General features: G+C 45.9%; 32 protein-coding genes (1 of these 32 only partly in view). 25 read left to right on the top strand and 7 right to left on the bottom strand.

Going from position 1 to position 57,671, the window contains the following annotated elements; translation table 11 throughout:
* A protein-coding gene (locus tag OP864_RS01725) for a CUB domain-containing protein (protein WP_270099589.1) crosses the window boundary here: on the top strand, positions 1-5,778 show its 3' portion. It extends 5,124 nt beyond the left edge of the window; 5,778 of the gene's 10,902 nt are visible here — the last part of the coding sequence; its start codon lies beyond the left edge, outside the window; the stop codon is at positions 5,776-5,778.
* Between the two features lie 66 nt (positions 5,779-5,844).
* The gene (locus tag OP864_RS01720) at positions 5,845-6,432 is read left to right on the top strand and encodes a T9SS type A sorting domain-containing protein (protein ID WP_270099588.1); all 588 of its coding nucleotides are present in this window, start codon (positions 5,845-5,847) and stop codon (positions 6,430-6,432) included.
* 738 nt (positions 6,433-7,170) lie between these two features.
* On the opposite strand, the gene OP864_RS16950 is transcribed toward OP864_RS01720, so the two are convergent.
* From OP864_RS16950 to OP864_RS01705, 3 genes are all read right to left on the bottom strand, one after another.
* Positions 7,171-8,601, bottom strand: a complete 1,431-nt coding sequence (locus OP864_RS16950; RefSeq protein WP_349294430.1) for a hypothetical protein — start codon at positions 8,599-8,601, stop codon at positions 7,171-7,173.
* 163 nt (positions 8,602-8,764) lie between these two features.
* On the bottom strand, positions 8,765-9,454 hold the full coding sequence (locus OP864_RS01710) for a T9SS type A sorting domain-containing protein (RefSeq protein ID WP_270099587.1): 690 nt from the start codon (positions 9,452-9,454) through the stop codon (positions 8,765-8,767).
* 221 nt (positions 9,455-9,675) lie between these two features.
* Positions 9,676-11,148, bottom strand: a complete 1,473-nt coding sequence (locus tag OP864_RS01705; RefSeq protein ID WP_270099586.1) for a DUF4384 domain-containing protein — start codon at positions 11,146-11,148, stop codon at positions 9,676-9,678.
* 260 nt (positions 11,149-11,408) lie between these two features.
* Between OP864_RS01705 and OP864_RS01700 the strand changes: the two genes are divergently transcribed.
* The 4 genes from OP864_RS01700 to OP864_RS01685 all read left to right on the top strand — a co-directional run bounded on the left by OP864_RS01700 (position 11,409) and on the right by OP864_RS01685 (position 16,148).
* On the top strand, positions 11,409-12,074 hold the full coding sequence (locus tag OP864_RS01700; RefSeq protein ID WP_270099585.1) for a hypothetical protein: 666 nt from the start codon (positions 11,409-11,411) through the stop codon (positions 12,072-12,074).
* A gap of 73 nt (positions 12,075-12,147) precedes the next feature.
* A complete protein-coding gene (locus OP864_RS01695) occupies positions 12,148-13,557 on the top strand; it encodes an N-acetylmuramidase family protein (RefSeq protein WP_270099584.1) in 1,410 nt (469 codons plus the stop codon).
* A gap of 315 nt (positions 13,558-13,872) precedes the next feature.
* Positions 13,873-14,490, top strand: coding sequence for a hypothetical protein (locus OP864_RS01690; protein WP_270099583.1), 618 nt, complete (start codon positions 13,873-13,875; stop codon positions 14,488-14,490).
* Between the two features lie 179 nt (positions 14,491-14,669).
* Complete coding sequence (locus tag OP864_RS01685) at positions 14,670-16,148, top strand: hypothetical protein (protein ID WP_270099582.1); 1,479 nt, start codon at positions 14,670-14,672, stop codon at positions 16,146-16,148.
* On the opposite strand, the gene OP864_RS01680 is transcribed toward OP864_RS01685, so the two are convergent.
* Positions 16,145-18,811 carry a protein kinase domain-containing protein gene (locus OP864_RS01680; RefSeq protein WP_270099581.1) on the bottom strand — a complete coding sequence of 889 codons (2,667 nt, stop codon included), beginning with the start codon at positions 18,809-18,811 and terminating at the stop codon, positions 16,145-16,147. The two genes, OP864_RS01685 and OP864_RS01680, sit on opposite strands and share 4 nt — an antisense overlap.
* A gap of 377 nt (positions 18,812-19,188) precedes the next feature.
* On the opposite strand from OP864_RS01680, the gene bamA reads away from it, so the two are divergent.
* From bamA to OP864_RS01655, 5 genes are all read left to right on the top strand, one after another.
* Positions 19,189-21,762, top strand: a complete 2,574-nt coding sequence (bamA, locus tag OP864_RS01675) for an outer membrane protein assembly factor BamA (protein ID WP_270099580.1) — start codon at positions 19,189-19,191, stop codon at positions 21,760-21,762.
* Positions 21,763-22,238: 476 nt separating this feature from the next.
* On the top strand, positions 22,239-25,538 hold the full coding sequence (locus tag OP864_RS01670; RefSeq protein ID WP_270099579.1) for a hypothetical protein: 3,300 nt from the start codon (positions 22,239-22,241) through the stop codon (positions 25,536-25,538).
* Between the two features lie 567 nt (positions 25,539-26,105).
* Entirely contained in the window at positions 26,106-27,497 is a 1,392-nt protein-coding gene (locus tag OP864_RS01665) for a di-heme oxidoreductase family protein (protein WP_270099578.1), read from the top strand.
* 312 nt (positions 27,498-27,809) lie between these two features.
* Complete coding sequence (locus OP864_RS01660; protein ID WP_270099577.1) at positions 27,810-28,856, top strand: imelysin family protein; 1,047 nt, start codon at positions 27,810-27,812, stop codon at positions 28,854-28,856.
* Positions 28,843-30,147 carry an HTTM domain-containing protein gene (locus OP864_RS01655; RefSeq protein WP_270099576.1) on the top strand — a complete coding sequence of 435 codons (1,305 nt, stop codon included), beginning with the start codon at positions 28,843-28,845 and terminating at the stop codon, positions 30,145-30,147. The genes OP864_RS01660 and OP864_RS01655 overlap by 14 nt, the downstream gene beginning before the upstream one ends.
* Before the next feature lie 232 nt (positions 30,148-30,379).
* On the opposite strand, the gene OP864_RS01650 is transcribed toward OP864_RS01655, so the two are convergent.
* Positions 30,380-31,297 carry a hypothetical protein gene (locus OP864_RS01650; protein ID WP_270099575.1) on the bottom strand — a complete coding sequence of 306 codons (918 nt, stop codon included), beginning with the start codon at positions 31,295-31,297 and terminating at the stop codon, positions 30,380-30,382.
* Between the two features lie 488 nt (positions 31,298-31,785).
* On the opposite strand from OP864_RS01650, the gene OP864_RS01645 reads away from it, so the two are divergent.
* The 14 genes from OP864_RS01645 (at position 31,786) to OP864_RS01580 (ending at position 54,777) form a co-directional block, all read left to right on the top strand.
* Positions 31,786-34,125 (top strand): AAA family ATPase, encoded by a 2,340-nt coding sequence (locus OP864_RS01645; protein ID WP_270099574.1) that lies wholly within the window; start codon positions 31,786-31,788, stop codon positions 34,123-34,125.
* Position 34,126: 1 nt separating this feature from the next.
* Positions 34,127-34,882: a retron system putative HNH endonuclease gene (locus OP864_RS01640; protein WP_270099573.1), complete on the top strand. Its 756-nt coding sequence runs from the start codon at positions 34,127-34,129 to the stop codon at positions 34,880-34,882.
* A gap of 4 nt (positions 34,883-34,886) precedes the next feature.
* Positions 34,887-36,410 carry a Cas10/Cmr2 second palm domain-containing protein gene (locus OP864_RS01635; RefSeq protein WP_270099572.1) on the top strand — a complete coding sequence of 508 codons (1,524 nt, stop codon included), beginning with the start codon at positions 34,887-34,889 and terminating at the stop codon, positions 36,408-36,410.
* Positions 36,411-36,418: 8 nt separating this feature from the next.
* Positions 36,419-37,099 carry an RAMP superfamily CRISPR-associated protein gene (locus OP864_RS01630; protein ID WP_270099571.1) on the top strand — a complete coding sequence of 227 codons (681 nt, stop codon included), beginning with the start codon at positions 36,419-36,421 and terminating at the stop codon, positions 37,097-37,099.
* 1 nt (position 37,100) lies between these two features.
* The gene (locus OP864_RS01625; RefSeq protein ID WP_270099570.1) at positions 37,101-38,696 is read left to right on the top strand and encodes an RAMP superfamily CRISPR-associated protein; all 1,596 of its coding nucleotides are present in this window, start codon (positions 37,101-37,103) and stop codon (positions 38,694-38,696) included.
* Between the two features lie 81 nt (positions 38,697-38,777).
* Entirely contained in the window at positions 38,778-40,349 is a 1,572-nt protein-coding gene (locus tag OP864_RS01620) for an RAMP superfamily CRISPR-associated protein (RefSeq protein ID WP_270099569.1), read from the top strand.
* A gap of 181 nt (positions 40,350-40,530) precedes the next feature.
* The gene (locus OP864_RS01615; RefSeq protein ID WP_270099568.1) at positions 40,531-41,100 is read left to right on the top strand and encodes a TIGR04423 family type III CRISPR-associated protein; all 570 of its coding nucleotides are present in this window, start codon (positions 40,531-40,533) and stop codon (positions 41,098-41,100) included.
* 1 nt (position 41,101) lies between these two features.
* Positions 41,102-43,414 carry a TIGR03986 family type III CRISPR-associated RAMP protein gene (locus OP864_RS01610; RefSeq protein ID WP_270099567.1) on the top strand — a complete coding sequence of 771 codons (2,313 nt, stop codon included), beginning with the start codon at positions 41,102-41,104 and terminating at the stop codon, positions 43,412-43,414.
* A 50-nt stretch (positions 43,415-43,464) separates the two neighbouring features.
* The gene (locus OP864_RS01605; RefSeq protein WP_270099566.1) at positions 43,465-43,983 is read left to right on the top strand and encodes a hypothetical protein; all 519 of its coding nucleotides are present in this window, start codon (positions 43,465-43,467) and stop codon (positions 43,981-43,983) included.
* A gap of 3 nt (positions 43,984-43,986) precedes the next feature.
* A complete protein-coding gene (locus OP864_RS01600) occupies positions 43,987-45,537 on the top strand; it encodes a CRISPR-associated DxTHG motif protein (protein WP_270099565.1) in 1,551 nt (516 codons plus the stop codon).
* A gap of 392 nt (positions 45,538-45,929) precedes the next feature.
* Positions 45,930-51,983 carry a T9SS type B sorting domain-containing protein gene (locus OP864_RS01595; protein ID WP_270099564.1) on the top strand — a complete coding sequence of 2,018 codons (6,054 nt, stop codon included), beginning with the start codon at positions 45,930-45,932 and terminating at the stop codon, positions 51,981-51,983.
* Between the two features lie 353 nt (positions 51,984-52,336).
* Positions 52,337-53,527 (top strand): PorP/SprF family type IX secretion system membrane protein, encoded by a 1,191-nt coding sequence (locus tag OP864_RS01590; RefSeq protein ID WP_270099563.1) that lies wholly within the window; start codon positions 52,337-52,339, stop codon positions 53,525-53,527.
* A complete protein-coding gene (locus OP864_RS01585) occupies positions 53,524-53,859 on the top strand; it encodes an OmpA family protein (protein ID WP_270099562.1) in 336 nt (111 codons plus the stop codon). The genes OP864_RS01590 and OP864_RS01585 overlap by 4 nt, the downstream gene beginning before the upstream one ends.
* Positions 53,860-53,958: 99 nt before the next feature.
* Entirely contained in the window at positions 53,959-54,777 is an 819-nt protein-coding gene (locus OP864_RS01580) for a TPM domain-containing protein (RefSeq protein WP_270099561.1), read from the top strand.
* Between the two features lie 3 nt (positions 54,778-54,780).
* Here the strand turns inward: OP864_RS01580 and recF are convergent, their stop codons facing one another.
* Together recF and OP864_RS01570 are read right to left on the bottom strand one after the other, a co-directional pair.
* Positions 54,781-55,899 carry a DNA replication/repair protein RecF gene (gene recF / locus OP864_RS01575; RefSeq protein WP_270099560.1) on the bottom strand — a complete coding sequence of 373 codons (1,119 nt, stop codon included), beginning with the start codon at positions 55,897-55,899 and terminating at the stop codon, positions 54,781-54,783.
* Entirely contained in the window at positions 55,900-57,360 is a 1,461-nt protein-coding gene (locus OP864_RS01570) for an ABC transporter permease (protein ID WP_270099559.1), read from the bottom strand.
* Positions 57,361-57,671: the final 311 nt, after the last annotated feature.

The following is a 57,671-nucleotide window of genomic DNA, read 5'->3' as shown; positions in this document are numbered from 1 at the left end:
GATTCTGTAGGGGTCTACTCTTTAGAAGTAACGCAGTTGGGCTGTGCCGCTTTGTCTAACCAAGTCGCTTTGAACCGACTCAACGGACTAAGTATTCCGGTAAGCTCTACTAAGGCCAATATTTGTGATGGAGATACGCTCACGGTTTACCGTATGGGCGGAGGCTGCGCTGGTTGTCAGTTCCAATGGCTACTTAACGATCAGCCTATCCTTTCGGCGACTACACCCAACTTTGTGGTGAATAACATTCCTGGGGCTTATACCCTAGAAATGGTAGATGCCGCAACAGGTTGTACAGATACCTCGGTAGCTATTACCTTGGCCAATGTTGCCGCCCCATCTAGTTTTGGTCTGGACCTTTCTATCAACGGTATTAGTCCACTGACCCCAACGGGTGCGCCAGTGAGTCTGTATGATGCCGTTCAACCATCCACTATTCGCCAATCATTAAATGATAGCTTCTACAGCCAACCTTTTGATGCGACTTTGGCCGCTAATTCAGGACTATTTGGCATTGGAAATGAAAATTTTGATCCCTCCATTTCTGGAGCAGGCTACCACCAGATTTATTATCGCTACGATACACTAGGCTGTAACTTTATTGCCGATGATATTATGCTGGTCTTTGAAGATCCTTCTGTAGATATCTTCAACGAAAACCCAATCGCCCCAAGCCTAGAGGCTTGTGTGGCCGATACACTACAGCTGCAAGTGAATAATATGCCTTTCTATGTAGATTCTATCTACTTGAGAGATGTTAGCAATAATTATCTGTTGGTACCCATAGACTCTAATGGCTTGCAAGCGCAAACCTACGGATCTGATATCGTCTATACCGGAACAATCCGCCTAGGCATTCCTTCTTGGGCTCAAGAAAGCTTTATGATGATGACTTCTGCAGGAAATGTAGATACTTTCTTCACTTCTTTTGTCCTCATCCATAATGAAAACCTAGAAATCTCAGGCTTGCCCGGAATTATCTGCTCTAATGGAGATTCTATTGAGCTTACAGGTACACCCGCTGGAGGTTTCTTCACGGCTGAGTATACCGGAGCTGCTGGTGGATCTACCGTAGCTGCCAATACCCTAATTCCTGGAGCATTTAATGGCTCTACTTTCTACCCTACAGCCGCTACTTATGGTAGCTATGGCAATGATCAAGTCCAAAATGTAAAAGTGATTTACAACTATGTAAACACCTATACAAATGGCCAAACTTGTCCGCTAACAGATACCGATACTTCTTGGGTGGATGCTAGAGGGGTCTTCCTCGATAGTGTTCAGTTTAACCCTATCGCTATCTCTCAGGATAGAGAACTACTGAAAAATCTTGTTTATCGTGTTTTCCCCTATTCTGCACAACCTAGCCAATGGGAAAGCGTAGGAACGATTGGCTTTAGCGGTAGCTTTACCTTCCCTGCTGGAGCTCCCGTAGATTTCCTACCCCCTAATGCAGGCCTAGGAAAACACGCAATGAGCTATGTGATTAACAATGGCGCTTGCCAAAACTCAGTAGAAGATTCTATTGAAGTTATTGAAGCACCTTTGTCTATTGGTATTCCAGATTCTATTTGTCGGACCCAAACTTTTGCAAACTTTGGCCGTGAAACTGGACGCTATAACTATTTTGATGGCCCCAATATCCCGATCCAAGCTGGCGTGAGCTTTAGCGATACGATCAATATTATGGTGGTCGGAAATACAGCAGGAGCAGGGCTGACTACCATCAACCCCGCTACAAACCTCGAAGAGTTTAATTATAATCCTGCAGCGGTTCCTGGAAACTACGATACGCTTAGCCTAGAGTATGTCTATCGCAAGGTGGAGTACGTCTTTGGTGCACCCGTAGATACCGTGGAATACGTACTGGGCTCTATCATTACCCCTATCTTTATCGAGGATACTTTCCAAGTGGAAATCATTGATAGTATTGTTAATAATATTTACTGTGAAGAGGATGAACTTTATCTTCTTGCTGGGGCACCTAGCGGTGGAGTCTTTACCCTCGCTGGCGGAACCGCAGCTTATGCCACTGCCGATACGCTTAGGAATAATATCTTGAACCCTTTTGATGTACATAGTCCAGAATCTAACAATACCACCTATGACTTGACTTATATCAAGCAAGGGGCGGTTTGCCAAAATTCTGATACGAAGCAAATTACGATTCCAGAACCCTTAGATCCTAGCTTCCTTCCTGCTAGTATGAGCACGATTTATTGTGCCTCAGATCCTGTTGATCCAATCAATATCAATACACAAGGAAGCAACTTTACTAGCCTTTGGTTGGTCAATGGAGTAGCTCAAGGAGGACTCTTCTTTAATCCCGGCCCTCTAGTGCCCGGTAACCAAGTTGTTACGCATATCGCTACAGATACTATTTTTGGCTGTAGCTATGAGGCTACAGATACTTTTGTGGTCAATGCTTTACCTCAGCTTTCTGTAACGCCTCTGTTGCAGTCTAGCTATTGTACAAATGACTCTATCGTAAGCATGGAGGTAGCGCCTACTCCCGTTTGTGCTCAGTTTGTTTCTGGTGGACAAGATATTCTCTTTGCCAACTTTGACTCTCTTGCCTTCCCTCCCGGTGGCTGGTTGGCCCTAAATAATAGCGCTAGCGGAAACCCCTGGGTGAGAACTACTATTGCTCCTTACTCTGGTACAGGCGCTGCCTATGTGAATAGCTCTAATGATGTGGAAGATGCCTGGCTGTTTACGCCTACACTCAACCTCGTTACTGGACATACTTACCGCATTAGCTTCTTTGCTAAAGCCGATAACTGTACGCCTCCACCTTGCGACCCCGCCCAAATCAATGTGTATATGGGCCAAGGGCAAAGTATTAGCGCCCAACAAGCAGGAACGCAAATCGGAGATACCGCTATTCATCAAACTTTCTATAATCCTTACTCTTTTGATTACCTACATACTGGCGTAACAGGAGGCTTTAATTTTGCCCTCCAAAATGCCTCTGGTATCGATGCCCAAGGAATTACTTTAGATGATATTAAGATCGAAGATCTTTCTCAAACTGGCTGTATCGCTGGCGGATCAGGCTCTATGATTGGCCCCGGCATTAGCTATATTGCCGACTCTACTTATACCTTTAATCCGCAGTTGGTGACACCGGGCTCTTATAATGTCCGCTATGTCTATACCGATGCAAGTACAGGTTGTACCGATAGCATCCAAATGCCTATCAAAGTGAAGCCTCACCCCATTGTGAGCTTTACTGATCTAGATTCTTTGTATTGCGCTAATGCCGCAGCTGTAGCACTTAACCCAAGCCCTGTTGGCGGTACTTTCACAAGTACTGGCCCCAACTTGGATCAAGCCGCTCTAGCCTACGATCCCGTAGCCGCACACAATAATGAGGTGGTGAGCTATAGCTATACAGATTTGAGTACGCTTTGTACTTCAATTATCCGCGATACCGCTACCGTAATCGCTATCCCCGATAGCGCTACCTTTAATGGCGTGGATACTTCTTACTGTGTATATGAGGACTCTATTCTGCTCGATTTTGTTCCCGTCTTTGGTGCTCCTCTTCCTGGCTATTTTGTCGGCGCAGGAGTCTACCCAGATTCTGCTGGAGCTGGCGTTTCTGCCTTCTTCCCAGATTCTGCCGTGATTCAATCAGGACGCTATGGCGAGTTTGAACTCCGCTATATCTACCCCACAAATAGTATTTGTGTAGATACAGCCAAGATTATTACTCGCGTAGATGCCCGACCCGATCTGAACTTTACCAATATGCCCGATAGCATCTGCTTAAACGCAGGAGCCGTGCAGATTCGAGTGAATAACCACGTCATCGAAGGACCACAAGGCCAAATCGAATACGATACCCTAGTCGGAATCGGCCCCGTCTTTGGCGGTAATTTCTTGCCTAGCCTAGGCTTGCAAGATACCCTGGTCGCTCGTAACTTTGGAGTAGGATGGCACCATATCGATTATAGTTATACCGATAGAAATGGCTGTAGCTCGTCTATCTCCGACTCTTTCCGCGTAGATACTATTCCTGAACTCTACTTTACTGGACTTAACCCCGATAGGGTGTACTGCGAAAATGAAGCGCCTAGCCTCTTACTCGCTTACCAACCCTATTATCCTGGTGCAGGTTATCTAGAAATTACTTCCGGAGCCGATACCTTTACCCTCGATAGTAGCTTCTATCTCATTCAACCTATGCAGCTAGTCGATACAACGAGCAGTACCCGCCTCTATGATGTCTATTATACTTATACCGACCTCAATGGCTGTACGAATGAAATAACCGACTCTTTCGAAGTGAGACCCTACCCACGCATCTTTATGAATATCTCGCAAAGCTTCTGCTCTGCCGATACTATCGAAAATCTGATGCCTTATGTCTCGCCTCAAGGAGGACTATTTACCGACGATCTAGTAGTAACCGATATTCTTCAGGATTCTTTCCTTGTCCTTAATGGCAATTCAGGACCTAGAAATATTACTTACTATTACTACGATAGCCTAACTACTTGCTCGAATACTGACCAACAATTGGTGACGATGTACAATACTCCAAATGTAGATTTCTACGCCCTAGGAGGTTGTGTCGCCGCTAATATCACTTTCGTAGAAGATACTCTGGTCTCCAATTTAGTGGCCGGCGTAGATAGTATCTGGCAACTCGAATGGATCTATGGCGACGGAAACTCTACAGTCGTTAACCCAGCCTCTGGCGTGACGATCCCGAACCAAGTTCATACCTATACCACCGATGGAAATTATCAAGTACAATTGGTCGTGAATAATCAAGGCCAATGTATCGATACCATGAGCAATCAGTTGATTATTTCACCCTATGTGAATACGATCCACCAAACGCCTTATGTAGAGGATTTCCAAACTAATGCAGGCGGATGGTACCAAGAGGAAGCTAATGTCCTCTTACCCGACTCGCTGGCCCTCTGGCAACGTGCAGACTTAACCGCACCAGGAATCAATGATCCCGGAAACTTTGCCTGGGTTACCGCCGCCCAAACGCCTTATACTTACGGCGCAGGCGAACACGCTTGGGTTTATTCGCCTTGCTTCGACTTTACGCAGTCTTGGCGCCCCATGATTGTGCTCAATACTTGGAGACATACGCTCAACGATATTGATGGCGCCGTTATGGAGTACTACGATAACGCAACTAACGAATGGATGCAGTTAGGTGACCCTCACCAAGGAATCAATTGGTACCAAACGGACTTCCTGCTCGCTCGACCTGGTAACCAAGCCGGATTACTCAACCCCAAAGGTTGGACCGATAGCAGCAGTACCTGGGATAATAGCCGCTTCCGCCTAGATCACCTAGCCGGAGAAGACTTTGTCCGCTTCCGTATCGCTTTTGCCTCTGATAGCAATACAGTAACTACCGACGGTTTTGAAGGCTTCGCCTTTGATAGTGTCTGGGTCGGAGAACGCAACCGCAATCTCCTCCTCGAACATTTCTCTAATTACTATCATGTTAATACCCAAGGCGATTCTATGGATGAGATCAATACTTATGTATACAATGACCTCGTCTATAATAATTACAATGGCCGCGATCTTAACCTGATCCAATATGCTACGGATTTCCAAGGCCAAGATCCACTCAATGCCCTCAACTGGCAGGATAATAATGCTAGAATATCTTACTATGGACTAACAGAAAATAGCCGATATCGCCTCAACGGTACTACCCGAGGCGCTAGCACTACCGAAGAACTTGACCAATGGAGTATCGATTACGATATGATGCAGTTCGCTGACTTCAATATCTAACTCGATCCTATCGTTTTCTCCGGTAATATCCTCCAACTCGATGCCCAAGGAGAAGCCCTCCGACAAATGGATTCTTCCGATTATGCCTTCTATGTCGTAATCACCGAAGACCAAGTCTTTAATGACCGTGGCTTCCCCGAAATGGCCGTCATGAGAACGATCCTCCCCGATGCAGCAGGAGAACAATACGCTCAACCTTGGTCGGCTGGCCAACAGTTTAGCTATTCCGGAAGCTGGGTCTACAACCAAGGTACACTCAACCCCGCCAACCTCCAAGCTGTCGCCTTTATTCAGGATAATGCCAGTAAACAGGTCCTCCAAGTAGCCACTACCCGAGACCTCACGGTTTATCCACCCACTGGCGTACTCAATGAGGAGGCTATCCAGTCTATCGGCGAGGAACTAGACGGCATTACGCTCTATCCGAACCCCGCTACCGAGGCCTTCCAAGTAGACTTTACTAAAGGCCTTAGCGAGGATTGCCAATGGCAGCTAATCGATGTGCTTGGCCGCGTTCTTCAAGAGGGAACCGCCGCAGCTGGCAGCCAGACAATTCAGGTCCAAACGCCTAACCTCAGCGAGGGAACTTACTTCTTTGTACTGAAAAATGGACAAGCTATGGCCCAACGCCAAGTAGTCATCGTTCGTCCTTAAACCAATTTTGATACTTTGATTTTTACTGGTCTAGCTCTTCTGGAGCTAGGCCTTTTTTATTTGGGGCTGCCCCTTCCGCCGGGTTGAAACCCAGCGCAAAGCGGTATCGCTTTGCGAAGCTATACAAAATGAGGGTTGAAACCCTCATGAATTATCGGGCGGGTCGGGCTGTTTCGCAGCTCGCTGTTCGCTCGGCCCTGCGCCGCCTTCGGCGGCTGGGTCTGGCCCTTCGGGCCACTGCTGTCCATCCCTCAGCCGCGGGCCTTCGGCCCTTTTTACTGTAGGTTGAAACCTACAGCCAGATGGTATTGCTGCGCAATGATAGATGAATGAGGGGAAAACGGAACGGAATGAATAGAAGGGCCAAAGAAGAATGCCAAGAGTAAAAAGACCGTGGAGCAGCAAAGGCCAAATGAAAGCCCTGCCACTTCTATCCTTTACGTTAATTTCTTGCTATTTTGCCTTATTTTTCTCAGCCATAGTTACGGCTTTGACTAGCCTGAAATTTTTATCAAAGGATGGCCGAAGCGCAGGACTTCCATTCGGCCTAGCGATGTGCAGCAGTGCGGCGCAGCCGCAGACCAAGGCCGTTAGGCCGCAGGGCCGAGCAGACCTGCGAGCTGCGAAACGTAGCGCCGCAAGGCCGCAGGCCGCAGCGGAGGCCCCAAAACAAAAAAAAGCCCCAAACTTTCGTTCAGGGCGCTAGATGTTAAAACAATATAAGGCAAAAAAGAGAGGCTATTTTGACTGCTGACAACGACTATCTCGGATTGCTTTTTCCCAGTTTTTTGCTGGTGCTAAGAGCACCCTAGCACTATCTGCTAATTGTTTAATCTCTTCTGCAGATAATTCCTTGAAAGGATCTAGTCGCTGAAAAGCTTTGTCTCCCAAGAACTTAGTCCAAACGTTTTTGATAAAATCGTTCATAGAAAGGTAGTCTTCATTGGGGCTTATCTCATCTATTTTAGACAGAAAATAGTCTTCTAATAGAGGAATTTTTAACCCACTTCTCGTTGATGCTGAAAAAAGGCTGTGAATATGGGCCTTCCATTGCTTTTTGCTTAGGCAGTAGTTTCTAATATTAGGATCACTGATGCTAGGTTGTAGTTTTTCAAACCAGACTTTAATCTCTTCTTTAAGTTGTATAACAACTACTTCTCGGCGTACGCTAGTATGCCGTAGTTTAGCATCAAAGCAGCTATACAGCCAGTCTATAGGATAGAGTTCCTGAGGAGCAGGAGGGTAGCCGTTTATCCAGCGCTGTTTTTTTACGTCATAAAATTCTTGACAAAAGAGCTCTTTCCTAAAACTTGAAGAAAGGGATAGCTCCGTGTGAATTTTAGCGCTCAACTCATCTATTGAGTAGTGTTTGCTACTATCTAATTGATTGGCCAATTGTTGAATCAGTTGTTTTCTAATAAGAGGATGCCCTGTATTTCCTTGTTTTAAAAACGCTATTAACTCCTTAGCTGAAATAGAGTATTTAAAGGCGGGGTCTAAATGCAGTTGCTCCTCTAAAGAAGCCATATTGAATAATTGGTTTAGGATTCTACTTTCACCATAGTTAAGGAGGTCATAGAATCTAGTAAGTTCTGCTAGGTAGGTAGAGTCGGCTTCTTTTTTCTCCCTCCACTCTTCTGTGGTCAAAAAGTCATCTTTGGCCAAGGATTGGTTCAAAATGGGTTCTAGTTGGCTAGGCGAAAGGACATAAGGAGCAATGCTAGACTCAATAAAGTCCGATTTAGCACTATATTTTTCAATCTTTTCTATGGTATTATAACGCTCAAAAATTTGGGCCAATTCTTCTAAAAATAGACTGGGTGGCTTGTTGTCTGCCTGCTTTACTAAGGCCTTAATTTCTCTCGAAATTAGGCGACAAACTTTGAGCTTTTTACCTTGATAAAAGTTAAAATAAAGATCATTGAGGTATAAGGTTTCCTCCCATTGGTCCTTCTTAATACTATTTTTTAGGCTTCTTGCCTTATCGGCTACCGCTATCGCATTTAGGGCAAATTCCAAACAAAAATCAATTTTTGGAATAGCGGCCTCTGTGCTCATTCTTTCTTTACTACTATAGTCCTTAGTTCTACATTCTGCTTTGTTTTCTTGCAGCTCAATGGGAGCGAAAAGTCCCGTGAAAAGGACCAAAAAAGTCATAAGGGTGTTCATTGGTTTATTTTTTAATTACATAAAGTTAGCAACCTTTTTTGTAAACTTAAAAAAAAGAGGGGTGATTTTTTGGATTGCCCCGCCTTGCAGGCCGCAGCGGAGGCCCCAAAACAAAAAAAGCCAACTGAAAACAGCTGGCTTTTTGAATCTTAGGCGCAAAAGACTAAGGATTGTACTTGCTAATGCGTTCTGTGCGGATAATATGACGGTTTTCATCAAGCATCCGAAGCATGTAAATGCCGCCGTTGAGGCTGCTGACATCAAATTTGTCTTGCTGCCCATTGACCTGAAATTGCAACACTTTGCGGCCCACCACATTGTAAATCTCTAAATACTTGACCTGCTCTTGGGCATCTCGAAGCATGAGATGCTCTACCACTGGATTGGGGTAAACCGTAGGCTTTTCGGCCTTGGGCTGATACATTTTTTGTGCCGAGCGCTCATTTTTGGCCGAGGCAGAAAACAAAATGCGTTCGGCATCCTGCTTGAGCCCTTTTTCATAAATCTTGAGCTCTAAATTGCCAATTCCCTCCTTTCCATTAGGACGAAAATTGACCCGAAAATTAGAAACCTCTTCCTTGGGGCCCAACACCAATTGCTTTTTTTGGACCAAAGAGGAGTAACATTGTCGGTCGCAAACCGCTACCTCCCAGCCCTCGGGGCAGAGATTGCGGCTTTGTTCCCAAACCAAGGTGATTTTGCGATTGCTTTCATTTTTTAGGCTAATCCGGGGCCCTATTTCCGCCTGGCAGTCGCCCTGAAGACTGGCATAATCCGCCGAGACCGAAAAGTTTTGGGCCGAAAGAAAGACCGTGAAAAAAAGAAAACAAAAAAGATGTATAGTTTGCTGCATAAGCGGGGGGTTGAGTTGGATGAATTTTGGTTGATTTTTAGCCTAAATTGGGCCAAAGAAATCTATTGGCCGCAAAAAGACTGAATTTTCATTTAATATACAATTTATCCCCATAAAATTCCCTGCTATAGCCCCGCTTTTAACGATTTGATCACTTTCCCGAAAGCTTAGGCTAAAAAAAGCCCCTTTGCTTCTGGCAAAGGGGCTTTAAATGGTGGCGCTTAACGCTTGTCGTACTCCAAAAAGATGGGCACAATATAGCGCTCTGTAGAAGTGGCCGAAAACTCAATTTCATTATCCTTAAACTCAATATTGTGGTTGCCCACAATCTTCTCCTGATGGGCCGCATAAAAGCGCTGGAAAAGGTTCAGCTGCTCATCCTCTAGCTCATTGATTTCTTGGAGAAAACGCTCTGGGAGAATCTGTTTTTTCGAGAACAAAATACAAATGTAGTTCTTGGTTCCATGCGGGTCTACCTGAAAATGATCGCCTTTGTTTGTAGGGACTCTAAACTTTTTCTTTTCATCCTTAAAATATTGCTGATCGCCAGCCTGCGGATAAAGCAAGTGAAAACCGCGGTCCTCATCGCCTTCAAAGACATAAATAAAGCCTTTGCGCAAATTCGTGATTTCAAAGAAGTAGGCGGTTTCTGGCAAAAAGGTACCCTGTACCTTATATAGGTTTTGAAGCAATTGGACATTCGCTTTGCTCGCATTGATGTTAAACACCAATTCGCCCTCTTGGCCATATTTCTCCTTCAATTTTTTGAGGTACTTTTTGGTGGCATCGGCAGGAGGCGGAAACTTAATGTAGTTGCGAATATAAGTGGCGGTATAAAGCATCCGCTTGAGCTGTCCTCGGCTAAATTTGGTCCGACAACCTTGGCGAGGATTATCCGACATGATATTATCGACCATCGGCTTGTAAAATTTGCGATTGGCATCTTTTAAGGTACCTACATAATCACAACGATCATCAATAGAACGACGGTCCAAACCTGGGTCGGCCGGGGTGTCACAAACCTGATCACCCTCCGTTTGGCAGTTTTCTCCAGAAACCAATTCTTCACTACGCTGCCCATCAATAGGACCCGCAGTGGGGTAGAGGCCAAAAAAATGCCCCATCTGCCGCTTGAACGTGGTGCCATTACTGAGGGCCTTTTTTGTAATAAACAAGCGATTGACCGGCTTGGCCGAAGGCGGATGCGTATACCCCGAAAAACTATTGCGCTCGCCCTGCAGCTTGTTTACAATGTAAACGTTAATTACATTAGCCCGGTCATGTGGCCGACAAAGCTTTTCTTCATCAACTACCGGAAAGCGATAAAGGGCATCGTCCCGAATGTAGTTGTAGTCCTCTAAAGGCAAAAAACGAATGTTGGCCTTCAAAAAACTTTTGTTGAGCTCCCGTACAGCTGCCTGTACCTCGGCAATCTCACAACCATTACTGCCGTCACTCTTGGCCACAATATGAATCTTGAGCGGAAACTCTAATAAACCCCGACTTACACTGTCGTTAAACTGCTCTATGGCCATTACATGCCCCTTCATAAACTCAAGCTGCTCCTCATTGTAGGTCGTCCCAGATAGCTTCTTCCCGAAACCACCAAAACCACCACTCCGAGGACGTTGGGCCATTAAACTCGTGCTGAGCAAAAAAATAAAAAATAGTAAACTGAACTGAGCTTGCCTCATAATAAAAAAGTTGTAGTTTAAATTAGGAATTCATACAGAGGACTACAAAACTAAGGCCTAGCTAGCGTTTTTACCAAGGACTAGGCAAATTTTATAAGGCTAAGCCCATTATTTCACAAGCGAATCTGATAAGTTAAGCGTCTTAAATGCAATAAAAATTAGGAATACTTCTTTGTGCGCTTGCTTAATTCTGCAAAACTCAATATATTCGACTCGTTAAAGCAAATACAATACATTAACCTGCCAATACATACTACCTTATGAAAACGAAATTAAAAGTTGGAGTTTTATCTGAATTGACTAAAGCCGCTTACGAAAAAGAATTTAAGCGCCTGAGCAAAGCCGCTTTTACTCAAGCCAATAGCGAAGATACCGCTGTCACACTTTACGTAAAACGTGAGCACAAATTTGCCTGCGGTGCCACTGGCCCCCTTATGCTCATTGCTAAACTAGATGCGCAATGGAAAAAACAAGCCAAGGAAGACCTCAAAGGCGATAAGAAAATGGTCATGATCGCTAAGGCTTTTGTTCAGGAAGGCGAAAATGGCGCTACCCTAGAAGTAAGCCCCATCAAAGGAAATGCCCCCCTAGCCAAAATCGCTAAGGAAGCTAAGGCTATCCTCAAAAAAGCAAAGTTGACCCTCAACGAATTTGTAGCCGGTTCTGCCGCCGCTGAAGTTACTTCTGCCGCCGGTGCTGCCGAAGAAGAGCAAGAAGGCAAGCAAGAAACTGCACAAACAGAAGAACCCAAGGCCAAAGAAGAAGCCAAAACAACAGAGGATAGCGCTTCTGATGATACCGCCTCTGCTGGCCCCGAAAGCACTACAATCGACCCCCAACTAGAGAAGAAAAAAGCAAAAGCCCGCCAAGTGATGGCCAAAATGCTAGAGAATCTTCAGAAAATCGAAAGCAAGCTTCAAAAATAATCCCTGCTTTTATCCCTCTAGCCCTTTTCGGCTAGAGCATCTTATCTATTCAACCTAATTTAACTTTTGAAGCATGGCTAACGTAGAAAAACTACAACAACTGCTCGGAAAATATCAAGATCAGCTTAAAACACTCAAAGAGCTGTTCATGGCCGATGGCAAAATCGACGATAAAGAACAAGCTACACTAACCCAAATTGAAGAACTGATTAGCTCTATCGGAGCATCTATCGGCTCTGCTGTAGAAGGCGCATCCGCCGCCGCAGCAACTCCCGCTAGCGTCAGCTCTATCTCTGGATCTGTCGGTAAAGGCGGAGATAATAAACTAGAAGATGTAAAATTGGTCCAAGAACTACTCAACAAAAAAGGCCAAAACCTTACTGTTGATGGAGACTGTGGCGGAAAAACAATCGCCGCTATCGAGGCTTTCCAACAAAGCGAGTTCGGCTGGAAAGATGGCCGTATCGATCCAGGCGGGAAAAGCTGGGGCGCACTCTCTAGCGGAGCTAGCACAAGCACTAATGACGCAAGCACCGAAGAAGGAGGCAATACAGAAAATACAAGCAGCGAAGAGGGCGCTACTGAAGATACTTCATCTACCGATGATAGCAGCTCTGCTAGCTCCGATGCCGCCGCTTCTGGCGAGGTAGAAGAGGCCCTAGCTGCCAATTCTAAAATCTCTGCCTCTGTAGGCGCAGGTGGAAAAAATCAAGCGGAAGATGTGCTCCGCGTAAAACAACTCCTCAATAAATTTGGCCACAAATTAACCGAGGACGGAAATGCCGATGCCGCACTTACCGCAGCAATCAAAGATTTCCAAACTAAATATCGCGGAAGTAGCAAACCCGATGGCCGCGTAGACGCTGGCGGACGTACCTGGGGCTCTCTGCTCGGTATGGGCCGTATCCAAGGCCACCTAGAGGCTTTGTCTAAACAGTATGGCGTAGAACCCGCCGTCATTATGGCGATCCAAACTGTCGAGTCTGGCGGAAATGGCTTCTTCTCTGATGGCCGACCCAAAATCCTCTTTGAAGGACATATTTTCTGGAAGGAACTCAAGAAAGCAGGTAAAGATCCTAATGCGCTCCGCTCTGGAAACGAAAATATTATCTACCCCAAATGGGATAGTAGCCAGTACGCCGGAGGTACCAAAGAGTATGATCGCCTCGCTAGAGCCGAAAAAATTCATAAGGAAGCCGCCTATAAAGCCACCTCTTGGGGCGAGTTCCAAATTATGGGCTTTAACCACTCTACCGTAGGATATAGCGATGTTTTCTCTTTCGTGGAAGCCATGAAAGTACCCAATGGCGCTTCTCTCAAAGCCGTTATGGAGTTTGTGAAAAACAATAATCTTCTCCGTCACGTACAAGGAAGTAGCAAGGATTGGGCAGCTTTTGCCAAAGGCTATAATGGCCCCGGCTATGCCAAAAACCAATATGATAAGAAGTTGGCCTCGGCCTTCGCTCGCTTCCAAAATGTATAGCAGCCAGTAGTTCTGATCATCCAAATATTAACGTCTCGTTCCTTTTTAGGTGCGAGGCGTTTTTTGTTTTGGGGCCCGCGGCCAGCTTCGCTGGCCGCCGCTATGCTGCGGGGCTCGCAGGTCTGCTCGGCCCTTCGGGCTTCGCCCTCGGTCTGGCCTAACGGCCACCCGCTCCGCAGCGCTGGGCCGCTCATCAGCCTTCTTTGCCCAAAAAGAACATCTCTGGCCGTCTGATTTTTACTTTTTTTTAGGCCCAGCAAAAAAAAATGCTCTCCAAGGCCTAACCTTAGCCAAAGTAGGGCATAAAAAATAAAAATGAAATACCTCTTCTTCCTTTGCCTGCTTTGGTCGCCTAGTCCCTACGCAAAAAAATATGGCCAGAATTACCAAAAAGCAATCGCCTTTTTGCAGCAGCACCAAAGCCTTTTGGAGCAAACCGCCAAGGAGTTGTCCATAGAACCCGCTGCCCTAAAGGCAGTGGTTTTTCCCGAACTCCTCCGCTATAACCAATTAAAAGATATGCTAGAAACCGAGGCCCTAGAACAAGCTTACCTCCGTGGACTAGCTGTCGATTTCTCTATCGGCCCTTTTCAAATGAAACCCTCTTTTGCCCAAACCCTAGAAGATAGCCTGGACTTAGCCATAGATAGAAGCCCTAAGGCCCGCTTGGCCCGCCTCAAAACCCTAGAGGGCCAAATTTTTTACCTAAAGTGCTTTTTGCAAATCTGCCAAAAAGAAAAATGTCCCCCCAACTGGAGCCCCCTAGAGCTTTGGAGCTGTAAATATAATTCTGGCCTAAATAAATCATTAGAAGAACTCAGCTATTGGCGGAAGCAAAAGGCATTTCCCTATGGCCCAAAACTAAGTCCCGATATCCAAGATAATTATAGCGATATCGCCCTAGATTACTACCAACAATTTGGACCAAAATAAGAAGTAAGGCCCGAAGGGCCTCATGGCCTAGGGATGGTAACTGGGGCGGCGAAGCCGCAGACCCAGCAAAAAAAGCTTCGCTTTTTTTGCGCAGGGCCGAGCGAACAGCGAGCCAGTGCACAGCCCGGCCGCCATAGGCGGCAGGCCCCAAAAAATAATCAACAGAAAAAAAAGAAGCCATGAAAACAAAAATCTATTTGGCCGCTCTGGCCCTGCTAAGCCTAATGGCTTGCCAAGAAAAAAAGACAACTGAAGTCCTTGCTAGCAGCCAATGGGAAGCCCAACGCCCATTCGCCAATATTGATATTCCCTTTGAAGACTATGAAATTGATGCAGATCGAGATACCGTTTTAGCCTTGCCTCAAGGCGGTGCATTTTATTTTAAAGGTGGGGCCCTGCGCAATGAAAATGGAGATCGCATTAGCGGAAAAATTAGCTTGAAGTACCGCATTTTTCATGATGCGCCCAGCGCTTTTTTGGCCGCTATGCCCATGAGTTACGAGGCCCAAGGTGAAAAAAGATATATGGCCACTGCGGGCATGTTTGAGCTGCGAGCAGAACAAAATGGGAGCAAACTAAAGATGGCCGAAGCCATGAAAATTACTACCCCCTCTTTTCAAAAAGAAGGAAATTATAGCTTCTTTCATCTGAAAGATGAAGATGGAAAATGGGAATATTTGGACCAAGAATATGAAATAGTAGAAAATAAGAGCAAGCAAAAAGCCCTCAAAAAAGTAAATTATAAGGCCCAAAGTCTGCTTAAAATGCCCCTAGAGGCTAAGTATTTTTGCTTTGATTATTCGGCCATTTTAGATGCCACTTACAATAATGATTATGGCAAAATATATGAAAACCGAGAGAACCCTCTAGTAGGGCAGAAGGCCGAGCAGTACGGACTTTCTTGGCTAAATAGTCGCTGTTATAAGTATATTGATTATCAGGGAAGTTCGCAGCCTGCGGCCATGATGGTTTGGAAAAGATTGAGCGGGGGACGCTTCCCGGCTTGGGCCAAAGATAAAGACTTTGATGCCCTTGATTTGCAGCCCATTCGGGGCAATATTTATCAGCTTACCCTAAACTCTAATGATGGGACCGAAGAGTGGAGCGGTCGAATAGAGGCTGTCATGCCTTTGATGCAGTTGTATCGCTATAGCCCTCAGAGTTGGGCCAAAAATTATGAGAAAAATATGGCCGAAATTGAGGTAGAAATGCAACGCCTCAGCCAAGAGGCCGACCTTTTTCGCAGTTTTGAAATTAGCGACTTTGGCATTTATAATTATGACCGTTTTTTGAAGTGGGATGAAGCCCTGCCTGTGGTGGCCCAGTTTGAAATAGAAGGCGGAGAGCTACCCACTAGTTTTAGTTTGGACAAAGTATTTTGTTTTCCTCTAAATGAGGCCAGCCTAATTGATTTGCCAGCAAGAGACTGGAATAAGCTCCGCATATCTCCCGATCGTCCGCTCCGCTTTTTGGCCGTTTTGCCCAATGAGCAAGTTGCACTCTTCGATTTAGATGATTTTGCGGCTATAGATTGGAGTGAAATCAAGGACCGCCCAGCGGACCAACCTTATACGATTGTCTTACGGGCCCAGCCAGGGCAGATCAAAACAGCCGAAGAGGTACAACAGCTATTTGCGCCCAAAATGGCTGCCCGCTAGGGCTGATAAGCAGAAAGCTGCTGCCCAATTTTAGCTTTCTTTTGTAGTGTAATTTCAATCTGGGCCATATTTTCGGGCTGCCAGTCCCGCAAACGATGGCGTTCTTCTTGTAGCTTTTGATGCAAGTTGTGCTGATGCAAATGAGCCAAGTTATTGAGCTGCTCCTTATGTTTTTTCTGTAATTGTTTAGCCTCTTCTTCCAGTGCTTGGTAGAGGGGGCTTCTTTCTTCTAAAACAAGCTGCATTTCCTGACTAAAACGCTGCTGCGCTTGGCGTACTTGCTGTCGCTTTTCTTGATACCGCTGCCGTATATTTTGGGCTTTTTGGGCCAAAAAGGCATCTTGGGCCTGCCGTTGTAGGTTGGCTTTTCTTTTGGCAAACTTAGGAACGGCCAAGCGGGCTTTAGTTTCTAGCTCTTCTCGTTCTTTGGCATAAAACTTATCAATGCGTTTTAGCTCTTGCTCCATCAGCCGCTCTTCTTTCTGGCAAGCTTGCAACCAGAGCATAAAACGGTGGGCTAGGTTAACATCATTCTGGCTGAAGTCTGATAGATTCAAAACGCGGCCATCCCTAAAGATAAATTGGGCCTTAGGAATATTGATGTCATCTAGCTGGCCCATAGCGTGAAAGCCGGCCTCATTGAGTTTAAGGATGAGGCTGAAGCCATCTCGAGCGCTTAGGTGCAAATGCTGCTTATAGCCAGCTTTGAGATTTTTGAATCGGCTGAGGCTATTGTGTTGGGCCTGTATATCTTGCTTTTGGCGATCTTGCAGTAGTTCTCTTTGCTCCTCAATATAAGAGAAGAATCGCTTTTCTTCGGCGGCTAGGCGCTCAAAGGCAAGGCGTTTTTCTGCTTGGGCCATGGCCTTAAATTGATGAAATTCTTGGCCCAGCTCTTCTTGTTGTGCAGCTAGGAGTTCGTTTTGCTCGGCTTTGCGTAAGATCTCTAGGGCCGACTTAAAATCATGGGCCGCAGTCAGTTCGGGCAGTTCTGTTTGTAGCTGGACCAGAATAGGCGCCATAATCTTGGCCTCATGGGCTTGTTCCTGGGCCAGCAATTCATCAAAGGCTAGGTCTAGCCGTTGGAGCCCCTCCAAATAACTCAGCTTGATGGCATTACTTTCTGTTTCTAGGGCTTGAAAACTGGGCAGCTCCGTTTTTAAGAACTCTAGTAACTTTATTTTGGACTTTTCTAGCTTAGCGTCCCATTGGTCCAGTTCGTCTTGCAGCTTTTGCGCCCTGTTTTTTACTTTTCTCCACTTGAAGCGTTTGGGGTGGACAAGCTGCTGGATCCCCCGAATAATAACGGGAAAAATAAGAATGGGGAAGGCAAAAAAGCCTTGAATGATCAGCATGATTTGCCAGTAGGGGTACTGCAGTAGGTCCTTGCTCATCCAGTTATAAATTGCTGGAAAGCTGTTGAGCAGGGCGACGGCTGTGGCTAGGGTAGCGATTAGGCTCAGAATAAAATTCCCCCAGCTATCCATATTGATCTCTAGATTGATTTGCTGTACTGACTTAGGGTATGACAGCTGCGGCATTTTCCAAGCCAAGGCCATTTGATAGTCTTGGGGCAGGTAGTCGCTCCATTTTTTTTCTTCCTTTTCTAAGGGCGGCAAAATATCGGAGGGGCGGCGCAGCCGCTTAAACTGCAGGCCCTGTTGCAGCAGCATTTGCTGAAAGCGCTGTTTGAGTTCGGGGTCTTTTAGTTCTTCGAGCAAGGCCCAGCACCATTCTTCGGCTAGGGGGCGGAGTTCGGGCAGATTGTGGCCATCTACAAAACTTCTAATAAATAGGCTTTGTAGGGCATCGGAAAACTGTAGAAAACCCTGATGGGGTGGGGGGATAATTTTAAATAGGCGTTGAGCTTCTGAATGATGGACAAACAAACCAGCCTCAATTTTTTGGTGCAGGCTCACGAGTTGCTCGTTGGGAGAGGCCGCGGAGGCGGCATAAGGATGAATGCCCAGCAGGAGCTTATAAAGAATGACGGCTAGGGCAAAATTATCCCAGCTGGGGGCAAAGCTTTTGGGTTTGTCGTCTTTGTAATATTCTGGGGCCGAGTATTCGGGAGTAGCCACAGGGGCCATAAATTTAAGTTTGCCATTTTCCTTTACCTGAATAGAGTCCATATCGACTAGGGCCAGTTGTCCGTTGCTTTGCAAAACAACATTTTCTGGCTTGAGATCCACTAAGACATAACGATCTGTTTGGTGGAGCCGATAAATGGCGAGGCTGAGATTAAAGGCTATGCGCAGTCTTAACTCTCGGCTATTTTTTTGGCCCAAGGCAAGGCGTTGCCAGCTGGCATTGAGCTTTTTGGGCAGCTTGGGCAGGCAGAGCAATTCCAGTTTTTTGCCCTGAACAAAAGGCATCACAAAGCCCAAAAAACGGCCATCTTGAGTAAGGAGGATATCTCTGGGCCAAACAAAGGTAGGCCATTGGCCGGCCCGCAATTCTTCTGGCGGATGCTTAATCAGTAGGTCGATTTTTTCTTCTCGCTCTTTTGTTCTTTTGGGGCGATGGTAGATTTTGGCCACAAGTCCTCTCCAATGAGAGGGGCTTTTGATGCGGTGCAGACTGCCTTCTCCGCCAGAGGCAAAGGGTTTTTCTTGGAGTTGGACCTTATCTTTGGTCGTTTTGGCATAGCAAATTAGGGACATAGCATAAAGGGATTGTGGCAGAAGAACAGGCAATCTACTGAAAAACTAGCTGATCTGCTAAGCCCAAAGCCCCTTTTTGGTCCAAATTTACGGTGGACAGGCGGCGAAGCCGCCGCAGGCTGAGGGGCTGTAGCAGGGCCGCCAAAGGCGGCAGACCTAGCGGGCAAAGCCCGCGCAGGGCCGAGCGAGCAGCGAGCTGCGGAATGGCCCGACCCGACCGTAGGGAGGGGCAGCCCCAAAAAAGCAGAATAGACAAAATATTTTTTATCTCTTTTAAATCCCCTACCTTTGGCCCGAACTTTCCGTTTTGTTTGGAAAAGGGGGCTAAGTCTGCTCCTCGATCTATGTTTTAAGAAAAAAAAGTCTGCCAAAAACGCATGAACTACAACTCTATACGGCTAGGCGTCTACCTAGCTTGCCTATTTTGCCTGAGCCAACCCTTATTGGCTCAAACCGATAGCCTGCCGAACAGTAATGCAGATACCAGTCTGCCCGTGATGGATTATGAACTGCCTCAAACCTATGAAATTGGAGGCATTAAGGTGGAAGGTTGCGAATATACCGACCCCAATGCCGTGATTGCCGTTTCGGGCCTGAAGGTGGGGGAGAGCATTAAGCTGCCCGGAGACGATATTGGTAAATCAATTCGTAAGCTTTGGAGCCAAGGGCTTTTTGTCGATGTACAGATTTTGCTCGAACGCCGTTTGGGAGAAGCCGTATTTCTTAAAATTGTCCTTAAGGAGTATCCTCGTTTTGCTCGACATGCCTACCGTGGCGTACGTAAAGGCTGGCAAGATGATTTGAATGAGTTGCTCAACCGCTATTTGCTCAAAGGGCGGGCCGCTACCAAAAGTATGAAGCGCAGTGCTGTGCGAGAAATTAAAGATTTCTTGGCCACCAAAGGCTATCCCGATGCTAGCGTTACCGTAGAAGAAGAGGAAGATATCGTTTTGAAAAATAGTATCCGCTGGGTCTTTAATGTGGATCGAGGGAAGCGGATTCGGATTCAAGATATTAACTTTGTGGGCAACGAAAAGGTCTCTGATGCCAAATTGCGCCGCCTACTGAAAGATACCAAACGGAAACGCCCCATTATGGGCATTTTTAAGCCCTCTAAGTATATTGAGTACGATTATAAGGCCGACAAAGAAAATGTTATGGCCTATTATAATAAGATCGGTTTGCGAGATGCTAAAATTGTTCGCGATTCGGTCTATATCGTAGAAATTCCCAAGAAAAACGGAAAAGTCAAAAAGGCGATCCAAATTGATATGCACATTGATGAGGGGACCACTTACTATTTTGGCGACATTAAGTTTAGAGGAAACAGCTCTTATTCTGATGAGGTTCTGGGCCGCATCCTAGGCATTCGCAGAGGAGAGGTCTATAATGAAGAGCTTTTGCAGAGCCGCATTAGCTTTGACCGCAACGGCCGCGATTTGAGTACGCTCTATATGGATAATGGCTACCTCTTTTTTCAGGCCAATCCCGTAGAAAAAGGCGTGAAAAATGATACCGTAGATATCGAAATTCGCATCCAAGAAGGGCCTGTCGCTACTATTGACCGCGTAATTATTAAGGGGAACGACCGTACGCATGAGCATGTGATCCGCCGAGAACTACGCACCTTGCCCGGCGCTAAGTTTAGCCGCTCAGATATTATGCGTTCTCAACGTGAGTTGATGGCCCTCAACTACTTTAACCCCGAGGCCATGGGCATCAATACGCCTGTAAATCCGCAACGGGGAACTGTAGATATTGAGTATACCGTAGAAGAACGTCCTTCTGACCAATTGGAACTCTCCGCAGGTTGGGGAGGCTATGGCCGTGGACTAATCGGTACGCTTGGGGTCACCTTTAACAACTTTTCTTTGCGCAATCTCTTTAAGGCAGAAGCCTGGAACCCTCTACCACAGGGAGATGGACAGCGCCTAAGCTTGCGTATTCAAACAAACGGACGCTATTTTCAGTCCTATAACTTCTCTTTTACCGAACCTTGGCTAGGCGGCAAAAAGCGTAATGCGCTTTCTGTTAGTGCCTATCACTCGAGATTCAATAATGGACAAACTCCAGAAAGTAGCAGTTTTCAACAGCTATTAATTACAGGGGTAACGGTGGGGCTAGGTACTCGCCTGCGCTGGCCCGATGATTATTTTGGTTACCAAATTGCTATGGAGTACCAAAATATGAACCTGCTCCGCCGCTACGACTTTACCATTCCTACCGGGGTCTTTAATGATCTTTCGATCCGCCAAACCCTCTCTCGGAATTCGGTCAATAACCCGCTTTTCCCCGAGTCAGGCTCTACTATCTCGCTCTCTATGAAGTTGACCTTCCCTTATTCTTTGGTCAATGGCTGGGATTATACCGATCCAGAACTTCCCGATACCGACCGTTTCCGTTGGGTAGAATATCATAAATGGGATTTTGAAAGCGCTTGGTATACCAGAATTGCCAAAAACTTGGTCATTAAGACGGAAGCCAAAATGGGCTTCTTGGGCAGCTATAATAAGGATGTGGGCTTGTCTCCCTTTGGTCGCTATGAGCTAGGTGGCGATGGTATTTCTAACTTTGTAGGCCTACAAGGAAAAGATATTATCTCGCTCCGTGGCTATCGCGATCCTGTAACAGATGTGTCTATTGCCAACCAAACAGGGGCGGCGGTCTACAATAAGTTTACGGCCGAATTGCGCTATTTGCTTTCGCCCAACCCCAATGCAACAATCTATGTTTTGGGCTTTGTACAGGGCGGAAATGCTTGGTCTAGCTTCCGTGAATACAATCCATTTATGCTCAAACGTTCAGTAGGAGCGGGCCTTCGGGTCTTCTTGCCGATGTTTGGTACCCTTGGTTTCGATTATGGTATTGGCTTCGATAAAAACCTACCCGCAGGCTCTTCGGTCTTCGATTATGGTTCGTTCAATATCGTTCTTGGCTTCGAGCCCAAGTAAATAATATTAAGCTTAGCTTAGGGAGCAGCAGTTTTCTGTATAGAGAACTGCTGCTATTTTTTTGGGGCTGCCCCTCCCTGCGGTCGGGTCGGGCTGTGCCGTGGCTCGCTGTTCGCTCGGCCCTGCGGCGCTTGCAGCGCCTTGGTCTGCGGCTGCGCCGCACCACTATCCATCCCTCAGCCATGCCAATCCTCTGCAAAAGCGGTATTCCTCGCTGCGCTCCTCATTCATCAATATGTCCCCGCCCACCCTCCCCTCTATGGGATTCCTTAGGGAACCCCTTCGGGAGGGCTGGGCAAAAACCGAACAAAATAAGCCAAAAAAACTAAATAGACAATAGAAAAACAGAATATCAAAAAGGTTTTTTTCTTTTCCCAACAAGCTTTGAAAAACGGCCATAAAGTCCTTAACTTTCGGTAGTTCAAGAAAAAATCTGCCCGCCGCAAGGCAAAATACCTATCTAACATATATATATTATGGCCATCAGCAAGCAACAAAAAGAAAGCTTAGAATTGCTGCAAAAGAAAGCCAACGAATGGCTCTCTAACTACTATCAGTTTGGGCTGTCTTCCGACCCCCAAACCGCAGCCCAACACAGCCAAGTTCTAGCCACCTTGCATCAGACCCAAGCCGCCCTGGCCCAAGCCGATCAAGATGAGCCTAGCGTAGAGGAGCAAGGAACTATCCCCATGCCCGAAGAGGCTGCCGCCGCTCGCGAAGCCAAAAGTGAAGAACGTAGCGCCAAAAAAGCCGCCGCCGAAGAAATTGAAGCAGAAACGGAAAGCGATATCGCTACCCAAGCTAAAGGCAATGCCGACCTCGAGGCTACCCTTAACGGCTGGAAAGACCTGGCCGTCTCTTGGCTCGATACCGGCATCGATAAAATTCTTAGCTCTAAAGAAGGACTAGATAAAGGCATCCTCGCCAGCGCTCAAGAGTATATCGGACAAGCCGAAGGCTGGCTCCGCCTCGCCTCCCTCTTTACCGGAGGAGAACTAGGCGATAAAGTAGAAAAGGTCCAAGGATGGATCGAACTGGCCAAATCTGTTATCGAAAAAGTAGAGGCCCTAGATGAATACCTCGGCCAATGGAGAGATCTAGCCGTAAGCTGGATGGAAGGCGGTATCTCCTCTGTCGTTAGTGGTACAGAAGTAGTCGGAGACCTCAGCAATGCCGTTGTGGCAGAAGCCATCGACTTTAAGAAACTAGCCCAGGATTTTGTCGATAAGGCCAAAGCCCTAGGCGATGCTTCCCTAGATGATAAAGTAGCTAGAGCCGAAGAATGGCTCGGCAGTACCCACAATCTCCTCGATAAGGCCGGCGATATCGTCGATAACCTCTTCGCCGATGCCGACAATAATAGCCTGCCCGATTGGTACGACCTGCTCGCTCGCGAATGGGATAAACTAGCCGTTATGGATATTATCCCCGGTACCGATATCGATGAACAACTGTTGGGTAAAATCAATGGCTTTAAAACTAAAGCCGAAGAATGGCTGGCTAAGGCCACCGCAGAAATGAACCCTGCTGTCCAAGAGAAAATTGACTTGGTCAAAACTTGGATCTATAATATTCAGAAACTCCTTTCTTTGGCCGAAAAAGGAAAAGAGTTTGTCGATGCCCTCAAAAATAAGGATTTCAATGCCGTCTATGATCAGCTCTCTGCCCTTTGGACAGAGCTCGATGGCGCCAATGATATTTTTGCCGGCACCGATATCGATGATAAACTCCTAGCCAAAGTTCAAGAATACAAACAAAAGGCCGACGAATTTGCCCGCCTAGCCAACTCCCTCATCGCTAAGCTTCCCGCTGGCGAACATCTAGGAGAGGTCCAAGATTGGATCAAAATGGCCATGCAAATCGCTACCGATATGGCCAATGGCGAGGATGTGGTCGGAAAGTATCTCCAACTCGCCAAAGAATGGGCCCAGGGCCAAATCAAAAGAGTATTGGATGGCCAAGAAGAATTTACCGCTGAAGTGGCCGGCCAAGTCTCTGGCTTTGTCAATGAAGCTAAACGCTTTATGGCCTCCGCTTCCGCTATGAAAAATGGCGACTTTAGCGATAAGATTGCCGCCGCTGGCGAATGGATCCAGTCTTCTGAAGGCCTACTCGATAAAGCCTCTGACCTTATCGGCCTAGCTGTTGGCGATGCCGATGGCAATAACTTGCCCGATTGGTATGACCGCCTAGCCGCCGCTTGGGATGATATCACTGGAGGTGGAGACATTATCTCTAACACTAATGTAGATAACGAACTCATCGGTAAGGTCAATATCTTCCGCGCAGAAGCCGAAAAATGGTTGGCTAAAGCCGTAGAAGTTGGTGCCGAGATCCAAGAAAAGATCACTATGGTCAAACAATGGATCGAAGTAGGAGGCAACTTCCTCAAAGAAGTAGCTGGCTTTATTGAAGATATCAAAGAAGGCGACTTCCTCTCTGTTTATGAGAAGATTAAAGCCGCTTACCTCGGCCTTGGCGATACCGACGATATCCTAGAAGGTACCGAAGTAGATAACCGCCTACTCGCTAAAGCTAAAGAACTACAAGGCCAAGCCGAATCTTGGTTGGCTAATGCCCTTACTGGCGGCCGTGCCAATGGAGAAATGACCGATGAGGTTAAAGATATCCTCGGCGCTGTAGATAATGTACTTACTTTCGCTTTGACTAAGTATGAGGTCCAAGATTCTATGATGGAGTTCAATGAGGATAAAATCGTTATTGACTTCCCCAATGCAACAACACTCACAGATGAGCAAGAAGCCGCTCTCATCGGAGAATTCTCTGGTGGATTTGATGGCCCCTTGGTCAATACTCTAGGCGCAGTCCTTACTCGCCTCAACCAAGATATCCTTACCCTCGGCTCTCAAGTAGATGGCGCCTACCGCCAAACAATTGCTTCAGGTGGAGCTGCTGCTGAAGTCTATCTTAAGGCTAAATCAGACTATGAGTCTGTAATGAAGAAGCAGAAAGACTTGATGAAGCTGCTAGAATCGGTGCGTAAAGTGGTCGTAAGCTCTATTGGCTTGGCATTGACTCCCGTCAATCCCGCCGTAGCCGCCGGTGTTACCGCCCTACTTAGTGGTAGTGTAAACGGTTTTGGCGATATTGCCAAAATGCTCCTTGGTGCCGCTAGCGAATCTGGTGGAACCATGGGCCAAATTGGTGGTTTCCTCTCTCTTGCTCTTCCTGGCGGAGCGGGCTTGTCTACGATGACAGAGGCCCAGAATGCTGGTTTGATTGACCTCGGTGGATTGTACAACCGTGGGGTCACTAGCAAGTATGAAGAGATGAAAGCCCTCTTGGCCAAAATCCAAGAACAATTAGATATTGTCTATACTAACCTCTATAAGCAAAGAGCTGATCAGCTAGAAGATGCTAAAGGCGCTATTGCTAGCGGTGCCGATCAATGGAAGCGCCTACGCGCCGAAATTATGAGCAAGTATGTCAATACGCAAGAAACAAGAATCAACGAAAAAGCAGCCTACTGGCTCCTTAGCCGTGCCCAATATGCCAACTGGTTGTCTAAGAAAACCGATACGGTGATTGTCGACAATGTAATTGATGCTCTAGAACGCTTTGAAATCATGAAAGATGCCGGCGTTAAAGAATGGAACAAAGGTGCAGGTGGAAAAGTGGCCCGTGGCTTGGGTTGGCTACTCGGTGGCTGGGCAAGCTTTGGCTATGACGAGAAAATTGAACAATTTAATAAGTGGGGCCGCCAAGAAATTGGTCGTCTACACAACCAAGCCGTATGGAATGAGGCCTTTGCCTAATCCTCTTCCTACTATTTGAAGCTGTTTTATCTCTGCCAAGATAAAATACATTAACCTCAAACCAGTCTGCAGAAGCAGACTGGTTTTTTTATTTGAAGGAATATACAGTTTGTCCTTATGGAGGAGTTGGCCAAGCCCGCCAAAGATGAAAAATAAATGTAGAGCTTAAGGACAAGCAGTCAATAGATGAAAAAACAAAACAGGAGCTAGCCCTGTTTTTCGAGTCTATTTAAAATTTTGTGTTTCTCCTTTTTGCTTCCTAGGGACAAGCCCCTAGGCTAGCTTTTTTAGACAGCCCTCTAAAGAGGGCCTTTAGACAAGGTTTTTTCTGCTATAAGAAGGGTACAAGGCCTTATTATTTCTTCAGCCAATGCTAAGAATAAATCCCCCAGAGCATTTTTTTTCCAGCAAACACTCCTTTGCAATTATTTAAGCTAGTTGCTTTTTCCCCCATACCATAGATGCAGTTGTTTTCTTAAGGTATTTAATAATTCTTATTAAGAATTAGTCTAGTTTAATGAGCTAGATTTTTTACTTTTGCGGCAGAACAACCTTATATCTATTTGTATGAAAAAATTACTGCCCATCATCATCCTTTCTTTCTTGCTCCTAGGAGCCTGTAAAAAGGAAGAGGGGCCTTTACAAGCAGAGGCTGGCGAAGAATATAGCGGTGGGGCGACCACCGTCTTTAATAGTTCTCGAAATGCCTTTGGTTTTCAAACTTCTGGTTTGTCTTCTATGGACGAATTGGCCTTTTTTACGGGAAATTCCTTCTTTAATCAATCTTGGGTCTCTTCTCCAGCTTCAACAACGGCCCGGGATGGCCTAGGCCCATTATTTAATGCGGTCGCTTGTTCTTCCTGCCATTTTAAAGATGGGCGGGGGCGCTCTCCTGCTTTTAGTGGGGAGCTGGGACATGGCCTTTTGCTTCGTTTATCGGTGCCCGGCGCTTCGGCAGGGGCTGCAAATTGGCCCGAACCTTCTTATGGGGGGCAGCTACAGGACCAAGGGATTAACAATGTTGCGGCAGAGGGAAAAATTAGCATTAGTTACGATTATATTCAGGGGCAATACCCCGATGGCAGTAGCTATGAGTTGCGCAAACCTACTTATGGGGTACAAGAACTAGCCTATGGCCCCTTGGCCGCAGATGTAGAAATATCGCCAAGGGTGGCTAATCAGTTAGTGGGGATGGGGCTGATAGAAGCTATTCCCGAACAGAGTATCTTGGCCCTAGAAGATCCACAAGATATAGATGGAAATGGGGTATCTGGACGGGCCAATTGGATTCCGAGCGCTAATGGACAACTGCTGGGCCGTTATGGCTGGAAAGCTAATTCAGCCACTTTAAGAGAACAGATTACTGCCGCTTTTCAAGGAGATATGGGCATTAGCTCCTCTCTTTTTCCCGAGCAAAATTGTAGTCCGGGCCAAACCGACTGCCAGCAAGCGCCCAATGGAAATAATGCCCAAGGCTACGAACTCGATGATCAGACCTTAGATCGGGTAGAACTTTATTTGCAGGCCTTGGCCGTGCCCGCTCGCAGAGATTGGAAAGACCAAAGGGTCCTTAAAGGCAAAAAATTATTTCTAGAGATGGGCTGCGGCGATTGCCATCGTCCAAGTTTTGAAACAGGAGTACATGCCTTGGCCCCTCTGTCCAATCAAAAGATTTATCCCTATAGCGACTTTCTCTTACATGATATGGGCGCAGGCCTAGCCGATAACCGCCCCGATTATCTAGCCAATGGACAAGAGTGGCGAACACAACCTCTTTGGGGCTTGGGCCTCATCTCTACCGTTAATGAGCATTCAGAGCTTTTGCATGATGGCCGAGCCCGCAATATAGAAGAGGCCATCCTCTGGCATGGGGGAGAAGCCGAAGCGGCTAAACATGCCTTTATGGCCCTAAGCGCAGAAGAGCGCAGCCAAGTCCTCGAATTTTTAAACTCTCTTTAATCTGGCCCTACTTCTTGCGTCTTGCAGGCGGCGCAGCCGCCGCAGGTCACAACAAGGACTTTAGTCCGCCGTTCGACGACCAAAGGGAGTAACCGATGTGGAGGGGTGATTTGCGAGCTATGCCAACTAGGCCCTACTTCTTGCGTCTTGCAGGCGGCGCAGCCGCCGCAGGCCTAGCGATGTGAAAGGGTGGCCGAAGGCCAGACCGAAGCGCTACAAGCGCTGAAGGGCCGAGCGAATAGCGAGCCCTGTAACGTAGCGCCGCAAGCGTAGCGCAGCGGAGGCCCCAAAAATAAAACTACTATATATAATATGAAACGATTCCCTTCTCTATTGGCTATGACCAGCCTTTGTTTCCTTTTTGCTTGTAGCAAGCAAGATAGTTTTGATAAAACGGCCCTTTTGCAAGCTTGGCAAACAGAAGTTATTGCCCCAGCTTGGCAAGAGGTAGCGGCCCAGGGCCCCAACTTAGCCACTAAGGTTAATTTGTTTTTGGCGCAGCCCAGCAATGCCAGTTTGACAGATGCTCGTGAAGCTTGGCGGCAGGCCGCAAGGGCTTGGGGGGCTGCCGAACCCTTTGTTTTTGGCGAAATGAAAAGCCAATATTTGCATTGGAGCATAGGGCGGAGCCCCGCCAATAGCAGTTCTATAGAAGCCAGCATTTCGGATAGTAGCCGAACGCTAGACAGCCTATATATGCGGCAACAGAGCAGTTATGCCAAAAGCCTTTCGGCTATAGAATACCTATTATTTGCCGACAGTAGTCAGCAGTTGCCTTTTTCTGCTCGTCGGGCGGACTACCTGCGTTTGGCGGTGCAGCATTTGGCCCTAGAGATGCAAAAACCGCAGGATATTTGGGAAAATCAGGGGGAGGGTCAGCGTTTTGCTGCTGCCGAAGGTTATGAATTGGGCTCGGCCATTAGTGAGCTGAGCAACGGAATGATTAACTTGGCCCAGGAGATCAGCCGCAAGAAGTTAGGAAAGCCCTTGGGCAAGGAGAACGATGGGATTTTCCTGCCAGAATCGGTTGAACATCCCGATGCGCACTTTAGCATAGGCCTATTGAAGGCCAATTTTGAGGGTTTGGAAGATGCCTTTTTATTGGGAAGGCCCAATTTGCAAGCCTATTGGGAATCGGAAAGCAGCAATGAGGTTCCCGCGCAGTTTTTGGCCAATTTGAGGGCCGCCATCAGCCTTTGCGAAAGCCTAGGCGATGATTTGCAGGCTGCTTTGCAGAACCAACCCGATCAGGTCGAGGCGCTCTATGATTTGAGTCGAGCCATTTACCTGGCACTCTCCAATGATATGGCGGCTGTTTTTGGCATCACGGTCTTACCTAGCGACAATGACGGCGATTAAAGCATACCTAAAGCAGGAGCGGGAAGTTCTTCCCCTTCTGCTTTTTCGCATTGTATTGGGGCTTCTTTTTCTTTGGTCGGGCATACGCTTTTGGGCCAAGGGTTGGATCGAAGACTTCTATTTATCGCCCGATTATCACTTTCGTTTTTGGGGCTGGGACTGGCTGCCTTTGGCTTCTCCGCAGCTTTGCTATTTCCTATACAGCCTGATGCTTTTGGCGGCCTTGGGGGTTTTGTTGGGGGCCTTTTATCGCTGGAGCATGGCGCTCTATTTTTTGCTCTTTACCTACTTTGAGCTTTGGGAGAAATGCCTTTATTTGAACCACTACTATTTTGTGTCCTTATTGGCCTTTCTGCTTTGTTTTGTTCCCTTGCATTGCAATACTTCTGTGGATGCTTTTTTTCGGCCCAGCCTGCGGCGGCGGCATTTGCCCAACTACTACTTCCTCCTGCCCAAGTTCCTGATTGCCATACTCTATATCTATGCGGCCCTAGCCAAGCTAGAGCCCGACTGGTGGTTTCGGGCGCAGCCCCTAAGCATTTGGTTATCGGCTCGATCTTCCTATCCCATTTTGGGCCCTATTCTGGCTTGGGGACCTACGGCTTTCCTGATGTCTTGGGCGGGTTTTTTCTATGATTTGCTGGTTCCTTTTGGCTTGAGTTTCCGCAAAACGCGCCCTTGGGCCTATTTATTTGTTATCCTCTTTCATGCGATGACGGCCATGCTCTTTTCCATTGGCTTGTTTCCCTATGTCATGATGGGCGCGGCCTTGGTTTTCTTCTCGGCAGAGGAATTGGGGCGCTTTCGCTTTATCTATCTGCCGCAGGAGCATTTGGAGCGGCCTTATCGCTTGTATTGGCCCAAATTGCAGACGGCCATTTGGGTCATTTTCTTTAGTTGGCAACTGCTATTTCCTTGGCGTTTTTTGCTGTATGAGGGGCCAGTTTGTTGGCAGGAGCAGGGATTTCGCTTTAGTTGGCGGGTCATGTTGGTCGAGAAAGTGGGGCAGTTGCATTATCGCTTAATTGATCAAAATGGCCGTCAAAAACTGCTCTATCCGGAGGATGATTTACAGCCTTGGCAATTGCAGCAGATGCGTTTTCAGCCCGACATGATTTTAGCCTATGCCAAAGAGTTGGGGCGGCGGCATGGGGCTCGGGCCATCTATGCGGAGAGCTGGGTATCTTGGAATGGGCGGCCATCTGCCCGTTTGATTGACCCCAACTACAACCTTTTGGAGGCGGAAAATGGTTGGAAAAACTGGGACTGGGTGCTTCCTGCTCCAGAATAAGACCATATATATTAGGGGGATTTGGGGCCCGCGGCCGGCTAGGCTATCGCCTAGGTCGGCCGCCGCTATGCTGCGGGGCTCACAGGTCTGTTCGGCCCTGCGGGCTTCACTTCGTTTCGCCCTGGGTCTGGCCTTCGGCCACCCCTCCGCAGCGCTGGGCCGAGCCAGCCCTTGGCGGGGTTTTATAGACGAAAAGAGCGCCTATCCGATAGGGGATAGGCGCTCTTTGTCATTATTTTTTGCGGTTGCCAAACATCTTTTGGAGATTACTTTCTCTTTTCTTTTTGGGTGTTCGCTTCATAATTTCTATTGGGCTTTGGTCATTGACCAGCACATTATTGGGATCATCTTTAAAGACCTTATCGATGTATACCCAGCGGCCTTTTTTGAGTTCTAGGCCGCAGTAGCTACCGTCGGGCACATTAGAGGCGGGAGCGCCGGGGACGGCTCGGCCATAAATCAGGTGGTCGAAGATCACTTTTTGTTGGTCGGGATTATAATTGAGCACAGCGGAGACGGCGGCGGAGTATTGGACAATATGGCGGCTAACGGTTCGCTTCATGCCACGGCCATCTTTAATATCGATAATATTTTGGCCAAACTTGGGGGCTCCTTTTCGGTCAAAATAGAGGATATCGAGCACCTTTCTACGGTCGAAGAAAGAGTAAGAATCTCGGCCAAAGAGCAGATAATACTGTTTCCCGTTCGACTCGAAGGGCTGTATATTATAATAGAGGGCGCCATACCAATTATTGGCAGAGAGGCGGCCAAACTGGGGGCTTCTCATTTCGTCGGACTTATCATTGAGGAAAAACAGTTGGCCATCTGCTTTTTGGATAAAGCCGAATTGGGTGTAATGCTCTTTATCTACATATAGCTCCCAGCTAAAGATGCGAAAACTTTTATCGGGGGCATTGAGGAGGGAGACTCCTTTTAGTTGTTCAAAGGGGTAGCTATAGCTTTGGGTATCTTGCAGAGTATTTTGCAGTTCGGTTTTCAGGTTTTGGGCCAGCAAGCTTCGGTTGAAGCTATCTCTTTCTTGCTGCAGTCTTAGGGCCAGTTCGGAGAGTTCAATTTCTTTTTGGGGGTAATCATGTTGGGCGAAGAGCAGGCTCGGCAGAGCGAGCAGGAAAAAAAGCTTATAGTACATAAGTTATATTTTTTGAGAAGGAATAGAGGGGCCAAGGTATTTTTTTTTCTTCTTTGCTTGGCGCTTAGGGCAAAAGATTTTTCCAAAGTTGTGCCAAGCTGAGCGAAGCTTATTTTTGGGGCCTATTCTTTTGTGGGCTAAAAAAATGGCATCTATCAATAAATGAGTAGCCCCATCAAATTTTGATATATGCCTAAAAAATAAATTTATTGAAAATGAGGCCTTTAGCGCTTGGCCTAGTTTTTTGCTTTGGCCCCAGCTCAATGCCTCCCCTTGAGGCCCCAGCAAAGTTAGGGAAAAGAGAGTGCTTCAAGTAAGTACTCTTTATCCCTTTTTTCTGTCAAAGTAAGTGGCGCCAAAGCCCAATATTATATTTTTTTTATTACCTTAAGATCGTAATTATACCGTAAACCTATCCCATGACCCAAACAAATGTAAAGCCCCCCTTTTGGGGGAGGCTGTTGTTGGCTTGGGGTTAAAAGCACAGCATGGCTAAGCAACTAGCAGAGATTAAGGCGCTCTTTAATAAGCGCTTTGGTTATCGAGAAACCAACTGGCAGAAAGAAAAGGTGCAGGCCTTGGGTGGCCTGGAGCTGGATGGACTGTATTTGGATGGGGAGCATCGTTTATTATGGGCCAATAGTGAGTCTATCGCTAAGCCTGTTTATGATGAACAGATTTTAGCGCTAAAAGCTAGTTACCCTAAGTTGCAGTTTTTGTTGTTGTCGAAGGCTGATATGCTTTTTCTGAGAGAAATAGAGCAACAGTCAGGTATTGGCTATGATAAGTGGTGGTTTATTCACAACTCGGAGTTAGCTATTCAGGAATCAGATATACTTTTGTCAAAGCTAAAGTGGCGGACAAGTTTATTTGATCGGATAAAAGACCTTAGACTCAAGCCTTCCGAACGCTTTGGAGAAATCATTAGTGCCTTAGTAGAGAAGGTAGAGCAATCTGAAAAAGATGACCTCATTTACAAATACTATTTTTATGTAAGTACAGTTGGTCAGCAGCCAGATGAGCTGAAGATTTCCTTTTGGAAGAATAAAAAAAGGAAGGAAAACTCAGAAGAGCCAGAGTGTTTTTATGAAATCAATACACGGACGGAACGGGAACGCTTAGTTATTCGATCTAAAGAAGAAGATAAGGATGAGAGCAGAGATAAGAATAGTGGCAAAGATAAGTCTCTTTCAATAGCTGCTAAAATAGCCAAGACAATAGGAGCTGTTCAAGTTAGAAATGGGGAGTGGAAGAAAGAATATACTTATCATTCTGAGCCAGCAAAGGGCATATTATCCTTTTTAGAGAAGGCAGATTTTAATGCAATTAACTATGGGCTTCTTGCAGGGGGAGGAGATTTAAAGCTAAAAACAGAAAAAGAGGATTGGGAATATTATCGCTATAAAGTAGGTATACCTTTTTTTAGGGAAGGAGGCAAAGTTTCAGATAAAGCGATAAAAGGGGTGACGTTAGAGTCCTTATCCTTAAAAAATATTGGTCATTTTGAAGAGCTAGAGATAGATTTAAGTCATCGAGTTAGTTGTTTTCTTGGACTGAATGGTTCTGGAAAGACGACTATTTTAAGAAGTATTGCATTAGCCCTTACAGGTGTTTATCAGCTAGAAGCAAGGGAGCCTTTAAAAGGTTGGTTGAGAGTAGATAGAGTTGAGAAAACTATAAAGGCATCTTCATATAAAGAAATATTAGCTCTTGATGGATCGATTGAGTTGTGTTTTAGTTCGAGAACTAAAGAAGAAAAACGAAAGCACGTACATCGAATACTATTTAAACCTCATGAAGAGCCGATTGAAGACGATGAGGCTGAGGAAAAAGTAGAGAAGTTTAGACTTCTTAATGGACGAGAATTTCCTATACCAATATTAGGCTTTGCGCAAGGACGTACTCGCCCTTTGTCAACTAAAAAAGAAGAACAGGCTGGTGCAAAAAATTATCAAGGGCGTTCTACTATCTCCGATTTAGAAAACTTGATTACTGAAGAGGGGGATAATAAGTTGGAAGAGCTGAAACGCTGGTTGATGATTACGCATAATGAAGGGCTAAACTTAGAAGAAAGTATTGAGCGGGAGGAGGATCTCACGAAAAAGAAAATTAGTCAAAGAAAGCGAGATGGGTATAAGAAAGCATCTGACTTAGTCTTTAAGTTGATGAGCAAGATTATAGGTCGGGAAGTTTCTTTTAATGCAGCCAATAAAGACACTTTATGGGTTAAGCTTGGAGCATCCAAATCAGAAGATGATGATGAGGAATTAAAGGAACAAGTGATTTCTTTTAGTCGTCTGAGTCAGGGCTATAAGTCTGTCTTTATTTGGGTGGGACATTTAGTTATACGTTATGCAGAGCATTATGATTATAGTGAAGGTTTTGAAACACAAGAGGGAATTATTTTTATTGATGAAATAGATCTCTTTTTGCACCCTCTTTGGCAAACTAGAGTCTTAAATATCTTAGTAGAGAAGTTTAATCGTGCTCGTTTTATAGTGACTACACATTCGCCTTTGGTGGTTAATCGCCTAAATCCTAAGAGTATAAAGCCCTCAGATGTAGCAGTGTTTTTAATTTCTATAGATGAAGTAATAAAAGAGTCGAATATACAAGGCATCAAAATAGATCGATTGTATGAAAGATTATCATACTTAGCAAGTTATCCTAAATATGTTATATTAGAAATGAAAAAAATGGCCTCTTGTATAGTTAATGAAGATTTAAAAGGTGCAAGAAAATGCTTAGAAAAGTTAAAAGAATACTTGCCACTTGATGATGATTATTTGATTGGGAAAGAGATTGAATTTATATTTAATTTTAAATAGTATGTTGCATGTAGGGAAGACTAGTTGTGAAGCCTTAGAAAACTATAAGAAAGATAAGGATGAATCTTTTTTTGAACAACCAGGTAAAGAACAGTATGAGAAATTTTATGGAAAAGGTAATAAGAATAGATTTAAGGAGTTATGTAAAGATCTTTTAAAGGACCAACATAGTTTATGTTGTTATTGTATGAGAATAATCAAACAGAAAGAGGAGCATGGAAATATAGCAGTAAAGTTATCTGTAGAGCATTTTCTGTCAAAATATGACTATAAATCAGAGGCACTTAATTATTCAAACTTGTTTGGGTCGTGTTCTTTTGGTAAACATGCTAAAGGTCGAGAGGTGGGATCTTGCGACAATTATAAGGGGGGCGAAAATTTTAAAAGTATTCTGAACCCTAGTTTAGATAAAGTAGGTTTTTATGAGCATATGAAATTAACATTTGTATCAGTAAATAAGTATTTATATATTAAATCTGGAGATACTGGTGTTGATAAAGAGCTTGATGAAATATTAAATTTAAATATAGAAGATCTTTGTTCTTCTAGATACACAGTGTTTAATACCGTAAGGAATCAAATGAAAGGAAAGACTCAAACGGAATTAGAAGGGGCATACAGGAGGTTTATAACTATGTGGAAAGAAGAACATGCCGCAGCACAGTTTTTTAATGTCATAGTTTACCTTTTTGAACATATTTTATTGGAATCAAGTCCCAACTATGGGAAGAAATTTTTAAACCCACATTACATCTAAACAAATGTCAAAAAAATATTTATACTCGGCTTCGGTGCAGGGCATACAGTCTTTTATCTTTCAGACGAATAAGCTCAAAGAGATTGCTGGAGCCAGTGAGTTAGTGGAGCAATTATCTACTCCAGACGCATTAGAAGAGGCCCTAGCTTATTTGGGCGTTGATTTTAAAAAAGAAAATTTGATTGTAGCTGCGGCTGGAAAGATCAAATATCTATTTGATGATTTGGCGGCTTGTGAAAAGCTTTGTCAGTATATGCCGATATACGTTAGTCAAGAAGCGCCAGGCTTACAACTGAGTCAGTCGGTTGTCTTAGTAGATGGAGCTTTCAAAGAAGAGCACTATAGCCGATCAGAGCAGGCTTTAGTGCAAAAGCGGGCATTTATTGGGCGGCCAAATACAGAGGGCTGGATGATTGCGGCTCGTGCACCACAGACAGGAAACCCAGTTAAAGCTTATGAGAAGCAAGAGTTATTAGATAATGGGCAGTTAAAAAAGAGAGCAATAGTTGAGTCAAAAGGTCTTACTCCTTTAGAGGAAAAACTCTTGGGGAAGGATAGTCGCTATATATTCTTGCGAGAGTTTGCTGCAATTAGTCGTCGGGAGGATAACTGGTTAGCTGTTATTTATGCAGATGGCAATGATTTGGGAATTAAAATTCCACGTCTTTTAAAGGAGAGAGAGGCGAATCCAGGAGGTTATCAAAAGGCTAGTTGCGATTTTTCAGAGGGCTTAGATAAAGCTAATATCAAAGCATTTGAAAAGGCAAAGGATGAACTTGTATCCTATTTAGAAGAAGGAGGGGAATTAGAGATAGACAAAGAGACTGGCAAATACAAACTACCGCTTCGCCCTATTATTTGTGGAGGGGATGATTTAGTTGTGGTGATACAGGCGCGCTATGCTCTTTTCTTTTGTGAGACCTACCTTAGAGCATTTGAGGAAAAGACAAAGCAAAAAATAGATGAGCGTCTCACGGCTTGTGCTGGTATAGCCTATATAAAGTCAAAATATCCCTTTCATTATGGCTTTAAGTTGGCCAAGGATCTTTGTACTTATGCTAAGAGTAAATCAAGGGATAAGAATTTAAGAACAACGCCTGCTTCCATCAGCTTTCATAAAGTAGAAACATCATTTATTCGCTCTTATGCGGGGGGGATTCGGACGGAAGAAATACAGTCAGCAGATTTAATTAGTCCACAACCCTACTTTATTAAAGAGCTCAAAAGTAATGAGGAGGGCATTTTTCTAGATACTTTATTAAAGCGTTATCATCTACTCAAGAATGAAAAAGACCCTCAGATGCAAGTCCTCTTCAGCCGAATAAGAAAGGTTTTGGGGCAATTAAATCATCTTTCAGAAAGTCAGCTAAGTTTAGAGCTAGAGCGAATCTTCCAATTATATTATTCACAACTTATGCAGCTGGACTCTTCTCTTGGAAGAGAAAATAGCAAGGATATTCTAAAGGGGGCTTATGACTTGTTGGCCCTGAAGGCTATTGATAACTATATTCCAAACAACAATAAATAAACTCAGATATGTATCAATCGATTAAATATGAGTTGCAGTTCTTTTCTAACTGGCATTTAGGCTCTGGTTTATCCGTAGGGGCAGATATGGATGCTACAACAATTAAAGATGAGAACGGACTACCTTATGTACCTGGAAGAACCTTAAAGGGGATTATTAGAGATGCGGCTCAGCTTTTAGTAGATAATGAGTATAGTGGTTTTGATCAGGCCTTTATGGATAGAGTCTTTGGTTATAATGACCAAGAGCGTCGAAGTCAGTTAATTGAGGCAAAAACAGAGCAGGAGAAAACGGCAGCATTTAAGGCATTGGATGAAGCAGCTAAGTCTGAAGAAGTTGAAACTCTAGAGTCTTTAGTTCATTATCAGCAACAGGCTTTTTTTAGTAATGCCTACTTAAGTAAGTTTCTAGCTGATAGCTTATTAAATGAAGGGTCGAAACGTCAGGCGCGTCTTTTCCAAAGAATTAGTTCAACGGCTATTGATGGCCAGAATGGAATTGCTAAAAATACAAGTCTACGAACAATAGAAGTTTGTATACCGCTATCTGTTTATGGTGTTATAGATAATGTGGCTGAAGAGGATGTTGAACAGTTGACAAAGGTACTACAGGCTATAAAGTCTATGGGACAAAGTCGTCATCGTGGTCTTGGAAGAATTGCTTTTACTATCCTAAAATCCCAAAAATAATATGTTTGTTAAACTATCATTTCAATGTCGCTTTTTGTCAGACGTTATACTTAATGCAAGTAGTGCAACGGCTTCAGTAAGCGAAACTTTAGATTATATTCCTGGAAGTAAATTTTGGGGTATGCTTATTCAGGAAGCTTATCGAAGAGAAGATGAGCAGCTGATTCAGGCTTTACAAGCTATAGGTAGCACAAAGATTAGAGTAGGAGATGCACATCCTATGGTAGAAACTTCGCAGCAGTGTTTAAAAGTGCCTCGTTGTTTCTTCAATAAAAAGACAAATAAGTCGGATGTTTATCTTGATTTTCTGTTGGATGAGTATACTCGGAAGACATTGAGGGAAGAGCCGCCTGTACAGCTCAAGCAAATGCGTAAAGAATATATTATCTATCAGGAGGAGAAAGGGATCTTTCATTCTCTAAATTTAGATAAGAAACTAACGATCAAAACGGCTTATGATCGCAATAAAAGACGCTCAAAGGATGGGCAAATGTATAATTATGAAGCCTTACCTAAAGGAAGTAAATGGCTTTTTGATATTGAGATAGCAGAGGAAGAAAAAGATTTAATCAGCTTTGTGCAGAGCTTTTTTGCAAGAGGTAAAAGTAAACGTTTAGGAAAGTCTAGATCTGCTGAGTTTGGGCAGGTAGATATTGTTCCTTATGGGGATGCCTCAATACAAAAAGAAGAGCTCATTGAACCTTATGAGATATCTATTGAAGGTTTGGCCTCTAAAAAGCTGGTGGCGCTCTACGCAGAAAGTAGGGTGGCCTTTATTAAGGATGGGCAGGTTACGGCAGAGCCTCAGTTAGATGTTATCTTGGATGCGCTTGGGATTGAAGACAAGGGCGCTAAAATCTGTTTGTCTGCAAATTATATGAGCTCAACAGTTTATTCTCCATGGAATGCCTATCGAAATGCTAGAGATGCTGATCGCTGGCTTTTAGATAAGGGCTCTGTTTTTTTTATTGAATTATCAGAAAAAGCGAAGCTATTGCCTAAAATCATTTGGTTGGGAGGATTCCAGGCAGAGGGGTTTGGTAAGTTGTTGGTTAATCCTAGCTTTTTGAATGCGAAACATATTGGTGTAAAGTCAGCCGCTGAGTTAAGGGCTTCTAAGGATTCTGAGCCTTTGACTAGAAGTGAGTTTTTGGAACAACAATCCTTTCAAATTCATAAACAAGAAGATAAAGTAGAACTTATAGAAACAACTGCTTTTGTAGAAATAGGGGCAGGGGATGAACTGCTAGTCGACTTATTAGAGCAAGAGCAACTGGATCATAGTTCAAGTCGTCAGTTAAGCAAAAGAGTTGAAAGCTTTAGAAGGAATTACTTGAAATATTTGGAAGTTATTTCTGCCAGCCAATGGGGGCAGGTTCGCAACCTAGTTACACATTTTAGCCGAAAGTCAGAGCTAGAGAAGATTTTATTTGACGATAATTTTGGCTTTCTCCGAACAGCTAGTCGGAAAAAAACTTGGAGTAACACTTTAGTGAAAGGCTTAGAAGATGAGGTGAAGAGTGGTTTATCTGGAGAGCAAGCCCGAGAGTTCCTTTTATTATTAGCTAATGCAGAGGCAAAGAAAGTGGTCTATTAGGCTTCGGGCTATGTCCATTATTCTTTTTTGTTGATGGGCGCATATATCTATTAAGCGCTCTATCCTAAATCATCTGAACTTATGTCTAATCGAAAATATTGTTATCAAGCTTTTGTCATTTTAGAGGCGGCTAGTCCTTTAAGAGTGGGCACAGGCCATAGAGAAGGTATACAGGATAATCCTATTTTAAGAGATGCCTTTCAAATTCCTTATATCCCAGCTACAAGTTTGGCGGGAGTCCTCCGTCATTTGCATCAAGAGGTAGAGGGAAAAACAACATCTACTATCTTTGGATCTGCGGCTAATGCGTTAGAAAGTGATAAAACGGGAAGTCGTATAGAATTCTCTTCTATGCATTTGGTTTTAGGCCAAGAGGCTAGCCAGTGGCGGGTTGCTGATGGGGTAAAAGCTATTCATGAACTGAAGGCGCCTTTGGACCAGCATTATCGCACACAATTTAGAGAGCATGTCCGCATTAACCATAGGGGAGTAGCGGATAAGGAAAACCATGGAAAGTTTGACTCGGAGTTATTGCCCAAGGGCAGTCGTTTTGCTTGTCAGATTAGTTTTTGGCCCGAACAGGAGGATTCTGCTGCCTGGGAGGAAGTTCTTCAGTTATTACAACATCCTTTGTTCCGTTTGGGGGCTGGGAGTCGCAAAGGCTTTGGTCAAATGAAGCTCGTTGCGCTTTATGAGCGTCAGTTAGACCTTAGCCAAGAGGAAGATATGGATCGTTATCTTCAAACCTCGGCTTGTTTAGATAAGCATCCTACAGCACTGTATAATAAGCGTAGTTTGGCTACTTTGGACTATAATGAACTTAAGCATTATCAGTTGCAGCTAGAGGCTGAGGACTTTGTCCTTTTTGGTGGAGATTTTAATTTAAGTTTGGCCAAAAAGCTTTTGTTGACAGCTGGAGAGCAAGATCAGTTGCCTGATTTTACCCCTAAGGTAGAAACAGCTATTGCATGGACAAAAGAAGATCAATTAAGAGAGGCGACCTTTTATTTGCTTCCTGCTACTTCTATTAAGGGGGCTATTGCGCATCGATTTGTTTATCATTTAGCTAAGGCTAAAAAAGTGTATGCAGATCCGCAGCAAGACCAGTTAGATCAGATAGAAGTCTTTTTGAAGCAAAATGTAGAGCTAATAAGTAGTGTAGAAGAGGCGAATAAAATGATGGAGGATCTACTTAAGGTTGAACAACAATTGGCGCCAGAGCAAGACAGCAATTCTCAGATCGACAATGAAGATATTAACAAGGCGGTAAAGGCTCTCTTTGGTCTGGCTGCAAAAATAGAGAATATAGAAGGCCGATCTATTCAACAGGGACAGCGAGGCCGCTTATTGTTATCTGATATATATGTAGAGCAGTCTAAGGCCGAGATTAAGATCTTCAACCATGTAGCTATAGACCGCTTTACGGCTGGAGCATTGGATCAAGCGCTTTATTCTGAAGAGGTCTTGGCCTTAAAAGAAGGAATCCGACTTGATTTATATGTAGAAAAGGCAGCCTTTGAGGGTGATCCTCTGATTCAGCAGGCTTTTGAGGCAGCGCTCAAGGACTTAGTGAGCGGGCATTTGCCCTTAGGTGGAGGTGTAATGCGTGGACATGGCCGAATGAAGGGCGAGATCCAAACTACCGAGGCTTAATTGCCCTTAAAGAGCGGGCCGAAGGCCCGCTAAAGCGGCAGCGCTGGTAGTGGGTGGCCCGCAGGGCCAGACCCAAGCCGCCAAAGGCGGCTGCAGGGCCGAGCGAATAGCGAGCCCACGGACATAGCGCCCCGAAGGGGGCCGCCCAAATCATTATTAGATCAAGAATAGAAAAGCAAAGATGAGTACAAAAATATATACAGCCATTAAGGCTGAAGATTGGGAGCAGTATGTTGGCCAAAAATGTGAGGGCTACTTATGGTGGTCAAATCGACAGAAAGCAGACCACTATAAAGAGGTTCCTGCTTGGCCTAAGGGCTTGCATCCTTTTGTGGTAGAAGGCGCCTTTTATTTGAAAGAGCAAGATTTGAGCTTAAGTATCCGCTTTTTGAATGGGGCTTATGAGGTAGCCGCCATTGATTTGGGTGCAGCTGTTTTGGTTGAGAAGAAGGAGCAAAAAGAGGGGGAAGAGAGAAAAAAAGAGGAAGCGAAAGGGAAGAAAGAGGATGAAAAGAAAAAAAAGAAGCTGAAATTAGAGTTAGGAGTACCTTATCTGAAGGTGGAGCACAAGTGGAAGGAGCAAAAGGGAAAATCTAATCCTGTTTTTATGTATGAAATTTGGAAATTGGAAGAGAGTGCTTGTTGGGTAGTGAAGGATGATTTTCAAGAAGATACAACAGCTACTGTAAAGGAATATCGTCCATACGTATGGGCTTTTGCTGGATTTACAAAACCTGAAAACAAACAATAAGATGAGTACAATTAAAGCAGCATACAATTTTGTGCCTTTAAATAGAAAGGTGTATTACCCAGATTGGAGTCCGTATATTAGTCAGGACCAGCCTTTTAGTGATGGGCAGTCTGGATTTATTGAGATTGAAGTAGAGTCTAGAACGCCTATTTTTATTGCGGATGGGCAATTGGGGCAGCGCACAGCAAATAGTCCGCTTAGTTTTTCTAATTATAATGGCCGTCATCTGATTCCCGCGACCTCTTTTAAGGGGATGTTGCGTTCTGTTGTGGAGATCATGAGTTATAGCAAGTTGGGGGTGTTTAATCAACATCAATTTGCTTTTAGAGATTTGAATAACAAGCAACTGTATATGAATCAGATTCGTCAGGAGAATCGTCCGATTCAAGCAGGTTGGTTAAAGAAAGATGGTGAGGACTACTATATAACGCCTTGTGGCGAGCCTGGACGGATTAGCTTTGCTAATATTGATGATCTTTTTGGGACAGATATGGTGGAGTATTTTGTGGCGGGGAGGACAAAAAATCGTCTTTATGATAGAAATAATGATAGTCATAAAGCAGCTCGTTTTAAGTATGAAAACTTTTCTCAAACAGGTGCTGCTAAAACAACACATACTTTTGTGCCTGCAGGTAAGGGCTATGCTCTAGGGGGAAATAATGACCCTAGAGGTATGAATGGCGTCCTTGTTTTTACAGGTCAACCCGGTTTACGTAAAGAAAGCAAGGGACAAAGAAGTACAGGCAAAGGCAAGGAATTTATCTTCTTTGATCAAGGACGCTCAAGAGTCCTTGTAGATAGAAAAGTAATCAAGAGCTTTAAGCAAGCTTATTTTGATCATGATGTTGATCGTCAAACAGAGGACTGGAAGCATTGGTCAGCTGTACTAGAAGGGAAGGGAGTTGAAAAAGGTAAAATCCCTGTGTTTTATAATGTAAACAGAGCTGGAGAAATTATTCATATGGGGATTTCATATCTCTATAAGCTTCCTTATAAGTATGATGTCGCAGCCTTAGACACCACAGACAGTTTGGCTAATTTAGGCAAGTTTGATTTGGCAGAATGTATCTTTGGTTGGGTGCCAAATTTGACCGAAGACGCAGCTCAATATCAGGAAATAAAGGGCCGTGTGCAAGTAGGTCATCTCTGGCATGAGGGGGATTTGAAGCGGTACTACAAGAACATAAGAACCGTTTTGTCTAGTCCAAAGGCTTCTTATTACCCAACATATCTAGAACAGGATCTTAACACTAACGGAAAACTGAAAAGGGGAGTGTATGCTACTTATGATGATTCTAAGGCTCGTTTAGCGGGGCGAAAGCGTTATCCCTTAAAAGAATTTGTAGCTGCTTCGATGAAGTCTGAGGATAAAAATGATAATATTGACACTTTATTTAATCCTTTAGATACTGGCAATAAGTTTAAAGGCCGCATCTACTACCACAATCTTCGCTTGGTAGAGCTAGGCGCTATTTTATCAGCTTTAACTTTTCATAATAGTCAGGGGGAATACTTTCATCAGATTGGTATGGGAAAACCATTGGGCTTGGGAGCAATAAAGGTCAGCGCTCGTTTAGAAGCAGGGCAGGAGCAAGCCCTGGCCGCTATGCGCAGCTTTGAAAGTTGTATGCGGCAGGTAGATGATAAATGGCTATATAGTGAGCCTATTAAAGAGCTATTGACTATGGCAAAGTTTACTGATATTCGCTCTAATGAATTAGAGTATATGAAGCTTGGTCGAGGATCTGAGGACAATGAATTTACCAAAGCTAAAAATGCAAAAGAGGGGCTTAATCGTTACTCCGTTATTGCTGACGAATTTGATGAGTTGGAGTCTTTAGGAGAAGGTGTTGTTCCTCTTGGCCTAGAACAACGAAGAGAAAAACTACTTGCTGAGTTAAGACGTAAAAAGGAACAATTAGGTGTTCATATAAATCAACTAGAGCTGGAGGCCGATCGCCTAGAGAAAGAAGCAGAGGAGAAAAAACGATTAGCCATAAAACGAGAACAAGCAGCTAGTCAGGGCTTAGACCCTGTAAAAGGAGAAACTGAGTTTGGGCCAATTCGCTCTAAGGTCAATCTTTTCCTTAAGGGATTAGAAGTCGACCTGCTTCCTGAGGAATACTGGGAGGAGCTTAAACAGGCATTGATTCACGCTTACTCAAATGCTGAAAGCAGTAAAGAGAAAAATAGCTTTATGAATCGCAAGAAAAAAGCAAAGCAAACGCCGCTTTGTAGAGAACTCAGCAACTGGCTAGGCGACTCTAACACCGCCGAAAACTGGGCGAAAGAAATTTTGGGCCTCTCCAAATAATTTCCCTATCTTCAACCATACAAGTATTGAAACACATAAAAAATACCACTATGGCGAAGAAATACATCAGCTACAACGAAGAGCTAGCCAGAAAGCTACAAAAGAAGTTTGGCCTTAAAGAGACAACGATTCGGGTATGGAAACACCGCCAAGGGATCCCCGAGCGATATGCCGACCCCAACTACCAGCCCCGAACCGTTGCCTCTAAAAGCCAGCTCAAAAATTGTCGCCATTTTTTGGCCCTCAGCTTTATCAATCGTAGCCAGTTTGAGGGGATTCCCGCCCATACCCTCAACGATTTTATGAACTCCGATAAGCATAATACCCTGGCCCTACTACAGGCCGAACAACTGCTCAACCATCGGAAATTCATCAAAAAAGAACTCAAAAAAATTATTCATAAACAAGACGGCAATGCCCTAGCGGCTATCCTCCAACTCCCCTTTATTCGCCCCACGATTCTGCTCGGTAGCCATTATGCTAGCCTGCGCCATCGCTTCGATAAGCTGAAAAATGAGGATTGGGAGACCATCAAACCCCTACTGCAAGCCGCCTTGGACCAACTTTAATCAATGAATCAGAAGAAAAAGGTTTTTATCTCGTTTTTGGGAACGAATGGATATGGTGAAGTAAATTACTCTTTTACAAAAGAAGAGGGAACGACAACCTTCTTCATCCAAGAAGCTATCTTTAAAGAAGAAATTCGTAAGAATAAGGATTTCTGGAATGTCGAAAAAGATGAGATTTTCTTTTTTGTTACAGCTCTTGCGAAGAAGAACAATTATTTGCGTCGAGCTCTCCCATTTAATCAAAAACCAGATAAGCAAAGAGAAGCTAATGCCTTAAAACTTTTGAAAGAAGGAAAGGCAGAAGAGGCTATGGCGGCTTTGAAAGAAGATATTTCAGCTTTACCTGTAGATGCAGAAGATGGCCTAAAGTACCGTTTTGAAAAGCTCCAAGAAGAAGGACTAATTGGCAAATTTCAAGATGTTGCTATTCCCGATGGACTCAGTGAGGATGAAATCTGGGAGGTTTTTGCCAGAATTGTAGAATATATTGGTAAGGATACAGAGCTCTATTTTGATATCACCAATGGTTTTAGATTTCTTCCTATGCTAACACTGGCAATCATTGACTATGTAACCTCGGTAAATAATGTCGTGCTAAAGGCGCTGTATTATGGTAATTTTGAGTCCGGAAAAGCTGAAAAACAAAAAGCTTTGAATGACCAGTCTTTGTCTGATAAGCAAAAGAAAGCACTAAAGAAACAGCCAGTAAAAGCTCCTATTCACCGCTTAAATAGCATCATCGAGCTAGGACAATGGACAGAAGCCGTAGAGATGTTTGTTCGGTCTGCCGATGCGCAAAAGTTGGAACCGCTACTGGATCAACAAATAGGCGAAACTGAACAGAGTACTCTAGGCAAAGAATTAAATGCCCTCGCTAAAGGCATCCGAACATCTAGAGGTAAACAACTTACCCAAGAGCTAAAACTCAAAGAAGTTCGCCAAAAGGTGATTGAGCTAAAACAACAGGCAGATAATGGCTTGAAACGCCAGCTCCCTCCGCTATTAGATAGAATAGAAGGCAAAATTCACGCTTTTAATACCTATACTTCCGAAAATGGCTTTGCCGCCGTAGAATGGTGTATTGAGCATAATATGGTGCAACAAGGTTATACGCTTTTGCAAGAAAGCTTAATTACTTGGCTCATTGAAAAGACATTTTCTGATATAACTTTGAGCCAACATGAAGAAATGAGAGCTGTAGCTCAAGCCGCTTTGAGGGGAAACAAGAATGACAGTATTAGTAATATAGTTAGCTTCTGCTTTAAGAAGAAGAATAGAGCATACTTTAATGATGATAAAGGAGAGATGAAGGATGTGGCTATTAAACTTGTTAACAAACGTAAAAGATACAATGGCTTAAAAGAAGTATTTTTAGACATCACAGCTAAAGAAAGTGAAGATGAAACTGTAGCGGAGGAGTTAGCTGGAGGCCTACGTAATGATATTAACCACGGAGGATATAATAATAGAGCAAATAGTCCAGCGTTTTTAACCCAAGAACTACAAAATCTTACCAACCGCATCCTCCAAATTATCCAACCCTCCTATAAATAGAACATTCTAGCTTTATTTTACTTGGGGCTGCCCTTCGCTTCGCTCGGGTCGCTCCCTTCCTGGCTCGCAAGTCTGCTCGGCCCTGCGGCGCCAAAGGCGCCTAGGTCTGGCCTTCGGCCCCCCTACAGGCAGCTCAGCCTGCGGCGGCTTCGCCGCCTGCAAAACCGCAAAAAGCGCATGGAAATCTCTTTCCTTGCGCTTTTTTTATGTCCCAAATGTACTTTTTATTCTAAAGCTTTATCAGAAATATAGTGTTGCCAAAATATAGAAGATCGAAAATGCCGTACTTTAGAATTTCCTACGGCTATTAGTTACAAACTATTTTATTTTCTCAATTAAAGCCGCTATATTTATTATTTGTCTTAATAAATTTTTAACAGAATAGAACCTCTATGAAGAAAATGACTACTCTGGGCTTGCTCTTACTGACGAGCCTGTTTTTTTCCTCTCTGCTCTCCGCTCAATGCGCCTACATTTATGTAGATCCCGCAGGAACAGCTCTGGGAGATGGCTCAGAGGCTAACCCTATGGACCTGCAAACGGCCCTAGATGAAGCCTGCCTCCAAAATCGAAAACATATTCGATTGCTAGCCGGCACCTATAATCTATCTGATAAAATGATAATCGATTGCGATGGACTGATTATCGACGGAGATTGGGAAGTCCTCAATGGCGTAGGCCGAAAGAATTCTAGCCTAGCCACAACAATCAATATTAACTCGCCTCTAGAAACCGCTCCCTATGATGGAGCCACAGGAACCCTGGTGGGCTATCATATCGGTATCGAAGCCATTAACTTTAATGACTTTCAAATCCTAGACCTAGAGATTAACGTCAAAAATGGGGGCGCCGCAGGTACGGTCTCTGGTACAACCGGCAACCGCGGACATTCGGTCTATGGCTTCTATTTTCGCAATGCCAATAACTGGCATATCGAAAGAGTAGTGATGAATACAGGACAAGCTAGCCGAGGAACAAATGGTACCCAAGGCGCTGCCGGATCCAATGGTATCGCTGGCGGTACCGGAACAGAAGCTAAGTGTGATGACGATTGTACCACAAACCGCGGTGGACGTGGTGGCTCTGGCGGAGGTGGCGCCGCTGGTGCCCCTACCAATATCGATGGAAGTTGCCGCAATGCTGGTCAAGTAGGAAGCAACGGTACCGCAGCCACAGGCCGCAACGGTGGTGGCGGTGGCTCTGGTGGAACCGGTGGCGCAGAAGATAATCGAGGGGCCCGTGGTGGCGCTGGTGCTGCCGGTGGTGGTGGCGCTGGTGGAACCTTTGGCGCTGGCTCTACTGGTTCCAATGATACAAACGGAGATGGAACTTGTAGTCAGGTTAATGCCCGCTCAGGCGCTCCCGGCCAAAATGGCGCAAATGGTACTAATGGGACGGCTTCGCCTATCTCTAATACTTTCGACCTCTTCTGGCTGCCCGCTGGCCAAGGAACTACAGGTACTGCTGGCACTGGCGGTGGCGGCGGCGGCGGCGGCGGCGGCGGCGGTGGCCAAGGTTGCTTCTTTTGTACTGACGGTACTGGCGGCGCTGGCGGCGGCGGCGGTGGCGGTGGCCAAGGGGCCCTAGGCGGTACTGGCGGCTGGGGCTCTGGTAGCTCTTTTGGCCTCTATGCTTACGCAAGTAATGGCTCTAGCAATAACCTGAGCCTAAATCCAGCCTCAGCCGCTGCTGGTGGTACTGGCGGTGCCCCAGGTCTTGGCGGTAACGGTGGCGCAGGCGGCCTACTCGGCGGATCTAGTGGCGGCCTATTTAACTGCTCTACCTGTGAAGTAGGTGTCGGTGGACTCGGCGGACGTGGTGGCAATGGCGGAAATGGCGGTCGCGGTGGCGATGGCGCCGATGGCCGCTCAGAAACCATTCGCAGCGTTAATGGAAGTACCCTCAATGCAACGACTTCTGCTGGTATTACCCAAATTATTACCGCTCAACCCCTAGAAGGTTGTACCAATTCTGAAATCCTTATTACTAAGGATGGCGGTACTTGGTCTTTGCCCGCAGGCGCTAGCTTTATCAATGACCTAAATAGTACCACTTCTAGCTATGACAATAGCTCGGCGACCGCAATTATTAGCTATACAGCTACAGGTCCCCAAAGTACTGGCCTAAATGCTACCGCCTATGACGGTATGGTCCAAATGAATACAAATAGACCCTTACCCGCTTTTGCCTCTTCTATGCTGACCGATCTCTGTGAAGGAGAAACCTTCTTTATGAGTAGTTCAGCTCTAGGGGTAGAGTATCAATGGATTATTTTTGAGGCGGGAACAAATGTAAATACTCCCGTAGCAGCTTTTACCACTCAGGTGGCTAGCTGGATGCCCCCAAGCTTAGGAACGGTAACCAATTATAGCGTTCGCCTACGTGTGCGCACAGAATGCTGCGGCTGGTCCGCTCCTAATTATTTCGATTTTACGGTCAGAGATGTCGCTCCAGCCCCTACGGCTACTGGCGCCACGATCTGTGCCGGAGAAACAGCAACTATCTCGGCTACCGCTATCAATGGCGGAACACTGAGCTGGTATGAGGATCCCCTAGGCCAAATTCTACTGCAAACAGGCCCCGGCCCAGTAGATAATTATACCACTGATCCCCTTAGCCAAAATACGGTCTTCTATGTGAGCGAAGGCGCAGCCACTTGCCCCGGCGGAATCACTTCCGTTTCTGTGCAAGTAGATCCACTTCCCGCTCAACCCGCCGCTGCGGATGTAGAGGTTTGTGCAGGAGCCGACGCTATCCTAAATGCTACAGGTTCTGGTACCGGCGACCTCGTTTTCTACGATGCTAGCCAAACTGAAATCGCCCGCCAAGCTATGAGCTTAGCTACACCTAATGCTAGCTATAATTTGGGCGCCTTGGCTGCAGGAAGCTATACCTATTATGTGGCAGAGGATAATGGAAACTGTGTTTCTCCTTTCCGCCTAATTGCTGTTACTGTAAATGCGCTGCCCGCTAGTCCCGCCACGACTGGCGCTACTATCTGTGCTGGCGAAAGCGCTACCGTAAATGCAGCAGGCAATAGTATCGCTTGGTATGCCGATGCCGCTTTGACGAACCAATTGGGCGCAGGCAATAGCTATAATACGCCTAGCTTGAACAGCAGCACGGACTATTTTGCCGTAACGACTTCAGCCCAAGGCTGTTTGTCTTTGCCCGCTACGGCTACTGTAACGGTAGAGGCTTTGCCCGCCGCCCCCACGGCCACAGGCGCAACGATTTGCGCTGGCGAAACAGCTAGCCTTAACGCTACAGGCGGAACAGGTACGCTCAATTGGTATGCAGATCCCGCTGGAGCTAGCTTGCTCGCTAGCGGTCCTAGCTTTACCACTGCGGCTCTTAACCAAAATACTACTTATTATGTGGGCGAAACTTCTAGTTCTGCCCAAGCTTGTGAAGGTCCATTGACTGCGGTAACAGTCACCGTAAATGCTCGTCCTTCTACGCCTTCTGTAAGTGCTCAGGATGTTTGTGATGGAGAGGATGTGATCCTCAACGCTACCGGTTCTGGTACTGGCGACCTCGTTTTCTACGATGCTAGCCAAACAGAAATTGGCCGCCAAACGATGACGGCTGGAAACGCCACGCAAACGCTAAATGCTGGCCCCTTTGCCGTAGGTAATTATAGCTTTTATGTGGCCGAGGATGATGGCGTTTGTACTTCTCCTTTGCAGGTAGTTGGCTTGGCTGTAAATGCCCTGCCCGCTAGCCCCGCCACAACTGGCGCTACTATTTGCGCTGGCGAAACGGCTACTGTTTCGGCAACTGGAAACAATATTAGCTGGTATGCCGATGCCGCTTTGACGAACCAATTGGGCGCAGGAAATAGCTATAGTACGCCTAGCTTGAACAGCAGCACGGACTATTTTGCCGTAACAACTTCGGCCCAAGCTTGTGTTTCTTTGCCCGCTACGGCTAGCGTAACGGTGGAGGCTTTGCCCGCTGCACCCACGGCCACAGGCGCAACGATTTGCGCTGGCGAAACGGCTAGCCTTAATGCTACAGGCGGAACAGGTACGCTCAATTGGTATGCAGATCCCGCTGGAGCTAGCTTGCTTGCTAGCGGTCCAAACTTTACGACCGCAGCCCTTAACCAAAATACCACTTATTATGTGGGCGAAACTTCTAGTTCTGCCCAAGCTTGTGAAGGTCCATTGACTGCGGTAACCGTAACCGTAAATGCCCGTCCTTCTACGCCTTCTGTAAGTGCTCAGGATGTTTGTGATGGAGAGGATGTGATCCTCAACGCTACCGGTTCTGGTACTGGCGATTTGGTGTTCTACGATGCTAGCCAAACTGAAATTGGTCGCCAAACGATGACGGCTGGAAACGCCACGCAAACGCTAAATGCTGGCCCCTTTGCCGTAGGTAATTATAGCTTTTATGTGGCCGAGGATGATGGCGTTTGTACTTCTCCTTTGCAGGTAGTTGGCTTGGCTGTAAATGCGCTGCCCGCTAGCCCCGCCACAACTGGAGCTACTATTTGTGCTGGCGAAACGGCTACTGTTTCGGCAACAGGAAACAATATTAGCTGGTATGCCGATGCCGCTCTAACGAACCAAGTTGGCGCTGGCAATAGCTACAATACGCCCGTATTGACGAGCAATACTACTTTTTATGCCGTAGAAACTAATGCTAATGGCTGTGCTTCTTTGGCCGCCGCTACTTTGGTTACTGTAAATGCGCCGCCCGCAGCGCCTAGCGCAGCAAATACAACCATTTGCCAAGGGGAAAGTGCTACCTTTAATGCTACAGGAACAGGCGCCATTTCTTGGTATGCCGATGCGGCTGGAAGTATGTTGTTGGCCCTAGGCAATAGCTATACAACGGCCAATTTGCAACAGTCTACTACTTATTATATGCAGGCGGTGAATGCCAATGGCTGTGCTTCTGCATTTACGCCCGTTACGGCTATTGTGAGTCCTTTGCCTTTGGCCCCCGCAGCTTCTGCGGCAAGCATCTGTGAAGGCGATGATTTGATTATCACGGCCTTGGGTTCTGGTACTGGCGATTTGGTTTTCTATGATAATAACCAAGTAGAGATCAACCGCTTTAGTATGACTGCAGGAAACAATAGCGCTAGCTATAATGCAGGTGCCTTGGCTGCAGGCAACTACAATTTCTTTGTTCGAGAAGAAAATGCAGGTTGTAGCTCAGCCCCCACGGCTGTTTTGGCCAATGTTCAGGCCAGCCCCGCCGCTCCTACGGCCTTTAACGATAGCCCTGCCTGCGAAGGCGAAGAGGCTTTCTTGCAGGCCAATAGCAGTGCTGGCGCTACTTATAGCTGGACCGGTCCCAACGGCTTCGTATCGAGTAACCAAACGATCCAATTGACCGATTTGACTCCCGCTCAGGCTGGATTCTACTATGTACAGGCTTTTGTAGGCGGTTGTGCCTCTGCCTTTGATTCTACCGAACTACAAGTTTTGGCCGCTCCTCAGTTAGTGGGCCCGATTAGTAGTAATGCGCCCCTTTGCGAGGATGAAACCCTCAATTTGGGAATCAATGCACAGATGGGCTGGAGCTATGCCTGGACAGGTCCTAATGGCTTTACGGCCAACCAAGCCAGCATCAGTATTCCAGAGCTAAGCGAAGTAGATCATCAAGGGTTTTATACGGTAGTGGCTACCGATAATGTGACGGGTTGCCAATCGGCTCCTTTGGCCACTTTGGTCCAAATTAACCGCCTACCACAGCCCGGTATGGCCTTTAGCAATAGCCCGATTTGTATTGGCCAAGACCTTCAGTTGTCGGTGCCTGCCGTCCTTAATGCTAGCTATAGCTGGACCGGCCCCAACGGCTTTAGCTCTACAGATCGTACGCCCGAAATTACAGAGGCAACCGCCGATGCCGCTGGCGTTTATACGGTCCTAGTTACCGTAGATAACTGTAGCAGCTTGCTAGAAGTAGAGGTAGAAGTGAATACTTTGCCCAATACCAGCATCATCGCCGATACCACTATTGAGGAGGGCGAAATGCTCCAACTATACGCTACAGGCGGTATCCTCTACCAATGGAGCCCCGCCGATTACCTCAGCTCTAATGCTACGCCTACCCCTGTTTTCTCTGGCGCTCCCGTTGGTGTATATACCTATAATGTGAGTATTCAGGACGCTACGGGCTGTGCCGCTACCGAAAAGGTTGAAATTGAGGTGACTCCTCGTACCGATTTGGTGGTGGTGGATCTCTTTACACCCAATAATGACGGAATTAACGATTATTGGCGGATTGATTTTCTCCAGAACTTTGAGCCTTACACGATTCAGGTCTTCTCTCGAGGGGGGCTAGAGGTGTTCCGCTCTACGGCTTACAATAATGATTGGGATGGCAGGCACTATAAAACGGGCCAAAAGCTTCCAGAAGGCACCTATTATTATGTGATCCAAGCCAACTTTAAGGAGTTTACTGGAGCAGTGACCATTAAGCGTTAATTTTTGTTTTTTGGGGCCTCCTGCAGCCCTTTATATTGGGGCTGCAGGCGCTGCGGTCCGCAGCTCGCAGGTCTGCTCGGCCCTTCGCCAGCTTCGCTGGCTCGGTCTGGCGCTTTGCGCCACTGCTCCCCATCGCTAGGCCGTTCGGCCTGACGGCCGCTTGCATACTTAGCGGTTTTGCAGGCCCGAAGGGCCGCAGGCCTAGCGATGTGAAGGGGGGCGGCGCAGCCGCAGACCTAGGCGCTTTGCGCCGCAGGGCCGAGCGAATAGCGAGCCCCGAAACGTAGCGCCGCAGCTTGCTGCGGAGGCCCAAAAAAACATTATTTTAAAGGACAATAGAAATCTAACTATAGATGAAAGGAATTTATAAACTAGGGCTTTCTCTGCTGATGGCATTGGGCCTACAAACGGCCGAGGCACAGCAGTTGCCGGTTTTTGGCCATTATATTTACAACCCCTACCTCTATAATCCGGCACGGACGGGGGACCAAGGTTTGGGGAGCCTGAACCTGAATATCAAGCGGCAGTGGACCAGCCTGCCTTATGCGCCGCTTACCGCTGCTTTTTCGGCCGAAGCGCCTATCCAGAATAAGAAAATGGGCCTAGGGGGGATGCTGTATACCGACCAAACGCATATTATTCGGAAGGTGGGCGGCTTGGCCTCTTATGCCTATCATATTCCCTTTTCGGAGGATGGCAGCCATGGCTTGTCGGCAGGTTTGTCGATAGGTTTGGTCAATCAGCGCTTTGATTTTCAATCGGCAGATGTAGAAGATGAAAACGATCCCGAAATTTTGGGCGACCAAGCTCAGGGAACCGCTTTTGACTTTAATATGGGCCTCAATTATCGCTGGAAAAAGCTAAATGTCGGCTTGTCGATGCTGCAAGGGCTCAATAACCAAATTCGCTTTTTGGATGCCTTGGAAAGAGAGGTCAGCTATGTGAATACCCGCCATTTTATGGCTTCTGCAGGCTATGAATTTGCCTTGGGAGAGCAGAAAAAATTCTTTGTTCGCCCGGTCCTCATGACCCGAATTGTGCCCGGCTTGCCCCTGCAAGTAGAAGGGAACCTGCTTTTTGGTTGGAAACAATTGCTTTGGGGAGGTTTTGCCTACCGCTCTAGTAATAATGAAACCGCTACTTCGGCCATTATTGCTACGGTAGGTGTGAATGTGCAAAAGCAAATGTTTTTTGCCTATAGCTTTGAGATGGGAGCCGATGCCAGCCTAAATAACGCCCTAGGCAACCAGCATGAGTTTATGTTGGCTTATCGCTTTAAGGAGCGAAAGCAGAAAAACGAAAAACTCGAAAGCGAAATCGAGAAAATGAAATCTCGTGAGCTCGATATGTTGCAGCGTATGGACCAGCAAGGAAAAGGCCTAGACAGTCTGCGTCAAGCACAGGCTGCAGCTGCAGCCGAGAAAGCCAGCATGCAAGAGCAGATCAAGCAACAAGCCAGCCTACTTACTGAACAGCAAAGAGTGATGGCCAAAACAAAAAGGATATTGAGGAGCTTCGTCAAGCCATTAAGGCGCAACCCATGATGTATGATAAACTGGGCTCCATTTACTTTAAGCAAGGGCAGGCCCAACTCACTGGCGAAGAAAAAGCCAAGCTAGAGGCCCTCAAGCAAGTTTTTGCCGATCAGCCCAAAGCTATGCTTTACCTCTTTGGAAATGCAAGCACCGATGGCGATCCCGCCAAAAACCTCAAGCTCTCTAATGAGCGCTGTATTGTGGTGCGCAAATATTTGATCAAGTTGGGCCTAGACCCCATGCGTATTATGGTTTTGCCCATGGGAGAAGACAACAGCCTAAAAGGCGATGATCAGGTAAACCCCAATGACCGTCGGGTAGACCTCATTCTGTCTGAATAAGCCAAGGGCACGCCCTTAATTTTTTGGCCAGTAGTGGAAAGCTCCGCTACTGGCCTTTTTTTCTGCCCAATTGAGTATTTTAGCTAAAACCAATTTGCTATGTCCACTTTTCGCCTACTCCTATTCTTCCTCCTTTTTTCGGCCAGCCTTTCGGCTCAATATCCCGCCGCCCCAGATCCCATTGCTTATGTGACAGATTTAGGCGATTTTTTGACAGAAGAAGAGGAGCTCAATTTGTCTAGGGTCTTGCTCAATCAATACCGAGAAAAGGGCCAAGTTCAGCTTGTAGTGGTCACGGTTCCCGATTTGGGCGGCCAAAGCGTAGAACAGTATGCCCAAGGCCTAGCCGAAAGCTGGGGCATTGGCGAAAAAGACTGGAATAATGGGGTTTTGCTGCTGCTCAGCCGAGCCGAGCGAAAGGTCCGCATTGAGTTGGGCTATGGTATGGAGGGCCAAATTACCGACCTAGCCGCCAAAAGAATTATTGATAAACAAATTGTGCCCAAACTACAAGAAGCCGCCTACTACGATGCAATTTATGATGGAAGCCTAGCCATTGTCTCCTCGGTAGAAAAGCATTTTTTGCAAAAAGAAAAACGGGCCAAAGACCTAGAATATGCTAAGGAGAATGAAGCCATGCACAAACGGCTTCGGCAAAGAGAACGCCTCTATAGTAGCCTGATTTTTGGGGCCTTGGGGCTATTGACCTTGATTCTGGTTTATTTTGGAGCCAAAGGTAAGCGCTCGGACAGTAGAGACCGAAATTATGGTTCCTCTTCTAAGGGTTCTTCCTATTCTTCCTCCTCTAGCTATAGCGATTATTCGGATTACTCCGACTATTCTGACTATTCCGATTATTCGGACAGCAGTTTTGGTGGCGGAAGTTTTGGCGGGGGCGGGGCTAGTGGAGATTGGTAGATCTTAGCCTGCTTTTATGGCCCCATTCTCAATCAAAAACAGCTTGAAATCGACTGCTTTAGGCAGCTTTTGCAGCAGCTCTAGCAGGCGGTTTTCATGGGCGTCGCTAATGAAGACCTGCCCAAAGGCCGGGCCCATTAAGAGCTCGAGCAATTGGCCCAACCGCTGCGCATCTAGCTTATCAAAAATATCGTCGAGTAATAGAATAGGCAGCTTTTGGCTACTGTCCTTTAGGGCCTGATATTGGGCCAGTTTAAGGGCCAATAAATAGGACTTGAGCTGCCCCTGAGAGGCAAATTGCTTGAGGGTCTGCCCCTTCATCCCAAAGACTAAATCATCCTTATGTGGCCCTACCGTCGAGCGCTGAAACTGTATGTCCTTGCGCCGATTTTCTCGCAATAGCTCCGCAAAATTCTGCTCCAAAAGGGGAGAGCTATAGCGCAAACTTACTTCTTCTTGTCCCTTAGATAATTGCGCATAAACTTGCTGAAAAACGGGCTGTAATTCCTCAATAAATTTTTTTCGGGCCGAAACAATGGCCTGAGCTGGCTCCAATAACTGCTGGTCATAGCTGTCGAGCAAAATGGGGTCGGGCTGGGCCGGATAATCTACCGATTTGAGTAGGGCATTTCTTTGCTTGATGAGCTTGTTGTATTGCATCAATTGATGCAGATAGTTCGGCGACTCCTGACTCAAACTCAGGTCCATAAAACGACGCCTTAATTCGCTGCCCTCCAAGATGAGTTTATTGTCGTCGGGGGCAATAATGACCAAAGGATAACGCCCAACATGATCGGCCAAACGCTCATAGGGCAGTCGGTTGCGCTCAAATGTTTTTCGCTTGCCCTTGGCCGCCTTCACCACAATTTCTTCGCTTTCTTCTCCTCGCTCAAATTGGGCTTGTAGGCGAAAAAAATCTGCTTCAAAACCAATCAAATAACGGTCTCTACTCACAAAGTTGCTTTTGCCCAAACACAACAAATGTATGGCATCCAGCAAGTTGGTTTTGCCCATGCCGTTTTGGCCCAAAATACAATTTAGCTTGGGCGAAAATTCAAATTGACTATCCCTATAATTTTTAAAGCCCTGCAAGCGCAGGGCTTTGAGCTGTTGGCTACGCATCTAGTTTTCCGATAAGGTCTTAGAAATATCTTGACTGTAGGCTTGTATGGCCGGAATAATACTGGCCAAAATCCCCAAGCCCAAAACGGCAAAAAAGAGCCAAGTTTCTCCCGCCAAGATGCGCCAAGGGTCTACACTATAGCGGTAGGTTTCTTCTATGTAACCCGCCAAAATACCCATGCCTAAATGACTAATCAAGAGGCCAAAGAGGGCCCCAAATAGGGCCACCAAAATCCCCTCTAACAAAAGCATGACCAATAGCTGCCCCGCCGAAGCGCCCATGCTGCGCATTAAGGCCAATTCATATTTGCGCTCCTTGATCGAGTTGTATAAAGAGATAAACATGCTCAAGGCCGAAATAATAATGATGATGGCCGCCAAATAGTAAAGCAGCTGCGCACCCATCCCCATATTGTCCATCAAACGACGCAATTCAAAGGCGGGTACAGCATAACCGAGCTCTTCCAAACCTTCGGTTTCATCAATGATTTTAGGCAACATGGTAGAGGCCATGGCCGAGGTTTTCCCCTCCGAATCTTTGGCGTAGCGAATCAATACGGCCGTGATTTCTTTGCCCTCTTCTGAAATAGGGGCCAGTTCTGCCGTATGCTCATGTCCATGATCGTGTCCTTCATGGCTGTGTTCGTGCGCCTCATGATTATGCTCGGCTTCCCCATGATCGTGTCCTTTATGGCTGTGATCATGCTCTTCATGATTATGCTCGGCTTCCCCATGATCATGTCCTTCATGGCTGTGCTCATGTTCCTCATGATTATGCTCGGCTTCCCCATGATCGTGCCCTTCATGGCTGTGTTCTTCACCTTCTTCATGCTCATGATCATGGCTTTCATGCACCCGCCAAACGGAGGCCACATTGGTCAAAATGAGCTGGTCCAAAACGGTTTGATTGGCCTTAAAAATGCCCACTACGGTATAAGCGGCATTTTCATGAACGTGTATGCTTTCGCTTTCTAGACCATGGGCCCCAAAAAAGGTATCGCCAATTTTGAGCCCTAGTTTTTTGGCCACTTTGGCGCCTAGGGTCACCTCCAAATCTTGGCTAAATAGCTTTCCTTCGGCCAATTGGGCTTTATAATGTTGGCCCAGTTGCTCGTCGGTCCCCACAATCCGAAACCCTTCATAGCTATCGCCTAGGGCCAGGGGGATGGCCGCCTCAATAAAGGGGTTTTTTTTCATCCAACGGACCTTGGCCAAGGGAATATTTCCCGTGGGCACATCAATATGATAAACCGAAGACAAGATCATTTGCAGCGGGCTCCCTTTGGCCCCCACCACCATATTGATGCCCTCAATATTCTTATACAGTCGCTCTTCCATCTGCTGGTTAAGCAGCAGCAGCAAACTGCTTAGCCCTACGCCCAGGGCCACCAAAACCAAGCTCAGGCCCGTATTCAATGGGCGGCTCAATAGACTCTTCCAAGAAATCTTAAATATGTTCATAAACTAAAGTAGAGGATTGCTAATGTTTTTTTGGGGCTGCCCCAGCCTGCGGCTGGGTCGGGCTGTGTCGCAGCTCGCTATTCGCTCGGCCCTTCGGCGCAAAGCGCCTCGGTCTGGCCCTGCGGGCCACTGCTGTCCATCCCTCAGCCTGCGGCGGCTTCGCCGCCTGCTAGACGCAAGTAAAAAACGCAATTTTTAAGGAAGTTCAAAGCCTTCAGCCTTAAATAACGACCAAGACCCAGCCCTAAAGGACCAAAAGGCCCTGCGGCCGCAGCCGCAAGCCCAAACGCTAGCCCCTCCGTTGAGCGGCC

Origin of the sequence: Saprospira grandis, from assembly GCF_027594745.1 — a bacterium.
Lineage (GTDB): Bacteria > Bacteroidota > Bacteroidia > Chitinophagales > Saprospiraceae > Saprospira > Saprospira grandis.
This window is presented reverse-complemented; position numbering and strand designations above follow the sequence as displayed.

What these genes read in the sequence shown, in the direction of transcription:
- OP864_RS16950 (WP_349294430.1), bottom strand. Translation starts at nt 8,601, where the DNA reads ATGAACACCCTTATGACTTTTTTGGTCCTTTTCACGGGACTTTTCGCT.
- recF (WP_270099560.1), bottom strand. Translation starts at nt 55,899, where the DNA reads ATGCGTAGCCAACAGCTCAAAGCCCTGCGCTTGCAGGGCTTTAAAAAT.
- OP864_RS01680 (WP_270099581.1), bottom strand. Translation starts at nt 18,811, where the DNA reads ATGTCCCTAATTTGCTATGCCAAAACGACCAAAGATAAGGTCCAACTC.
- OP864_RS01700 (WP_270099585.1), top strand. Translation starts at nt 11,409, where the DNA reads ATGAAAACGAAATTAAAAGTTGGAGTTTTATCTGAATTGACTAAAGCC.
- OP864_RS01670 (WP_270099579.1), top strand. Translation starts at nt 22,239, where the DNA reads ATGGCCATCAGCAAGCAACAAAAAGAAAGCTTAGAATTGCTGCAAAAG.
- OP864_RS01645 (WP_270099574.1), top strand. Translation starts at nt 31,786, where the DNA reads ATGGCTAAGCAACTAGCAGAGATTAAGGCGCTCTTTAATAAGCGCTTT.
- OP864_RS01685 (WP_270099582.1), top strand. Translation starts at nt 14,670, where the DNA reads ATGAAAACAAAAATCTATTTGGCCGCTCTGGCCCTGCTAAGCCTAATG.
- OP864_RS01620 (WP_270099569.1), top strand. Translation starts at nt 38,778, where the DNA reads ATGTCTAATCGAAAATATTGTTATCAAGCTTTTGTCATTTTAGAGGCG.
- OP864_RS01585 (WP_270099562.1), top strand. Translation starts at nt 53,524, where the DNA reads ATGATGTATGATAAACTGGGCTCCATTTACTTTAAGCAAGGGCAGGCC.
- OP864_RS01665 (WP_270099578.1), top strand. Translation starts at nt 26,106, where the DNA reads ATGAAAAAATTACTGCCCATCATCATCCTTTCTTTCTTGCTCCTAGGA.
- OP864_RS01650 (WP_270099575.1), bottom strand. Translation starts at nt 31,297, where the DNA reads ATGTACTATAAGCTTTTTTTCCTGCTCGCTCTGCCGAGCCTGCTCTTC.
- OP864_RS01720 (WP_270099588.1), top strand. Translation starts at nt 5,845, where the DNA reads ATGGATTCTTCCGATTATGCCTTCTATGTCGTAATCACCGAAGACCAA.
- OP864_RS01690 (WP_270099583.1), top strand. Translation starts at nt 13,873, where the DNA reads ATGAAATACCTCTTCTTCCTTTGCCTGCTTTGGTCGCCTAGTCCCTAC.
- bamA (WP_270099580.1), top strand. Translation starts at nt 19,189, where the DNA reads ATGAACTACAACTCTATACGGCTAGGCGTCTACCTAGCTTGCCTATTT.
- OP864_RS01610 (WP_270099567.1), top strand. Translation starts at nt 41,102, where the DNA reads ATGAGTACAATTAAAGCAGCATACAATTTTGTGCCTTTAAATAGAAAG.
- OP864_RS01580 (WP_270099561.1), top strand. Translation starts at nt 53,959, where the DNA reads ATGTCCACTTTTCGCCTACTCCTATTCTTCCTCCTTTTTTCGGCCAGC.
- OP864_RS01595 (WP_270099564.1), top strand. Translation starts at nt 45,930, where the DNA reads ATGAAGAAAATGACTACTCTGGGCTTGCTCTTACTGACGAGCCTGTTT.
- OP864_RS01660 (WP_270099577.1), top strand. Translation starts at nt 27,810, where the DNA reads ATGAAACGATTCCCTTCTCTATTGGCTATGACCAGCCTTTGTTTCCTT.
- OP864_RS01590 (WP_270099563.1), top strand. Translation starts at nt 52,337, where the DNA reads ATGAAAGGAATTTATAAACTAGGGCTTTCTCTGCTGATGGCATTGGGC.
- OP864_RS01710 (WP_270099587.1), bottom strand. Translation starts at nt 9,454, where the DNA reads ATGCAGCAAACTATACATCTTTTTTGTTTTCTTTTTTTCACGGTCTTT.
- OP864_RS01655 (WP_270099576.1), top strand. Translation starts at nt 28,843, where the DNA reads ATGACGGCGATTAAAGCATACCTAAAGCAGGAGCGGGAAGTTCTTCCC.
- OP864_RS01605 (WP_270099566.1), top strand. Translation starts at nt 43,465, where the DNA reads ATGGCGAAGAAATACATCAGCTACAACGAAGAGCTAGCCAGAAAGCTA.
- OP864_RS01600 (WP_270099565.1), top strand. Translation starts at nt 43,987, where the DNA reads ATGAATCAGAAGAAAAAGGTTTTTATCTCGTTTTTGGGAACGAATGGA.
- OP864_RS01640 (WP_270099573.1), top strand. Translation starts at nt 34,127, where the DNA reads ATGTTGCATGTAGGGAAGACTAGTTGTGAAGCCTTAGAAAACTATAAG.
- OP864_RS01635 (WP_270099572.1), top strand. Translation starts at nt 34,887, where the DNA reads ATGTCAAAAAAATATTTATACTCGGCTTCGGTGCAGGGCATACAGTCT.
- OP864_RS01695 (WP_270099584.1), top strand. Translation starts at nt 12,148, where the DNA reads ATGGCTAACGTAGAAAAACTACAACAACTGCTCGGAAAATATCAAGAT.
- OP864_RS01625 (WP_270099570.1), top strand. Translation starts at nt 37,101, where the DNA reads ATGTTTGTTAAACTATCATTTCAATGTCGCTTTTTGTCAGACGTTATA.
- OP864_RS01630 (WP_270099571.1), top strand. Translation starts at nt 36,419, where the DNA reads ATGTATCAATCGATTAAATATGAGTTGCAGTTCTTTTCTAACTGGCAT.
- OP864_RS01570 (WP_270099559.1), bottom strand. Translation starts at nt 57,360, where the DNA reads ATGAACATATTTAAGATTTCTTGGAAGAGTCTATTGAGCCGCCCATTG.
- OP864_RS01705 (WP_270099586.1), bottom strand. Translation starts at nt 11,148, where the DNA reads ATGAGGCAAGCTCAGTTCAGTTTACTATTTTTTATTTTTTTGCTCAGC.
- OP864_RS01615 (WP_270099568.1), top strand. Translation starts at nt 40,531, where the DNA reads ATGAGTACAAAAATATATACAGCCATTAAGGCTGAAGATTGGGAGCAG.